Below are 55,309 nucleotides of genomic sequence, written 5' to 3'. Positions count from 1 at the left end.
CATCCAACGCCATTCATGGCCATATCAATGATTTTCTGGTGCGTACCGGGTTGAGAAGCGGTGTAAGTGAACTGCAGTTGCCATGTTTTACGGCAATGAGAGCAGAGATAGCGCTGATGTCCGGCAGTGCTTTTGCCGTTACGCACCACGCCTTCAGTAGTGGAGCAGGAAGGACATCTGATGGAAATGGAAGCCACGCAAGCACCTTAAAATCACCATCATACACTAAATCAGTAAGTTGGCAGCATTACCCACTAAAGCTTCCAGTGGTGTTCCGGTAATACGGCGTAATTGTTGAAATGTTAATTCATGAGCGCGCTCTGGATTGAGCTGAAAAAGTGCTTTACGAACGAAGGGATAGTACATGAACTCTCCTGGATTCCCGGTGTGCAAACCGGGGGCGTATTATGTGCGATCTTGCTACGAAAGGGAATTGACCTATGGCAAAAAAAGCGCAATCGTTTTCCTTCATATGGCCTACGTAGCGCTACACCATATGCATTTTCTGGTAAACCTACGCCAGAAAAAGTATTTCGCCTCCCCTTCTACCTCTGACACACTAGCGAAAATGTTATCAACTTTAGATTAATGTTTAGTTTTAGTTATAAGGAGAGGTTATGCGCGTCATTACTTTAGCAGGCAGCCCCCGCTTTCCTTCTCGCTCTAGCGCCCTGCTGGAGTACGCTCGCGAGAAGCTTTCAGCGGCGGATGTCGAAGTGTTTCACTGGCATCTACAAAACTTTGCCCCAGAGGATCTGTTTTACGCTCGCTTTGACAGCCCGGCGCTACAAACCTTAACCGAACAGCTAGCGCATGCCGACGGACTCATTATTGCGACTCCGGTCTATAAAGCCTCATTCGCCGGAGCGTTAAAAGCGCTGCTCGATCTACTGCCAGAACGTGCACTGGAAGGAAAAATCGTGCTACCGCTGGCGACCGGTGGAACAATCGCACATATGCTGGCGGTGGATTACGCCCTCAAACCGGTGCTGAACGCGCTGAAAGCACAAGAGATCCTGCAAGGTGTGTTTGCCGATGATAGTCAAGTTACCGACTATCAGCATAAACCGCAGTTTAGTCAGAATCTGCACAATCGCCTCGATAGCGCTCTGGAGACATTCTGGCAAGCCTTGCATCGCCGGGATATACAGGTTCCCAGGCTAGGTGCGGCGCGACAGGCCGAGCATGTTTGATAAAAAAAACGCCGCATGGAAAAACCAGCGGCGTTTTTTTATGCCCTTTGGCGCTAAGCCCAGCCCGGTAATACGGCTGCGAGATAACCCGGAGTCGGCATAAACACCTCGTCCGGGTAACACATGCGTTACGCTAACGCCTTCGCAATCTTCTCGTACAGATCGCCGGACAGATTTTCCAGCCCTTTCAGCAGTTCCAGCGCCGCACGCATCAGCGCCTGGCGTTTTGCATCGTAACGTTTGAGGCGGATCAGCGGCTCAATCAAGCGTGAAGCCACCTGCGGGTTACGGCTGTTCAGCTCGGTAAGCATCTCCACCAGGAACTGATAACCGCTGCCGTCTTCCGCATGGAACGCCGCCGGGTTGCTGCCAGCAAACGCACCAATTAACGAGCGGATACGGTTCGGGTTGTTCATGCTAAATGAACGGTGATTCAGCAGCTTACGTACCGTTTCCAGCACATCATCTGCCGGGCTAGTCGCCTGCAGAATCAGCCACTTATCCATCACCAGACCATCCTGATGCCACTTATCATCATACTCTTGCATCAACGCATCGCGGCATGGCAATTCTGCAGCCACGGCGGCTGACAGCGCCGCCAGCACGTCGGTCATGTTATCGGCATCGTGGTACTGCTGGCTAACCAGTTTATCTGCCAGCTGTGCATCGCCAAACGCCAGATAACGCAAGCAGGTATTACGTAATGAACGTTTACCAATATCTGCATGTTCGACGCGATAGCTGTCGAGTTTGTTGGCGTTATAGATAGCCAGGCATTCATCGGCCAATTCGGTTGCCAGCGTACGGGTTAGCGCCTCGCGTACCGCCGCAATGGCGATAGGATCGATAATCTCGAACAGCTCGGCAATTTCACTGGCTGATGGCAGGGTCAGAATTTCCGCAGCCAGCGCAGGATCGATCTTCTCATCCAGCAGAATCGCGCGGAATGCGTCAGCGACGTGAACCGGCAGCGACAACGGCTGGCCCTGCTGATGACGCGCTACGTTCAGCTTGATATAGGTAGCAAGCAGACTTTGCGCAGCGTCCCAACGGGAAAAATCGTTGCGCGCATGACGCATCAGGAACGTCAGTTGCTGATCGCTCCATTTATATTCCAGTTTCACCGGCGCGGAGAATTCACGCAGCAGTGACGGTACCGGCTGGAAGTAGACGTTATCAAAGACAAACGTCTGCTCGGCCTGGGTCACGTTCAGCACGTGGTGCACCGGATGACCGTCTTTTTGCAGCGGGATGACCTTGCCTTCGTTATCGTACAGTTCGATATCGAACGGAATATGCAGCGGGAATTTCTCCTCCTGCTCCGCCGTCGCCGGCGTGCGCTGGCGAATAGTCAGCGTGTACTGCTCGGTTTCCGGATTGTAGTCGTCGTGAACGCTGACAATCGGCGTACCGGCCTGGCTATACCAGCGGCGGAAATGAGAAAGGTCGACGTTCGACGCATCTTCCATCGCCTGCACGAAATCATCACAGGTCGCTGCACTACCATCGTGACGTTCGAAATAGAGCTGCATCCCTTTCTGGAAGTTCGTTTCGCCCAGCAGCGTGTGCAACATGCGAATGACTTCGGCCCCTTTTTCATACACCGTCAGGGTGTAGAAGTTATTCATTTCAATAACTTTATCAGGGCGGATTGGGTGCGCCATTGGGCTGGCGTCTTCGGCGAACTGCAGGCCGCGCATGGTACGCACGTTGCTGATACGATTGACGGCACGCGAGCCGAGGTCCGAGCTAAACTCTTGATCGCGGAATACCGTTAGTCCTTCTTTCAGGCTCAGCTGGAACCAGTCGCGGCAGGTCACGCGGTTGCCGGTCCAGTTGTGGAAGTATTCATGGCCAATCACGCGTTCGATATCGAGGTAATCTTTATCGGTCGCGGTATCAGTACGCGCCAGCACGTATTTGGAGTTAAAGACGTTCAGCCCTTTATTCTCCATCGCGCCCATATTAAAGAAGTCGACGGCAACAATCATATAGATGTCGAGATCGTATTCGAGCCCAAAGCGCTCTTCGTCCCACTTCATCGAGTTTTGCAGCGAGGTCATCGCCCACGGTGCGCGGTCAAGGTTGCCGCGATCCACAAACAGTTCCAGCGCAACGTCACGCCCGGAGCGAGTTTTGTAGGTATCGCGCAGCACATCGAAGTCACCGGCCACCAGCGCAAACAGGTAGCATGGTTTTGGGAATGGATCCTGCCACTGTACCCAGTGGCGGCCGTTTTCCAGCTCGCCTTCGGCAATACGGTTGCCGTTGGAAAGCAGGAAAGGATATTTGCTTTTATCGGCGGTGATTTTGGTGGTAAAGCGGGCCAGCACGTCAGGACGGTCAAGGTACCAGGTAATATGGCGGAACCCTTCCGCTTCACACTGGGTACACAGAGCTTCACCGGACTGATACAAACCTTCTAATGCGGTGTTTGCCGAAGGGCTAATTTCGTTGACGATCTTCAGCGTGAAACGTTCTGGCAGACCGGAGATAACCAGCTGGCTTTCTTCTTCTTTATAGTCGGTCCACGGCTCGCCGTTAACATGAACGGAGACCAGCGTTAAATCTTCACCATCCAGACGGAGCGGCACATCAGACGCTGCGTGGCGGGAAACCTGGCTTTCCGCTGTCACGACGGTTTTTGCGGCATCCAGGTCAAAGGCCAGGTCAATATCACTAATCAGGTAGTCCGGCGCACGGTAGTCGTGGCGGTACTTGGCTTGGGGCTGTTGTGTCATAAAAAACCTTTAGCATCTTATGTAAATGTCATCTCCAGTCTATTCCTGTTGTGTTAATCACGCTACGCAGAATCTTCATCTTTTCCAGTCAAATAGGGAAAAATGATACATTTACGCAACATGACGCACAAAACGCATAGGTGCCTGTTCGTGCCTTATGATGTGATCGGGGTTCAATAAATCGATAAACAAGGTATACTCCAGCGATTCTCCCCTGTTGTTTATTGTACTAAACGCTCCTGTGAGAGGATGCTACTGCGCACCATGACACAATTCGCTTCCCCTGTTCTGCACTCGCTGCTGGATACAGATGCCTACAAACTGCATATGCAGCAGGCCGTTTTCCACCACTACTATGATGTCAACGTAGCGGCTGAATTCCGCTGCCGTGGAGACGATCTTCTAGGCATTTATGCTGACGCAATTCGCGAACAAGTCGACGCCATGCGTTCTCTTACGCTGCAAGATGACGAGTATCACTGGCTGTCCGGACTTCCTTTCTTTAAACAAGATTACCTGAACTGGCTGCGCGATTTCCGCTACGACCCGCAGCAAGTCACCGTCACCAACGACAATGGCAAACTCAATATTCGTCTTGAGGGCCCATGGCGTGAAGTCATCATGTGGGAAGTCCCACTGCTGGCCGTCATTAGCGAACTGGTTCATCGCTACCGTACGCCAGAGAACGGCGTTCCGGAAGCACTGGCGATGCTGGAACGTAAGCTGGTCGACTTTAATCAGATGACCGCCGACATCGACATGTCCGCCTTTAAGCTGATGGATTTCGGTACCCGCCGCCGCTTCTCGCGCGATGTCCAGGAGGCAATTGTTGGTCGTTTGCAGCAGGAATCGTGGTTTACCGGTACCAGCAACTACGATTTGGCGCGCCGTCTGACGCTGACGCCGATGGGTACTCAGGCACATGAATGGTTCCAGGCGCATCAGCAAATTAGCCCGGATCTGGCCACCAGCCAGCGTGCGGCACTGGCGGCCTGGCTTACCGAATACCCGGATCAGCTCGGTATCGCTCTGACCGACTGCATTACCATGGATGCGTTCCTGCGCGATTTTGGCCCGGAATTCGCAACCCGTTATCAAGGTCTGCGACACGATTCGGGCGACCCGTTTGAATGGGGCGAGAAAGCCATTCGTCACTATCAGAAGCTGGGTATCGACCCACTCACGAAAGTGCTGGTGTTCTCCGATAACCTCGATCTGGCTAAAGCCGTCGAACTGTATCGCCATTTCTCGGCGCGCGTGAACCTGAGCTTCGGTATCGGCACCCGCCTGACCTGCGATATTCCGCAGGTCAAACCGCTGAATATCGTCATTAAGCTAGTAGAGTGCAACGGTAAACCGGTGGCAAAACTCTCCGACAGCCCGGGAAAAACTATCTGCCACGATAAAGCGTTTGTGCGCGCTTTACGCAAAGCCTTCTCTCTCCCGCAGGTCAAAAAGGCCAGTTAATCATCAAAGGGAGCCGCCAGGCTCCCTTCTTCTTTATTTATTTCTCAAAACACCCTCTCCCCATGCGAATTCTGCTTGTCTGATGGAAGATGACAGGTAACATAGATATCCCCCCGCAGTGATGGGGAAAACGATTTTTTTATTGGACTACGAATAGAGAGACTATTATGAGCGTTGTGCCTGTAGCCGACGTACTCCAGGGCCGCGTAGCCGTTGACAGCGAAGTCACCGTGCGCGGCTGGGTACGTACCCGCCGAGATTCAAAAGCTGGCTTTTCCTTCCTGGCCGTCTATGACGGTTCCTGCTTTGATCCTGTACAGGCCGTTATTAATAATTCTCTGCCCAATTACAATCAGGAAGTGCTGCGTCTGACCACCGGCTGCTCCGTTATTGTCACCGGTAAGATTGTCGCCTCTAAGGGCGAGGGTCAGAGTTTTGAAATTCAGGCCACCAGCGTCGAAGTCACCGGCTGGGTTGAAGATCCTGATACCTATCCAATGGCGGCAAAGCGCCACAGTATCGAGTATCTGCGTGAAGTCGCGCATATGCGTCCGCGTACCAACCTGATTGGTGCAGTCGCTCGCGTTCGTCATACGCTGGCGCAGGCTCTGCATCGTTTCTTCGATGAGCAAGGTTTCTTCTGGGTTTCGACTCCGCTGATTACCGCTTCCGATACCGAAGGCGCAGGCGAAATGTTCCGTGTCTCTACACTGGATATGGAAAACCTGCCGCGTAACGATCAGGGCAAAGTCGACTACGACAAAGATTTCTTTGGTAAAGAAGCGTTCCTGACCGTTTCTGGTCAGTTGAACGGCGAAACCTATGCCTGTGCGCTGTCAAAAATCTACACCTTCGGCCCGACCTTCCGCGCTGAAAACTCCAACACCAGCCGCCACCTGGCTGAGTTCTGGATGCTGGAGCCGGAAGTCGCGTTTGCCGATCTGGCAGACAACGCCGCACTGGCAGAAGCGATGCTGAAATATGTCTTCAAAGCGGTGCTTACCGAACGTGCAGACGATATGAAGTTCTTCGCCGAGCGCGTTGATAAAGACGCTATCGACCGTCTGGAACGCTTCGTTACCGCCGATTTCGCCCAGGTAGACTACACCGACGCGGTCACTATTCTGGAAAACTGCGGTAAGAAATTCGAGAACCCGGTTTACTGGGGCGTGGATCTCTCTTCCGAACATGAACGCTACCTGGCTGAAGAACACTTCAAAGCGCCGGTTGTGGTGAAAAACTATCCGAAAGAGATTAAAGCCTTCTATATGCGTCTTAACGACGACGGTAAAACCGTTGCCGCCATGGACGTTCTGGCACCGGGTATTGGTGAAATCATCGGTGGTTCTCAGCGTGAAGAGCGTCTGGACGTTCTGGACGCACGTATGGCTGAAATGGGTCTGAATAAAGAAGACTACTGGTGGTACCGCGATCTGCGTCGTTACGGCACCGTTCCACATTCCGGTTTTGGTCTGGGCTTCGAACGTCTGATTGCCTATGTCACCGGGGTACAGAACGTTCGTGACGTAATTGCGTTCCCAAGAACGCCGCGTAACGCGACCTTCTAATTTATCTCTGTCTGAAAGGCCAGCCATCGTGCTGGCCTTTTTTTAGCCATAAGCCGATCATGTAAAGAAATCTTTATTAAGTTTAACAAACTTAAACTTCAAGACCTCTCCCTTCTCTCTTTGTTACAGCCCATTTCTTGTCATTAATCCGTACAAAAAACAGCCTAAATATTATTGCACTTAAGATTTCACTAACGCCTTAGCATATTTTTTATCCAAAAACACAGCTATCTGGATGGCTAAAAATTGTCATAGGGAAATTATTACTCATCCGCTCTGTGCGATAAGAAAAAGCGTTATGCGAATAAAAGATAAGAAATTCATATTGATAGATAAGGGGCCGTTCATTTTTTCCGCGTACGTCTCAGAATTTTGAGTTAGTTCACAAAGTTCCTCAAAATTCATAAATTCTTACACATTATTTCTTTTGCTTACTCATTCTCGATGTTTGTAGCATTTTCAGGCTAGCGAAAGAGTGTTTTGAATGGAAAGATGCCTCTCAGACACATAAAGACACCAAACTCTCATCAATAGTTCCGTAAATTTTTATTGACGGAAGTAATTGTCGAAAGTCGAGAGTGTCTATAAAAAAAACCTAATGAGGGTAATAAATAATGATGAAGCGTAATATCCTGGCAGTGGTTATCCCTGCTCTGCTGGTAGCTGGCGCAGCGAATGCTGCAGAAATCTACAACAAAAATGCCAACAAACTGGACTTCTATGGTAAAGCAGTTGGTGAGCACATTTGGACTACCAACGGCGACACCAGCAACGAAGATACCACTTATGCGCGTATCGGCTTTAAAGGCGAAACCCAGATCAACGACCAGCTGGTAGGTTACGGTCAGTGGGAATACAACATGGACGCCTCCAACGCTGAAGGCTCCCAGGGTACCAAAACCCGTCTGGCATTCGCTGGTCTGAAATTTGGTGATGCCGGTTCTATCGACTACGGTCGTAACTACGGTGCCATCTACGACGTAGCAGCTTACACCGATATGCTGGTTGAATGGGGCGGCGATTCTTGGGCTGCTACCGACAACTTCATGAACGGTCGTTCTTCTGGTCTGCTGACCTACCGTAACAGCGATTTCTTCGGCCTGGTTGATGGTCTGAGCTTCGCGCTGCAGTATCAGGGTAAAAACGATCGTACCAACCCGATTGTTGCTACTTACAACTCTGATGGCACCGTTAAAAACGTAGGCTACGGCGGCAACGGCGCGAAAGCGAACGGCGACGGCTTCAGCACCTCCGCACAATATGATTTCGGTAACGGCATAGCGCTGGCGGCAGGTTATGAAGTTGCAGACCGTACCAATGCACAGGTTAACCCAGGCAGCACCGTCGACATTCGCGACAACAGCGTTCACACTTGGGCAAGCGCTGGCGGCAGCAAAGCTGAAGCATGGTCTACTGCAGCTAAATACGATGCTAACAACATCTATGCAGCAGTTATGTATGCTCAGACTCTGAACATGACTCGTGAAAATGACAACAACTTCGCGAACAAAACTCAGAACATCGAAGCTGTGGTTCAGTACCAGTTCGACTTCGGCCTGCGTCCGTCTATCGGCTACGTTCAGTCCAAAGGTAAAGACCTGATCGCTCGTGGCGACTTCAAAGGTGGCGACGCGGATCTGATGAAATACATCGAAGTCGGTACCTGGTACTACTTCAACAAGAACATGAACGTCTACGCGGCGTACAAGTTCAACCTGCTGAGCGACAACGCCTATACAGCTGAGTCCGGTCTGCTGACCGACGACCAGGCTGCAGTGGGTATCGTTTACCAGTTCTAATCAGCAGACCCTCGCTGCTATATGCCTAAAAAGCAGGACTTCGGTCCTGCTTTTTTACGTTCCTAAGATGAAGATCGTAACTTTTGAAAAGCATCGCGCTTTTTGTCGCTAACGGTTGGCATTTTGTAAATCTACCGTTAACCTGATAGCGGATTTCCCCCGAACTTATAAATGGAACCTCGTCATGTTTGAGAACATCACAGCCGCCCCTGCCGACCCGATTCTGGGCCTGGCCGATCTGTTTCGCGCCGACGAACGCCCGGGAAAAATCAATCTCGGGATTGGTGTTTATAAAGACGAAACCGGTAAGACGCCGGTTCTGACTAGCGTAAAGAAAGCAGAGCAGTATCTGCTGGAAAACGAAAACACCAAAAACTATCTCGGTATTGATGGTATTCCTGAATTCGGTCGTTGCACTCAGGAGCTGCTGTTTGGTAAAGGTAGCGCGATTGTCAGCGATAAACGTGCCCGCACTGCGCAGACTCCTGGTGGTACTGGCGCACTGCGCGTAGCGGCGGATTTCCTCGCGAAAAACACTGACGTGAAACGTATTTGGGTCAGCAACCCAAGCTGGCCGAACCACAAAAGCGTGTTTGGTGCCGCTGGTCTGGAAGTGCGTGAATATAACTACTACAGCGCTGAGAAACACGCGCTGGACTTCGACGCGCTGCTGGCCAGCCTGAACGATGCGCAGGCCGGCGACGTGGTGCTGTTCCACGGCTGCTGCCATAACCCAACCGGGATTGATCCTACGCTTGAGCAGTGGCAACAGCTGGCTGCACTGTCGATTGAAAAAGGTTGGTTGCCGCTGTTCGACTTCGCCTACCAGGGCTTTGCCCGCGGTCTGGAAGAAGACGCTGAAGGTCTGCGCGCGTTTGCTGCGCTGCACAAAGAACTGATTGTCGCGAGCTCCTACTCGAAAAACTTCGGTCTCTATAACGAACGCGTAGGTGCATGTACTCTGGTTACTGCCGATTCTGACACGGCCGACCGCGCGTTTAGCCAGATGAAAGCCGTCATCCGTGCCAACTATTCTAACCCACCGGCACACGGTGCATCCGTGGTGGCAACCATCCTCAGCAATGACGCTCTGCGCGCCATCTGGGAACAGGAGCTCACCGATATGCGCCAGCGTATTCAGCGCATGCGTCTGCTGTTTGTGAACACACTGCAAGAGAAAGGTGCAGGCCGCGACTTTAGCTTTATCACCAAACAGAACGGCATGTTCTCCTTTAGCGGCTTGACCAAAGAACAGGTTCTGCGTCTGCGTGAAGAGTTTGGGGTTTACGCTGTGGCATCCGGCCGAATTAACGTCGCCGGTATGACGCCAGACAATATGGCTCCGCTATGTGAAGCCATCGTCGCCGTCTTGTAATAATCACCCGGCTGGGTTTAACCTCGCTGGGGTTTATCGCAGTGACAAAAAAGGCCGCATTCGCGGCCTTTTTATTATTTTACCAGACGGGTAGTTCATCCTGCAGGAATGGGTTGTGCAAACGCTCGTGACCCAGCGTCGACATTGGCCCGTGCCCGGCAATAAACTTCACATCGTCGCCCAACGGCAGCAGCTTGCGCTTGATAGCATCAATCAACTGCGCGTGGTCGCCGCGTGGGAAATCACTGCGCCCTACACCACCTTTAAACAACACGTCGCCTGAGATAAGTAAACGCGCCGCGTCGTCGAAAAAGACCACGTGACCCGGCGTATGTCCAGGACAGTGCAGCACCTGTAGCTTAACGTTACCGACGCTCACCGTATCGCCCTCATTTAGCCAACGGTCAGGCGTCAAAGGCTGACAGTCCTCAAGGCCAAACATCCGGCTTTGCGCAGGCAGCCCCTGCAACCAGAACTCATCTTCTTTTTCCGGCCCAATCACCGGCACATCGTAATGCTGCGCCAGCTCCGCCGCCGCACCCACATGGTCAAGATGACCATGGGTCAGCAAAATTTGCTGCAACGTCACGCCAGCGTCTGCAACCTGTTGTTTAATCTTTTCAGCATCACCACCTGGATCGACCAGCGCCGCCAGTTTGGTTTGCTCACACCAGATCAACGAACAGTTTTGCGCGAATGCAGTGACCGGAATAATGCGATAATTCATGTTGCTCCTGTTTATACTCATCGCCGCTCAGCGTCTTCAATGACGCTAAACGGTCGGGCGTAGAGTTACCAGTTCCGTAACGGCCCGGTATCAATATGCACAAAGTTGCTACGTGGGTAATATCCTACACCACCTGCGCGCAGAGATAACGCTGCTTTGCGTACATTGCTTAATGAAATGCCTTCAATATGGAAATCCATTGCCTGCCCTTTTGTGTGGTAGCTATGTTTAGCTACTCCACGACTACGCGCTCGCAGTTCATCATTGGTATCAACAGAGCGATATCCAGAAATCAATTGCACGGGTTTATTGGTTCCTAATAATCCCTGAAGGCGATAGAGCTGATCGAACAATGAAGGATCCATACTCTTTATTTTATTCGCGCGATAGTCACGGAAAAAATGGTTAAGCTTTGCTAATTCATCCTGAATATAGCCTCGGCCGTCAAAAAACTCGGCTTTTATCAACTCACCTGTATGCAGGTTATTCAGCGTTAAAATACGCGGACGTGGGGTCGAGAGGGTAGCAAATGCAGGTGTGGGTAAGATGGCCGCTGCGCCCAGCGCAACACCACCTAACGCCAGCAGTTTGCGGCGATTAGCGTCAATTTTATCCATGATAATCAGGTCTACAGTCAGTAAGTGTGGTCGAAAAATATGCACTTCTGGCGCACGTTAAGCACCTTACCGGGCATCAAAGCCAGCGTCAAGGCGGCCTGCAGCGCAGATCAGCCAGCCCTTGACGTTCAGGGCTGACTTCTTTGCTTTTCATTCGACAACTACATTACCTGAACTACTTCATTTATCTGATCAATTGTTCCGCTTTTGGCAAAATCTGTGCACCGGATCGCGCGGTGATATCGTAATTGTAAATATCTGTTCGATATTGTGTCTGACCATCAGCCCCAACAAAGGCGGTCAAATAATAGAGATTAACCGGAATATTTTGCCGGATATTCACATAGCGGGTATTACCTTCCTTCAGCGCATCAGAAATTCGCGCGTCATTCCAGCCCGCATCCTGCAGCAACATATTCGCCAAATCGGAGGCTTTATTAACCCGGACACATCCGGAGCTTAATGCCCTCGCATCTTTCTGGAACAGGTTATGGTTCGGCGTATCATGCAGATAAATAGCGTCCGAACTTGGCATATTAAATTTATAACGCCCTAACGAGTTACGTTCCCCCGGTGCCTGCTGGAAGCGGAAGGGTAAATTCGATGCGGTGATGGTTGACCAGTCCACACGCCATGGATCGATAGTCTCTTTGCTATTCCAGCCACGCAGAACGGTGTAGTTGTGCCGCTCCAGATAGCCAGGATCATCGCGCAGCTTCGGTAGAATATCATTACGCGCCAGCGTCGGTGGTACATTCCACGGTGGATTCACCACCACGTTATTCAACGCACTGCTCATCATCGGCGTTTTACGATCCGGACGACCGACAATAACGCGCGAAGCCAACGCTTCACTTCCGTTCAAATAATACACTAACGAGTAGGCTGGAATATTCACCATAATACCGGTGGAAACTTTCCCCGGTAATAAACGCAGGCGCTGAATATTAAGTGCCAGTACCCCGGCTCGCTGGGCGGAAGAGATATTAAGCCAGTCACGCGTTGATGCGCCGATGACCCCATCTGCGCCTAAGCCCTGTGCCGCCTGGAAGCGTTTAACCGCGGCCACCAGCGTCTGATCGTAGCCCGCAGGGCCGCTCTTAGCGGTTTTTTTCGTCTTACCAATATTATCGCCAGGTAGCGCAATATCCGGCCCGGAATCCAGTACGCCGTTGCGCTGCAATATCTCGCGCAGCGCCGGAACGTCGCTACTCCACTGACCTGGGCGTAAAGAGACCGTAGAGGTCAATTTCGGCCATGGACGCGAGTCACCCGTCAGTGCCAACAGCGCCTGATGCATCACGCCATACTGTGGATGCTGTGGCGCCAGAGCGGCAATAAACTGCGGCAACGTACCGTTATCGAGGGCCAGCTGCCACTGATTGATAACCGACAGCGGCGGCGTCGCTAACGTGTAAGGCTTATCGCTATATAACCAGCGATTCCCCTGCACCGGAATACCGCTAATAAAATGGAGATAGCCCATCAGCGCGTCGGATAACACCACGTCACGAGTCATACCGCTGACGTTAGGATCGGTGAGCAGTTCTACCCAACGGGTAAACTGTGGCTGGAAACCGGCGATAGCCACTTCGGCTAACTGTTGTTGGAAGGCACGAACCGCATCACGGTTTTCCCACATCGGCTTCATTGCCCGAGCGGCATACAGCGTCACCAGTGGATTAAGATAGACGGGTTGGTATCCAGCCGGCAGAAGAGACAGGATTTCGGCACGACCCGCCGCCGCCGCCCCTGCGGCCAGAGGCTGACTTCCTGCCAGACTCGCCATCGCCGCCGATTGCGATTCCGGGTGCTGAAGCACTGCCGAAGGCTCTGCTGGCAGCGCGGTACTATCAGATGGAACCAGCTCGGGTTCATCCGCAAAAGCAGTAAACAGCGGAGCAAACGTCATTGTCAGACACAAAGTCACGGCAGACAATCGACGACCATTTTTTTTATTAAGCGACATCCCTTGCCCCCTGTTAAAGATACGAAGACCCATAAAGTGGGCTTACCTTCAGTATATAAAGACAAAAACATTTTTGCCCGGTGAAATGTAAAGAAGTCTAAAGATAATAACGCGATATCGCCGCTATGCGAAAAGCAAAAAGGGCGACATTTCTGTCGCCCTATATTCTGAATTCGGACACGATAGCGGCTGCCCCGCCCGCCAAGCCCATAGCAGGCCGGGTAAGGCCCGATAATTTTATCTAAATGACCTGACACACTGCGTGTTTATCAGGCCTTTCAGGTGCCGTGCTACGAAGCGTCCGCGGTGCCCGGCAGCGTTTCAGGAAGCTGGGCGGCAAAACCTCGCAGCCCAACCACGTGAACGTGCTCGTGGTTATTGACCACTTTACGCACCAGCTTATAGGTGGTCCCTTTCTCCGGACTGATGTTTTCCGGGGCCGCGATAATCAGCTGCATTTCCAGACGTTCACACAGCTCGAACAGCGTAGCAATGGAGCGGGCATCAAGACGAGCCGCTTCATCAAGGAACAGCAGACGGCATGGCGACAGATCTTTGCCGCGCAGACGACGCGCTTCATCTTCCCAGCTCTGAACAACCATCACCAGAATCGACATACCGGTACCGATAGCCTCACCGGTAGACAGCGCACCGGACTCTGCACGCAGCCAGCCGTCGGAGCCACGGTTAACCTCAACTTCCATTTCCAGATAGCTACGGTAGTCGAGCAGCTCTTCACCAATGGTCTGTGGCGTACGCTGGCCCATATCAATCTGCGGGTTAAGCCGCTGATAGAGCTTCGCCAGCGCTTCCGAGAAGGTCAGGCGGTTGCTGTTAAACAGATCCTGATGTTGTTCATGTTGCTCAGAAAGCACATCGAGCAGCATTGCGTGAGTTTCGCGCACGTTGACGTTCAGACGCACACTATTCACCTGGCCGAACGACACGTTCTGCAGCCCCTGGTTCAACTGGCGAATACGGTTTTGTTCGCGCTGAATAGTTTTGCGAATAATATTCGCTACGCTTCGGGAGCTAATCGCCAGCTTCTGTTCACGGTTAGTCAGCTCTTCGGTCAGACGGCTCAGTTCAATCTCCATCTGTTCAATGGCTTCAACTGGGTCATCGGTGCGGATAATATCCTGACGGATACGCTCGCGAAGGTGCTGATAGACGGCAACGAAGAACTGGATTTTACGCTCCGGACGCTTCGGATCTTCCGACATACGCAGCACATCGCGCAGGTGTTCGTTGTCCGCCACCGCCAGACGCAGCGCACCGAGCGCTTTATCCGACATTGAGCGCAGATCGTCGGCTGAGAGATAGGCCAGTTCGCGACGATGCAGACGACGTTCAACGTTGTTGTCTTTCACCAGGCGCATCACCGCACACCATCCGGCCTTCGCGCTCACTACCTGTTCACGCATTTCCAGATAATCGCGTTCCAGTTTGCGCAGCTTACGGGTCAGGTTATCCATCTCCGCTTCACAGAAGGTCAGCGCTTTTTCCAGCTGGTTGCGACGCGCACGGTTGTTGCTCAGCTGCGCATGCAGTTCGTCACGGCGCGTACGCGCACGTTCTTCCGCCCCGGCATCGGCGCGCACGCCTATATCCTTGAGTTCTTTATGCAGATCGTTGAGCAGCTCTTTCTTCGTGTCGTAGGAACTTTTCAGCGACGCCAACACCTGGCTGTACTGGCTCACCTGCGCAGCGTGGGTACGCATCGCCTCACGGGCGCGGCTACGTTCGGTTTCTGCCTGCGCCAGACGCTGACGCAGTTTTTCGTTCAGATCGCTATTGCCGGAAAGCATATCGGCCGAGTCGGAATAGCCAAAGTGGGCGCGACGCTGCACCACTTCCGTCAGCGCAAAGGCCTGCTGACGCGCTTCTCGCTGTACCTGCTGCGACCAGGCGTAATCTTCTTTTAACTGCTCAAATTGCTGCGGATCGCTTTGCAATACAGAAGCAATCGGCTCCAGCTTCGCCAGATGATTACCGTGCTGCTGGATAAAGCGCGCGGCTTCCTGAGCCTCATCCAGACGTTCCTGAATCTCATCGACGCGGTCGGCCAGCGTTTCATCGGCTAACAGGCTCAGACGCGGTAGCAAACGGTTCAGCAGAGCCACGCCCTCTTTCGCCTGTTCAAACTGCGCCTGTTGCTGTTGGTTATCGCTTTCGTGGCTGCTGAGCGCACGCTCAAGCTCGTTGCGACGGGTATTCAGTTTACGGATTTCGGCTTCTGGATCGTCGTCAAAGGCCACCGACAGATGGCTGCCGATGAAGCGGCTGAACGCCTGGTGCAGACGTTGGGTTTTCTGGACATCAAACGACAGCGTCGCGAAACGTTCGGACAGCACTTCACGCTCAGCGTGCAGGCTTTCAATGCGGTTTTCACGCGCGGCGCGACCAAACAGCGGCAGCGACGGGAAGCGAGAGTAACGCCACTGGCGGTCGGCAATTTTAACGACAACCGCTTTTTCCAGTTCATCGACGGCAAACACGCTGTCATCAAACGACTGCGGATCCCCTTCAATCAGATAGAGATCTTCCGGGCAATCTTCCAGGCCTTCCAGATACTCGGCGATCTGTGACAGATCCGGCACCACGATGGCGTGACGCGATGGGCCATACAGCGCGGAGAAGTACGGTGCATCTTCAAGGCTAACGTCGTCATAGATTTCCGACAGCAGCACGCCGCCAAAACGTTCCGCCAGCGCGTTGAGACGCGGGTCTTCCGAGCCACCAGGCTGACTTAAGCGTTCAATTTCATCATCGACCGCACGTTTACGCGTACCCACTTCGTCGCGTTCAACGATGGCTTCACGCTCACGCTCCAGCAGTTGCTGAACATATTCGGTGACGTCCTGGCTTGATTCAAATTGTTCGCCGCTTTGCTCGCACAGCTGATTCAGGCTATTTTGCGCCGCCAGCCATACCGGTGCACGATGCATCAGCGCGGAAATCCGCGATTGCAGCTGCTCCTGCTCCTGACGCAGCGTCATACGCTGTTCACGCGCATCGCTAACGCAGTCACTCAGGGCCGCAATACGCGCTTCCAGTTCATGATGCAGCGTTTCGAGTTCGTCGATATCGTACTGTTTGCCCTGGCGTTTACAGAAATCAGCCAGCAGACGTTCAGCATCCTGCTGTTCACGCAGACGCTGTTCCAGTTCGTTCAGACGGCTGCGCAGCGGCTGCGCCTGTTCTGCCAGATGACGCTGGTTGACGCCGTCGCGCAGTAATTCACGCGCGATTTCCCAGGCTTCATCACGCGCCAGCGGGCCGTTAATCGCCTCGACGATTTTAAACGCCTGCTCAAACTGGCTGTGCGCGGTCTGCGAAACGCTCATTTTCTGCTCTAAAGTCAGCAGTTTTTCGGTCGCTTCCTGTTCTTTCGCCTGGAACGTTTCCAGCCATTCATCCGCACTTTCCGGGGTTAAATCCGGCAGGTGGCACAGCTCTTTCGCCCGCTGCAACGCCTGTAGCGCCTGGGTGTACTGAATCGCACGCGTCTGCTGCACGTCCAGCGCCTGCTGGTAGTCCGCCAGTTGGCTTTTCAGTTCATCCACTTCCAGCTCGGCGGCTTCCGCACGGGCTTCGTTGTCTTCCTGCTGCTCGGTAGCTTCCGCCACCACTTCATTTTGTTCTTCCAGACGAATTTGTAGCTCGTCCAGATCCGCTTCATAGCGTTCAATTTTTTCCTGCTGACGCAGGGCGGTTTGCACCAGATTAAGGTGATCGCTGGCAGCCTGATGATCGGCTTCGAGATCCCCTTCCGCACCGTTGTGCTCCTGCAGCTCACGCGCCATATCCACGTGCTTGTACTGCTCCGCCGCGAGCTGTGAACGGGAGGTAAACAGTTCGCGACGATATTCTAGCGCTTTATCCAGATGCACCCGACGCTCGTTGGCATGGCGCATATAGTCGGCGGCAACGTAGTCGGTGGCTTCAGAAATAAGGTGTTTGAACAGGTCGCGATCGGACTGGGTCACGCGGATCGCCTCCAGCGTCATGCGGTTTTCACGCAGCGCCGCTTCCATATCCTGGAATGCTTTGCGCACGCCGCTGTTTTCCGGCAACAGATAGTCGCGCAGGGAGCGGGTAATAGCGCTGGAGATACCGCCGTACAGTGAGGCTTCAATCAGACGATAGAACTTGCTACGGTCAGATGCCGAACGCAAACGACGCGCCACGATGCCCAGATCGAACATCAGCGAGTGGTAGTCAGTAATCGAGTTGAACTGTTTGAACTGGACGCCTTCGATGGTATCGAGTTTGTCTTTGAGTTCCTGCAACGTCAGTACGCGCGCCTGGCGATCGTTTAACGTTTCGGTCAACAGTTGAGTCGGCTGGAAGGACGTCGGCAGACCCTGAATCGCGAATGGTTTGATATCCACTTTACGATCGCGACCGGCAACCTGTTGCAGACGCACGCCGACGACCACGCGCTGGTTACGTGAGTTCATCACGTCCAGCACTGAATAACAGACGCCAGCTTTCAGCTTACCGTGCAGACCTTTATCGCGTGAACCGCTGGTCGCCCCGGCTTCGGTGGTGTTACGGAAGTGCAGCAAGGTTAAGTCAGGGATCAGCGCCGTGACGAATGCCGCCATGGTGGTTGATTTACCCGCACCGTTGCCGCCGGACAGCGTTGTGACCAGTTCATCAAGGTCAAAAGTACGGGCAAAGAACCCGTTCCAGTTAATCAGCGTTAGCGAACGAAATTTACCGCGATCGATCATTACTCTTCCTCCCCGCTATCCTGCTGATTGTCGTCGTTCTCGTCATTGAGCTGCAGATGGTTTTCGATAGGCATCGCTTCACCATCGCGGATCATGCGCAGCTGCGCTTCACGCGCGTCGTCACCGGAGCGCACATCGGCGCCAAAGCGGAAGACGGATTCGGTGATACGGAACTTGCTGCTGTCATGACCCATAAACCACACCATTCCCAGACGGCGCAGGCGGTTGAGTGAAGAACGCACTTTCTCTTGCAGTTTCTGACGATCGAGGTCGGAACCGGTGGAGCGGTTGTTCACCAGCTTCAGCAGTTTGCTCTCTTCGGCCAGCGCCAGCAGTTCGTCATACAGCTCCTGCTGGGTGAAGATACCTTCGTTAGCCAGGCGCTCAGGGCTGAGATAGAGGTAGCAGAGGATCTTGCCGACCATCATATCCAGCTCGGAGAGTACCGAACGCGGAATCAGCGTGGTGGAACGCGGGCGCAGGTAGAAAAAACCTTCCGGCGCGCGAATCAGTTCCACGTTATAGCGGGCGTAAAATTCTTCCAGATACTCCTGGAAATCCATTAAAAATGCGTGATTGTCCAGTTCGTCAAGGCCAATATGACGACCGGCACGCAGCGCGCTGTCCAGCGCAGGAAAAAGAGGGTTGGCCAGAGCCTGTGCCAGTTTAACCGGCATCACTTGTTCAATATTTGTCGATGACATGCGCCTGTACCTTGGCTCCGTAATCATTAATCGACTGCCATTTTGCCGGCAGTCCGGTGAAATCTGCGTGTGCTATACCCAAACGTACCGCCTGGTCGACCACAATTCGCGCAACGTCAAAGTGACGCGCACGTGGGTACTGCACCAGGTACTCTTTGACCACCAGACCGAGATCCAGCGGCAGCTGTTTGGTTTTATAAATCGCCAGTTGCTGTTCAATCAGCGCGGCGAGCTGTTCGCGAATTTCGTTAAATTCTTCGTACTCTAAATCCGGCGGAAGTTCCCCGGTGACTTCTTCGTCACGCAGCGTCATCTCTTCATCACGCATATCCAGCAGGCGGTCGGCATTGGCATAGGTGAGCGCCCAAGGGGCATCGAAATAATTCTGCACCGACTGGCGTAGACGCTGGGCAAAGACGCGGTTTTTATCCATATCAATCGCGGTACGGATAAATTTATGCACGTGGCGGTCATAGCCAATCCACAGGTCAATTGCCTGCTGGCCCCAGCTCACAATGCGGTCGAGCTTGCTTTGCAGATCGAACACCAGCCGGTCAACAAACTGCAAATCGTTATGGCTGAGCGTGGCATCCTGAATACGCAGCAGGTTAGCCTGTAGCTTATCGCCTGCGGCGTCCAGCGTATCCTGAAGTTCTCGCAGGGTGCCGGAGGTTTCTGACAGCAGCAGTTCGCAACTGGAGATCGCCGCGCGCCAGTCTTTGTTCAGCAGTTGGGCGATATCATCTTTAACCGACTGCTGTTGCTCATCCATGATGCGCTGCGTCAGGTCGATACTGTCGAAGATTTCCGCCACCGAGTATTTGAGCGGCGCGTAAACGTTGCGGTGCCAGTGGAACTCATCGCCCCCTTCATCCGCGGAATCCGCCGCCCTTTTCAACTCACCGGCAACAATGGACAGCTGCATTGACAGGCGCAGCGTCGAAAATTCGCGTTGACGAATATAGTAGTCGGTAATGCCAATACCCAACGGCGTCAGACGATAGATGGCGTTTCCTTCCGTGATTTCGCTGGTAAAGCGGTTCAGCAGACGTTGGCGAACCAGGTCGTTAATCGCGTTGTTGGCGCGAGTGCCGATGGTTTCACTGGTTTGCTCAAACGCATCACTGACGTAACGAAACGCATCCACCAGCTCGCCTTCCGTCATTTCACCTTCCAGTCGTTCGCCGTTCAGCGTTGCAACGGCCAGCAGAAATGAGAGCCTATCGACGGGTAGCGAGATGGCAAAATCATTTTTCCTGGCCCAGGCAACCAGTTCGGGGACTGTCTGGGAAAATTCACTCATCGTTTATCCTTGTTTCTGTCTGCGGCTTCAGTGCGGTGACATGAATATAGCGCCCCAGGCTAATGTACGGTTCCTGACGGCAATAGCGCGTTTCAAGCTCGAGCAGAATATCAAAACAGTTCTTCTGCATCTGCTTATCGCGCAAATAGTCATGAAACACTCGCACGCCGGTTTTCCCGTTAATGTGCCAGCCAATCTCTTCCAGCCAGCTATAGACCTGCTGCGGATCGCGCGGATAATTCGGCGACAGCGTCCGCCTTTTCTTTTTCGGCATGCCGGCAACCACGTAATCGAAGTTGCCCACCACCATGTTATGCATCAACAGGCCGTTTGCATTGTAGAACATTAATGATAAAGCGCCGCCCGGACGGAGTACCGACCACAGCGTTTTTAACACGTCCTGCGGATCGGCCACCCACTCCAGTACAGCGTGAAACAATATCAGATCAACAGGGCTTTCCAAATGCTCGTCCACGTCCTGGGCCGCGCAATGTATGAAATGCATGTTGTCGCTCACACCTTTCTCGCAGGCGGCCTTTTGTGCACGGGCGATCATCTCTGCGGAAAGATCGCACAGCGTCACATGATGTCCGCGCTCCGCCATTTTGAGAGCCGTCTGGCCTTCACCGCCGCCAGCATCGAGAATGCGCAGCGGTTTCGTGCCCATCGTCGCCAGCAGTACGTCCAGATCCTGCCACAGAATAGCCTGACGCAACTTCCCTTTGGTGGTGCCATAGATATTGCGCGAAAACTTTTCCGCCATGTCATCAAAATTGCGATCCTGCACCGGGCATCCTTACTGACTTCGCCAGCCACAAAAGGTCTATTTTGTCACACCCACGGCGAGAATGAAGCTACCTGGTGTAATATCGCTGCATTCAGACGATCGGATGCTTAAAAAAGGTACTCTACAGAATGCTTTTTATGCTGAAAAAGTATATCGGCGGAATGATGCTGCCGCTGCCGCTGCTTCTTTTACTGGTGGGTTTAGGAATCGTCCTGGTTTGGTTCACTCGCTTTCAAAAACTAGGGAAAACCGCCATCACTGCGGGTTGGCTAGCGCTGTTGCTCTTGAGCCTGCAACCGGTTGCCGATGGGCTACTGAAACCGATTGAAGATAAATATCCCACCTGGCGCGGCGAAGAGCCGGCGCAGTACGTGGTGGTGTTAGGCGGCGGTTATACCTGGAATCCGGACTGGGCGCCGAGTTCAAATCTTATCAACAACAGTTTGCCGCGTCTGGCGGAAGGGATTCGCCTGTGGCAAGCCAATCCGGGCGCAAAAATGATCTTCACCGGCGCACGCGCTCTCACTAATCCTGTCAGCACGGCAGAAGCCGGCGCCCGCGTGGCAGAAAGTCTTGGCGTACCGCGCAGTGAGATCATCGTATTGGATAGTCCAAAAGATACGGAAGAAGAGGCCAGCGCCGTTAAAGCAGCCATCGGTGATGCGCCTTTCCTGCTGGTAACTTCTGCGTCCCATCTGCCTCGGGCGATGATTTTCTTCCAGCACGTTGGGCTGCACCCGCTTCCCGCTCCGGCTAACCAACTGGCCATTGTTTCACCGCTAAACCCGTGGGAGCGCATGATCCCTTCCCCGGTCTGGCTGATGCACAGCGACCGGGTCGGGTATGAGACGCTTGGCCGCCTCTGGCAATGGCTAAAAGGCGATTCAGGAGAGCCAGGGGATCAGTGATTTTGAAGCCAGATCGAAGTGAGTGCGGTTAAATTTACCGGTATTCACTAACTTCTCAACTTCATCCCACAGCAGGTAGAGCCAGCGCCGCCAGAGGAACGCTTCTGCGACCGGGGCGCGCTGGATATAATGCCACAGCAGTTGTTCCGCCTGCGGGCTCTCATGCAGGCGGAACAGCTCGTATTCTCTCGGTGCCCACAAAATCGGTCCCGGCCCTACCGCCGCCAGCAGTTGGTCACTACGAGCATCTTTCAACATGCTGCGTAGCGTTAAATGGCCGTGGATCAGTACGCAATTATCGCTGAAGCCCTCAAATAGCGCATCCAGACATTCGCGAGTGCGAAACAGCAGCCGTTTGTCCTGCATCGTCAGACCCGTGCTGTGATAAAGGCCGAGCGTGTCCCATAACACTTCAATCCGCTGGCGATACCATTGCGGCCAGTTATTTTCCTGAGTGCCATCAACAAAACCGACGCTGCCCGAACTGTCTATCCGGTGCCATGACAGCATCGCTTCAACGATTTGATCTTTCAGCGCATCCCAACGCTGCGGGCTGCGGGTCGGCGCTTCTACCGGGACACCGCGCAGGCGTTCCAGTAACAGGACGTCTGGGCCAGGATGTTCTTCATGCGTCATCACCCCGTACACCACCGGCATACGGACTGTGCCGCTGCGCGCCAGCATCGATATTTTCCACGCCAGCTGACGAGCCAGCCCCGGTGACGAAAAACTCCGCGCCAATAATGGCATCGGGTTTCCGTTCGCATCGTACAGCGACCACAGCGCGGTATCCGTCTGCTCGTTAATACACTCTACACGGCTGAGTGATTCCCCTAAAAGATGGCTGAGTTCTACGCGTAGCTGTTCCATGTCGGATTACCCCTATAAAAGCCATTGCTTTCATAATGAGCATATGAGATGTAAATTTCACCAGGCAAGATCAAAATTGCAACAGAAAATCAGGAAACGGTGGAGCAGGAAATGCCCCCTTATCGCAAGGGGGCGATAGGATTACTTCATTTCAGCGCGAACGCGAGCCAGATCTTCCGGCGTATCGACGCCCGTACCCGGGACTTCTTTGGCTACGGCAACGTGAATTTTTTCACCGTACCAGAGCACGCGCAGCTGTTCCAGCATCTCAATATGCTCAAGCGGGCTTGGTGCCCAGTTGACGTAGCGGCGGATAAACCCGGCGCGATAGCCGTAGATTCCGATGTGACGTAAGAATGTGTCACCGATCTGTTCGCGACTTTTCGCAAAACGGTCGCGATCCCATGGGATCGCCGCGCGAGAGAAATAGAGCGCGTAGCCGTCTTTGTCCATCACCACTTTCACCGCATTCGGATTAAAAACTTCTTCGGCATCGTGGATAGGCACCGCCAGCGTCGCCATGCCGGACTGACTGGCTGCCAGATTGTCTGCCACCTGGCGGATAATCACCGCCGGGATCATCGGTTCATCGCCCTGAACGTTAACAATGACGGTATCATCGCTGAAGCCGCACTTCTCAACCACTTCCGCCAGACGTTCAGTACCCGATTGGTGGTCGGCACGAGTCATGCAAACTTCACCACCGGCGGCTTCAACGGCCGCTGCCACTTCCGGGTGATCGGTTGCCACGATAATACGTTCGGCACCGGATTCGCGCGCGCGCTCCAGCACGTGCACAATCATCGGTTTGCCGTTGATATCCTGCAGCGGTTTACCCGGCAGGCGCGTAGAGGCAAAACGCGCGGGAATAATAACGACAAAACTCATGGTCTGTTCTCTTCTGCAGCAAGCGCGCGGGCTTCGGTTTCCAGCAATACGGGGATACCGTCACGCAGGGGAAACGCCAGATTATCAAGTTTGCAAATCAGTTCTTGCTTGTCCTGGCTGTAGTAAAGTTTACCGTTGCAAACCGGGCAGGCAATAATTTCAAGTAGACGGTGATCCATGGTTCCTCCTGATGGGCCGTATCGAAAATCAGTGCAGCATATCATAGAGCGCTAGCGGTCGGCGTCAATCTCCCATCCGCTGCGTTGTTCGCTAAAGAGTTTTTCCGCCACCGAGCCCAATTTGACGCGCGTGGCTCCCTGCCAGCAGGCAAAGTCATCGATCGCCTGTTTCAGCCCACGTTCAAGATGCTGGCTTATTCGTACGCCTTCTTGCAGATACAGCGCGAAAATTTCCAGTACGCCATCACTACGGTGCATTTTGCTGTCCATCCGGCCAACGATTTCTCCCCGATGCAGCAGCGGCAGCACGAAATAGCCATACTGCCGCTTAGGTGCAGGCGTATAGCATTCGAGGCGGTAGCTGAAATCAAACAGCTGTTCCGCCCGTTTACGATCCCAGACAACCGGATCGAATGGCGACAATACCGCGCTATGAGTGGCATTCAGTTTGCCCTCAGCCGCCCGCTCAAGTTCCGCAAGCAAGCTGTTGTGGACCCACATTTCACCTAGCGCGTCGACATTGACGGCCACCACCCGCTGCTCAGCCTGCCACTGCGCCATGAGCGCGGTGAGATCGGGTTTACGCAGGCGATAGTAATCTGCCAGCCATTGAGGGCGAAAAATACCCAGGCTACGGGCGCTATTCTCCAGCATTACCGCTTCGGCCTCGGGCTGTGCCAGCGCGTCCGTTGCGTCATCCCAGTGAGGCATGGCGCGCTCGGTGAGATCGTAGACGCGCTGAAAGTTACGCCTCTCAACCACCATTACTTCCCCGGCAGTAAATAGCCCTTCAAGATGGCGCTTATGCGGCTTCCATTCCCACCACCCGCTTTCACCTTTACGCGGATGGGAGAAATCGGCAGAGCGCACCGGGCCGTTATCGGCAATATGCGATTTAAGCGCGGCAATCTCCTGCGCGTGTTCATCCATCCAGCTCTGATGGTACTTCCAGCCCATTTTATGCGGCGCCAGCATTCGATGGCGCACCAGAGGGAAATCGCTACGCGGCAGGAAACAGGCTTCATGCGCCCAGTACTCCATCAGATCGCCCCGGGCAAGCGCCTCATCCAGCCACGCCGCTGAATATGCACCCAGGCGGCTAAATAACACCAGATAAGGGCTGCGAGCTACTACGTTAATAGTATCAATCTGCAGCAGAGACATTTGTTGGATGGTACGAAGAATATCTGCCGCTTTCGGCTGACGACGAGGACGAGTGAGAAGTCCCTGTGCCGCAAGGTGAAGATGGCGCGCGGCACGGAGGGTAAGATGCTGTTCGGCCATACCGGTTCCCCCGGATATCGCCGACGCCGTTTAGCGTCGTGCGAGGGTAATCAAGTCCTGTAGCAGCGTCTGCGCGCGATCGCCCGAAAGAACAGCGTCGACCGGCAGATACCACCAGTTTTCCTGCGCAAAGCGGCGGCATTTTACCGCATCTTTTTCAGTCATAATAAGCTGTTGTCCCGGTTCAACCAGTGCCTGGACATCGGCTTCGGTGAGCGCCTTGTGGTCTGCCAATGCGACGGTGCGCACCGGTTGCAGACCGCACTCATTTAAGGTCGCGAAAAAACGCGGCGGATGGCCGATACCGGCCATTGCCACCACGTTTTGCAGGTCGGAAACCTGCCGTCTTTCGTGGGTTAACAAATTAACCGCTTCGCCGGGACGCAGCGTCATCGGGATTTCCCCGGACTGCGCTTCCCCGCCGTTCACAATTCGCGCATCGACAGAGCTTAAGCGTGAGGCACGTTCACGCATCGGCCCCGCAGGCAACCACCAACCGTTGCCAAAGCGCCGCACACCATCGATAACGACAATTTCTTTATCCCGCGCCAGACGATAGTGCTGTAGCCCATCATCCGTCACGATAAGCTGCAAATCATGGGCTGCCAACAGCGACTTTACCGCATCAACTCGTACCGGAGAAACCGCCACCGGAGCGCCGGTACGCTGAAAAATAAGCACCGGCTCATCACCAGCTTGCGCGGTAGTGGAGTTCGCATCGAGCAGCAACGGATAGCTTTCCGCCTTACCACCATAGCCGCGAGACACCACGCCAACGCGGACCCCCTGTCGCTGCAACTGCTCCACCAGCCAGATAACGACCGGGGTTTTGCCGTTACCACCAGCAGTCAGATTCCCCACGACCACAACCGGGCAAGGCGCGCGCCATGCTTTTTTCAGTCCAAGCTGATAGCACAGGCGGATGATGCCGCTCACCAGGCCATACAGCCAGGAAAGCGGCAACAGCAGACGCCAAAGCGGCGATTCGCCCGACCAGATTCTGGCTATCATTCGCCAAACTGCATTTTGTGCAGCTGTGCATAAACGCCGCGCTGCTCCAGCAGATCGTTGTGGCTGCCGCGCTCGACGATCTGACCATCTTCGACAACGATGATTTCATCAGCCTGTTCGATGGTGGAAAGTCGGTGAGCAATCACCAGCGAGGTGCGGTTTTTCTGCAGTTCATCGAGCGCCGACTGAATCGCACGTTCGGATTCGGTATCCAGCGCAGAGGTGGCTTCGTCAAGGATCAGGATAGGGCTGTTACGCAACAGCGCACGCGCAATGGCAATACGCTGACGTTGACCACCGGAAAGCAGTACGCCGTTCTCACCGATAACCGTGTCGAGGCCATCATCCATTTTGTTGATAAAGTCCATCGCATAGGCCATACGCGCCGCATCTTCAATCTGTTCGCGGCTGAACTCTTCCGTACGCGCATAGGCGATGTTGTTGGCGACCGTATCGTTAAACAGATGCACGTTTTGTGATACTAGCGCGACCTGATTACGCAGCGCAGAGAGCTTGTATTCGCGTAGATCGTGCCCATCGAGCAGGATTTCACCTTCATCGATATCATAAAAACGGGTCAGCAAGCTGGCGATAGTGGATTTACCTGAGCCTGAACGTCCAACCAGAGCGACCGTTTTTCCGGCAGGGATCGACAGATTGATATGACGCAGTGCCGGAGTCTCACGGCCTGGGTAGGTGAAAGTGACATCACGGAACTCAATTGTTCCCTTCGCACGTTCAACTTCCAGCTTACCCTCGTCTTTTTCCTGTTCGCTATCGAGAATAGCAAACAGCGTCTGACAGGCCGCCATCCCACGCTGGAACTGCGCATTCACGTTGGTTAACGATTTAAGTGGACGCATCAGGGCAATCATGGAGGAGAAGACCACGGTAATAGTACCTGCAGTCAGCGTTTCCATGACGCTTGGGAAGCTTGCGGCATACAGGACGAAAGCCAGCGCCAGGGAGGCAATCAGCTGAATGATCGGGTCAGAAATCGATGACGCAGAGACCAGTTTCATCCCTTGCAAACGCATTCTATTGCTGACCTTATCAAAGCGATTAGACTCTACGCCTTGCCCACCGAACATCAGCACTTCTTTATGCCCTTTCAGCATCTGCTCAGCGCTAGTGGTCACCTGCCCCATGGTGTTTTGCATATTCTTACTGATGCTACGAAAACGTTTGGAGACCACGCGAATCGCAATCGACACGATAGGTGCCAATACGATCAGGATTACCGACAGCTGCCAGCTGTAGTAAAACATCATGATAAACAGACCGATAATCGACGCACCTTCACGCACGACGGTAATCAGCGCGCTTGAGGAGGAGGAAGCAACCTGTTCGGAGTCATAGGTAATACGCGACAACAGCGTCCCGGTGGACTGCTTATCGAAGAATGAAACCGGCATGCCCATCATATGACTGAACAGCCGACGGCGCATGGTCATCACCACTTTGCCAGAAACCCAGGAAATACAATAACTGGAGACATAGCTAGTGATACCACGCAGGATCATCAAGCCAATAACGACCAGCGGCATCCACAGCAGCACTGAGCGATCTGTTTTACCAAAACCATCATCCAGTAATGGTTTAAGAAGCGATAACATGAAGGTATCGCTGGCCGCGTTAAGGACTAACGCAACGGCCGCCACGATCAACCCTGCTTTAAATGGCGCGATGGTCGGCCAGAGTCGGCGGAAGGTCTGCCACGTGGAGAGATCTTTGTCGTTCTGCATTCAAAAAACCAGCTTATGTTGAAATAGCCGCATATTCTACCCGTTATCGCGAGTCTCGCCAAACCACTGATGATACCAACGTGGTAAAAGTTGATCTCGTAAGCCTTCAATCTTCCAGCCGTTAGCGCTGAAGGTGACGGTTATCTGCCCCTGATGAGGAGTATCAAACCACGCGTACTGATGTTGGAGATAGCGTGCTTTTACCTTTGAGGAAGGCAGTCGCCACGCGTTATAGCGGGATGCGGAAGCCAGTGCAGCCAAACCGCTCACCCGCTGGATCAATGCCATACCTGACGATGTCGAACTGCCGTGATGTGGAACCTGAATAATTGTAGACGCAAATGACTGCCAGAAACGGCTAATCATGGCCATTTCTGCCGGTATTTCAATGTCTCCGGTCAGCAGAATACTATTTCTTCCATCGTTGACCCTCACCACGCATGACGCATTGTTTCCTTTTTGCTCTTTGCCCGGTAGCGGCCAAAGGGCACGAAAGGTCAGCCCTTGCCATTGCCAGGACTCACCGCGCATACAGGATTGGTGCCCTTCCCAACCGAGCGGGCTTCTAATCCATGCCTGCGGCCAGGCCTGCTGTACCGAGCGAAGACCACCCCGATGATCCAGATGATCGTGGCTCAGGATAATCCCTTGTAGCGTTAGTCCGTGCCAACGCAGCCAGGGAATGATCAACTGTTCGCCGCTGTCCCCATCAGGCCACGCCAGCCCGGTATCGTAAAGCAGCGCTTTATCCCCCTTCGCAATAACCAGCGCCAGTCCCTGCCCCACATCCAGCATGGTGACCTGCCAACGATCCTGAGGCGTTTTTCGCCACAGCGGAAAAGAGAGCAGCATAGCTAAAGACAGCCATAGCGCCGGAAAACGCCACCATCCATGCAGACGCCAAAGTATCAGCACCAGCCAGGGCAGTAACGATACCCCAAACCATGCAGCGCCAATATTCAGCCATCCGGCGGGGAGCAGGCGTAAGTAGCCAAACACCAGCGCCATTACGTGGTCGGCACCGCTCCAGACCACCATCTCAACCACGGCAGGAGCCCATAGATGCAGAAACATCGCCAAGAGTATTAATGGCACGGCAATGAAAGTGACTACCGGTACCGCCACCGCGTTTGCCAGTAGCGAGGTTATACTCACACCGTGAAATAGCATTATCTGTAGCGGCGTCAACAACAGTAACAGCCCCAGCTGCAGATGGATGAGGCTCGCCAGCGGTCGGAGAAAACGGGGAAAAATTACAGCGGGCAATGGCAGCCATTGATACCAAAAAATCAGCACACCAACCGCATACGCCGACAGCCACAGGCTGTCAGAGAGCACTGCCAATGGATCAATAAATACGATTGCAGCCAGACAGCAAAGCCACACTTCCCATCCCGTCCACTGGCGCCCCCTCAGGCGTAATGCATACCAGATAGCCGCTGCCACTACAGTACGTAGCGCTGGCGGCTGCATCCCCGTCAGCATGGCATAGGCAAGCCCAGTCAAAAGCGCGGCGATTAATGGCAATCGCCAGTTGATAAGCCAGCCGGGTAGGAAAAATTGAATGCTTCGAATAAGCAGCCAGCCCAGCGAAGCGCCAAGCGCAATATGCAAACCCGAGATAGCCATCAGATGCGAGGTACCGGTTTGTTGCATCAAGGTTTTAATCTCTGGTGCGACCGAAAGGCGCTCTCCCATCCCCAGTGCCAGCATCACATCACGCCAGGGATAGTCGGCAAGGGTTGTTTGTAAGGAGGTCAGAAAACGAGCGCGGAGGCTACAATCGGTATCCAGTGGTTGGGCATCAATAATGCGCCCGGTCAGCGGACGATTTTGTGAGAGCGCATAGCGCTGGGAGTCAAATCCACCATCATTGAGCTGTCCGTGGACGGCCCGCATACTGACCGTCATGCGCCAACGCTGTCCGACACAGGGCGGCTGAGGTAAATAGCTGCCGTACAGAACCATCCCGATTCGCGGAAATGCGAGTTTCCCCTCCAGGTGCGTTATTTCGCCCTGGTGGGTGGTTTGCCCATCTGTTTGCGTCAGTACCATTTCAATGTGCCGATTTTTCCCAGGCAGATTTTCAGCAGGCAGCACCACCTGCCATGCCGCAAACACACCCCAACAAAACAGCAGCCCGGTTAGACACACCGCGCGCCCTGCTCGCCCGCAGAAAGTCAGGGCTAACAGCCCAGGCAGGGAAAATTTTATCGCCCCCACCGGAGGGAGTTCCGGCAGTATGAGCAGCGGAAGGATCCCTAGCAGTGTGCAGCAGGCCAATTGTGGCAAACGCATTAACACCTCCTTGTTACCGGAAGTGTCGCGCCGGGTAGAACATTTGTCGTCGGGGGAAAATCAGGTTTTCGCGGATGATTCCAGAGAAACATTCAGGGTTGGTAAGCGTTACGAACAATATGCGAGGTAGATTCCAGAAATGCAGGGGCTGATGGGTCTGGTGAATTCGAAATAGCAGAAACGAAAAAAGCACCCGTAGGTGCTTTTCTCTCAATCAAGTTCATCGCACACAGGCGATCTGAACTCAATCGTAAATATTGGCGCGATCGCGCAGTTCTTTACCCGGCTTGAAGTGCGGCACGTATTTGCCTTCCAGTTCCACTTTATCGCCAGTTTTCGGGTTACGCCCGGTGCGTGGTGCTCTGTAGTGCAGAGAGAAGCTGCCGAAACCGCGGATTTCAATGCGCTCACCCTCAGCAAGAGTTGAGGCCATATGCTCCAGCATCTCTTTCACCGCATCTTCCACTGCTTTAGCAGGGATATGGGATTGCTGGCTGGCAAGTCTTTCAATCAATTCTGACTTGGTCATGATTCCTCCGGTTTCCTTTAAAGGAAAATTAGCTAACAGCTTATTAAACAAGGGCGGCCGTAGCCGCCCTTTGTGCTAGATTACAGGCCGAAACCTGCAATCTGTCAAGTAAACTCATCACAATTCAGGTTGTTAAACCCGAATCGGCAAGATTACTCGCCTTTAGCTGCTTTGAATGCTTCAGCCATAGCGTTGGAGAAGTTGCCGTCTTCCTGTTTGTTGTTAACAGTAGCGATTGCATCTTTCTCATCAGCTTCGTCTTTAGCACGAACAGACAGGCTAATTGCGCGGTTTTTACGATCAACGCCGGTGAATTTAGCTTCAACGTCATCGCCAACGCTCAGAACCAGAGTTGCATCTTCAACGCGGTCACGGGATGCTTCAGAAGCACGCAGGTAACCTTCAACGCCGTCGGCCAGTTCTACGGTTGCGCCTTTAGCGTCAACTGCAGTTACTTTACCGTTAACGATAGCGCCTTTCTTGTTCAGAGCAACCCAGTTGTTGAACGGATCTTCTGCGAGCTGTTTAACGCCCAGGGAGATACGTTCACGCTCTGCGTCAACCTGCAGAACAACTGCTGCGATTTCGTCGCCTTTTTTGTATTCACGAACTGCTTCTTCGCCTGTAGCGTTCCAGGAGATGTCAGACAGGTGAACCAGGCCGTCGATGCCGCCGTCCAGGCCGATGAAGATACCGAAGTCAGTGATAGACTTGATTTTACCTTCAACGCGGTCGCCCTTGTTGTGGGTTTCTGCGAACTGCTGCCATGGGTTGTTTTTGCACTGCTTCAGACCCAGGGAGATACGACGACGTTCTTCGTCGATATCCAGAACCATAACTTCCACTACATCACCAACGTTAACAACTTTGGATGGGTGGATGTTTTTGTTGGTCCAATCCATTTCGGATACGTGAACCAGGCCTTCAACGCCTTCTTCGATTTCAACGAAGCAGCCGTAGTCGGTCAGGTTGGTCACGCGGCCAGTCAGTTTGGTACCTTCTGGATAACGCTTAGCGATAGCTACCCATGGATCTTCGCCCAGCTGTTTCAGGCCCAGAGATACACGAGTACGCTCGCGGTCGAACTTCAGCACTTTAACAGTGATTTCGTCGCCAACGTTTACGATTTCGCTTGGATGCTTAACGCGTTTCCATGCCATATCAGTGATGTGCAGCAGGCCGTCAACGCCGCCCAGATCAACGAATGCACCGTAGTCAGTGAGGTTCTTAACGATACCTTTAACTTCCATGCCTTCCTGCAGGTTTTCCAGCAGCTGATCGCGCTCTGCGCTGTTTTCGGATTCGATCACGGCACGACGAGAAACAACAACGTTGTTACGTTTCTGGTCCAGCTTGATTACTTTGAATTCAAGCTCTTTGCCTTCCAGGTGCAGCGTATCGCGCACTGGACGAACGTCTACCAGGGAACCTGGCAGGAACGCACGAATACCGTTCAGCTCAACAGTGAAGCCACCTTTAACTTTGCCGTTGATAACACCAACAACAGTTTCAGCGTCTTCGTATGCTTTTTCCAGCGTGATCCAAGCTTCGTGACGCTTAGCTTTTTCACGGGACAGCAGGGTTTCGCCGAAGCCGTCTTCTACTGCGTCCAGCGCAACGTCAACTTCGTCACCGACCTGGATTTCCAGCTCGCCGGCTGCGTTTTTGAACTGCTCTGCAGGGATTGCAGATTCAGATTTCAGGCCCGCATCAACCAGAACGATGTCTTTGTCGATAGCAACAACAACACCACGAACGATGGAACCCGGACGGGTTTCGATTGTTTTTAAAGATTCTTCAAATAGTTGAGCAAAAGATTCAGTCATGTTTAATCTTCGAAGTTAGATTTAACGTCCACCTGACACCTTGTCGGATGGGGTTGTTTCACATACCCGCTGTCAATCCATTGCAACGGGGGTACTACAAATTCTGTCGCGTTTTACGCGAGTGCCAGTTTCTGGCGCGCATAGTCTAACGCTTTTTCAATTACTTGCTCAATGCTTAAGGTGGTGGAATCCAACACTAAAGCATCGGCGGCAGGAACCAGTGGCGCAACAGCACGATTACGATCGCGGTCGTCACGTTCCTTTATCTCTGCCAAAAGGCGCTCAAAGTTAACACTAAAGCCCTTTTCCTGCAACTGTAGCATGCGGCGGTTAGCACGTTCTTCCGATGAAGCATCAAGGAAGATTTTTACCGGAGCATCAGGGAAGACCACTGTACCCATATCGCGACCATCGGCAATCAGGCCCGGTTCGTCGCGGAATCCACGCTGGCGGCGCAGCAGCGCTTCGCGAACGCGGGGGAATGCGGCAACCTGCGAAGCCGCGTTGGCAACTTCCTGGGTGCGGATTTCACCGCTGACGTCTTCACCCTCAAGGATAACTTCCAGCTTCCCGTCGGTCGAAACAAAGCGAACGTCCAGGTGAACTGCCAGTGGAACCAGCGCATCTTCCGACGTCACGTCGACATGATGATGCAACGCAGCTAAAGCCAGCACGCGATAAATCGCGCCTGAGTCCAGTAAGTGCCATTGCAATGCTTCTGCCATGGCTTTGCACAGAGTGCCTTTACCCGCGCCACTTGGGCCATCAATGGTAATTACCGGGGCAATTGCCGTCATCTCTATCTCCTTAATAAAAGGCATATTCAACGTAAACGCCGCGCATTATACGCATCTCTGCGCTCGACGGTTACTTTTGTCTGCGAATTCCAGAATTAGCCCCAGGAAGTACAAGAGAATAGATAAGTATAGTGGGCTGGCAAGATGCCAGCCCGGAAAGTGCGTTTTTTTACGGGTAGAGCAACGATCAAGCCAGGGTACTAATGCGCGCCAACTGTTCGAAATAGTCCGGGAAGGTTTTCGCCGTACATTTCGGGTCGAGAATAGTCACGGGCGTGTCGGACAGCGCCACCAGTGAGAAACACATCGCCATACGGTGATCGTTATAGGTGCCGATTTCAGCAAAATTCAGCGACGCTGGTGGTGTAACGCGAATGTAGTCTTCGCCCTCTTCTACCTCAGCACCCACTTTGCGCAGTTCAGTCGCCATGGCAAACAGACGGTCAGTTTCTTTAACGCGCCAGTTGTAGATATTGCGCAGCGTGGTGGTGCCTTTAGCAAACAGTGCCGCAGTGGCAATGGTCATGGCCGCATCAGGGATATGGTTCATGTCCATGTCGATAGCGTTGAGCTCGCCGTGAGTACAGGCAATAAAATCATCGCCCCAGGTCACGGTAGCACCCATTTTTTCCAGCACATCGGCAAAACGGATATCGCCCTGAACGCTGTGACGACCAATACCGGTCACTTTCACGGTGCCGCCTTTAATCGCGCCAGCAGCAAGGAAATAGGAGGCAGAAGACGCATCCCCTTCCACCAGGTATTGACCTGGAGAGACATACTGTTGGTTACCACGCACAATAAAGCGCTGGTAGTTCTGGTTATCCACTTCCACACCGAAGGTTTTCATCAGGTGCAGAGTGATATCGATATAGGGTTTAGATACCAGATCGCCTTTAATGCTTATCGTGGTGTCCTGTGGAGCCAGCGGCGCGGTCATCAACAGCGCGGTGAGGAATTGGCTGGATACGCTGCCGTCAACCTCAACGTTACCTCCGGTGAAACCACCTTTCAGGCGCAGCGGCGGGTAGTTTTCCTGCTCCAGATAGTCAATCTGGGCCCCGCCCTGACGCAGCGCATCAACCAGATGACCAATTGGGCGCTCTTTCATACGCGGCTCGCCGGTCAGTACGATGTTATTCGTGCCCAAACATAAAGCGGCGGCCAGCGGACGCATCGCCGTACCCGCATTGCCGAGGAACAGCTCCAGCTCGTTTGAGGACTGCAGCATGCCCGCATTGCCGGTCACTTCACAGCGGGTGCGGTCAGCAGACAGGGTATAGTGAATTCCCAGAGCCTTAAGCGCGTTCAGCATATGGCGAACATCATCACTGTCCAGCAGATTGGTCAGCACGGTCGTGCCATGCGCCAATGCCGCCAGCAGCAGTGCGCGGTTCGACACGCTTTTAGAACCGGGCAGATTAATGGTGCCGTCGACACGCGCAATAGGTTGTAACGTCAGGGATTCCATGAAACTCAACTCTCTAAAACAGAAGTAAAAACCCCACGGCGTAACCGTGGGGATGAATAGATAAAACCAGATTAACCGTGACGGCGTTCGAAGTCTTGCATGAAGTTCGTCAGCGCCTGTACGCCTGCCAGCGGCATCGCGTTATAGATAGAAGCACGCATTCCGCCTACCACGCGGTGGCCTTTCAGCGAATGCAGACCGGCCGCAAATGACTCTTCGAGGAACAGTTTATCCAGCGCGCTATCGGCCAGCTGGAATGGAACGTTCATGCGGGAGCGGTTAGCGTTGGCTACATCGTTGCGGTAGAAATCGCTGCCATCAATGGTGCTATACAGAAGATCGGCCTTCTGCTGATTGATACGATCCATTGCCTCGACGCCGCCCTGCTCTTTGAGCCATTTGAACACCAGCCCTGAAAGATACCAGGCAAAGGTCGGCGGCGTGTTGAACATGGAATCGTTGTCATTAAGCACGGTGTAGTCGAGGATTGATGGGCAGGCAACGTGGGCTTTACCCAGCAGGTCTTCACGTACAATCACCAGCGTTAAACCGGCAGGGCCGATATTTTTCTGCGCGCCAGCGTAGATAACGCCGTAGCGGCTCACGTCAATCGAGCGAGACAGGATAGTGGAGGAGAAATCGGCGGCAACAACCACGTCTTTGCCAAAGTCCGGCGTCTCTTCAATGGCGATACCATCGATAGTTTCATTTGGACAGAAGTGCAGATAGGCCGCGTTATCGCTGAGCTGCCAGTCACGCATCGGTTTCACCGCGCGCTTGCCGTCTACGGTGACTTTCGCATCGATAACGTTCGGGGTGCAGTATTTTTTTGCTTCTTTGACCGCGCTGGCAGCCCAATAGCCGGCATCAACGTAGTCTGCGGTAGTTTTATCACCCAGGATATTCAGCGGAACGCCAGCAAACTGACCGCGGCCGCCGCCATGGCAGAACAATACTTTGTAGTTGGAAGGGATATTAAGCAGGTCGCGGAAATCTTTTTCTGCTTCCTCTGCCACCTGGATAAACTCTTTACCACGGTGGCTGACTTCCATTACCGACGTACCTAACCCGTTCCAGTCGCAAAGTTCTTGCTGCGCCAGTTTAAGAACATCTGCCGGTAACATCGCCGGACCTGAACTGAAATTAAAAACCTGAGCCATTTTCCCTCACCACGCTAAAAGCCATAAGTAATAACTGTGGATATCGGTTTTATCATTCAGTGACACGCGCCGCAATGTCTAAAACTTTCCACCGGCGAATTGTGGCCCTTGTCACACAAAACATTCTGCCGCTCGATTGCGTCAAAACCGACAAAATGGCTGTCAGGCGACGCGTTTCGCCCGGCTAACCTTCGTCCATACCGGATTCGCACAGCGAGGACATAGTTGACGGCAACCCACCTTGAGGCTGGCGACATGACTACATCTCGCACAAGCGAATTCCCCCGACTCTGGCATCACCTTGAACCGCGGCGCAAAGCTCTCCGGCAAAATACACATCCCCGGTTTGACGTCATCATCGCGGTAATAAAACACGCTGATCTGCCCGTTGGTCTCCATGATAGCCAGCCGCACCTGTCCCAGCTGTTCGACGCTGTTCAGACGCAGCTCCATCAGAAACTCCAGCTCGGTCATATTCGCTTTACGGACGTTTTCCCACGCGAGCTGCCCCTCTTCCACAACGACAATGGCCTTACCTTCGAGCAAGTCCTCAAGCTTTTCACTTTTCGACATCAGCCACATAACCAGACGATAAAGCAATGCGAGTGAGACGAAGACCACCAAAACCGGCACCAGAGGCACATCATCATAAAAAGCGACGTCACCCGCAGCCGATCCTAACGTCAGAATTATCAGTACTTCAAAAAGTGACATCTGCCGGACGCCACGCCGTCCGGTAATTTTGAGAAATATAAAGACCAGTAAAAAGGTAAAGAGGGTTCTTAACGCCACTTCGCCTAAAAATTCGGGCGGGAATTTGTCAAACGCCATCCGTTGAAGATCAAACGCTTTCATCTTTTCTATGCCTTAACAATAGGTTATTGCCTATAAGCATAGTCCTACCTTTTATTTTCGCCGGAGATAGCACCTGTCACGCAAAACCCGTATCATTGCGCGCTTTCCGTACGACAAAAGAGATTGCTATGACGCAGACCTATATTCCCGGCAAAGATGCCGCGCTGGAAGATTCCATCGCTCGCTTCCAGCAAAAGCTGCTCGACCTGGGTTTTGATATCGAAGAAGCCTCCTGGTTGAACCCTGTTCCTAACGTCTGGTCGGTGCATATTCGTGATAAGGCATGCTCTTTATGCTTTACCAACGGCAAAGGCGCCACCAAAAAAGCAGCGCTGGCGTCAGCGCTGGGTGAGTACTTTGAACGTCTCTCCACCAACTATTTCTTTGCCGACTTCTGGCTGGGCGAAGAGATCGCCAACGGCCCGTTCGTGCACTATCCGAACGAAAAATGGTTCCCGCTGACCGAAAATGACGACGTGCCGGAAGGCCTGCTCGATGCACGCCTGCGCGCATTCTACGATCCAGACGATCAGCTGACCGCCAGCATGCTGGTCGATCTGCAGTCCGGGAACGACGATCGCGGCGTGTGCGGTCTGCCATTCACTCGTCAGTCAGACGGTGAAACCATTTATATCCCAATGAACATCGTCGCCAACCTGTACGTTTCTAACGGCATGTCTGCGGGCAACACCCGTAACGAAGCTCGCGTTCAGGGGCTGTCGGAAGTGTTCGAGCGTTACGTCAAAAACCGCATCATTGCCGAGAGCATCAGCCTGCCGGAAATTCCATCCGAAGTGCTGGCTCGTTATCCTGGCGTCGTTGAGTCCATCGCTAAACTGGAAGCGGAAGGTTTCCCAATCTTTGCATACGATGGTTCACTGGGCGGTAAATACCCGGTTATTTGCGTTGTACTGTTCAACCCAGCGAACGGTACCTGCTTCGCTTCTTTCGGCGCGCACCCGGACTTCGGCGTTGCGCTGGAGCGTACCGTTACCGAACTGCTTCAGGGCCGTGGTCTGAAAGATCTCGACGTGTTCACCCCGCCAACCTTCGATGATGAAGAAGTGGCCGAACATACCAACCTGGAAACCCACTTCATTGATTCCAGCGGTTCTATCTCCTGGGATCTGTTCAAGCAGGATGCCGACTATCCGTTCGCCGACTGGAGCTTCTCCGGTACCACCGAAGAAGAGTTCGCAACGCTGATGGCTATCTTCAACGAAGAAGATAAAGAAGTGTATATCGCCGACTATGAGCACCTGAGCGTCTACGCCTGCCGCATCATCGTACCGGGTATGTCTGATATCTATCCGGCAGAAGATCTGTGGCTGGCCAATAACAATATGGGTAGCCACCTGCGCGAAACCATTCTATCCCTGCCGGGCAGCGAGTGGGAAAAAGAAGAGTACCTGAACCTGATCGAGCAGATCGATGACGAAGGGCTGGATGACTTCACTCGCGTGCGCGAGCTGCTGGGCCTGGCGACGGGTTCAGATAACGGCTGGTACACCCTGCGTGTTGGTGAACTGAAAGCGATGCTCGCACTGGCGGGTGGCGATCTGGAACAAGCGCTGATCTGGACCGAATGGACGATGGAGTTCAACGCTTCGGTCTTTAGCGCAGAGCGTGCAAATTACTACCGTTGCCTGCAGACGCTGCTGCTGCTGTCTCAGGAAGAAGAACGCGAACCGTTGCAATACCTCAACGCATTCGTGCGTATGTACGGCGCAGACGCTGTAGAAGCAGCCAGCGCCGCGCTCAGCGGCGAAGAGGCGTTCTATGGCCTGCAGCCGGTCGACGGTTCGTTAAAAACCTTCCCGGCGCATCAGTCACTGCTACAGGCTTACGAAAAACTGCAGCGTGCGAAAGCCGCGTTCTGGGCGAAGTAACACGATCCCGCAGAAAAAGTAGGTTTAACATACACTCTACGTTATATTACGGGGCCACTTGTTGGCCCCTTTTTTTATTTCCGCGCTTCGCCCCAGCAGAGTGTGAAAATAAAGTTAAAGATAAGTAAACTCAATTATTAGTAGCTTACTTTTATTGTTAATTTACTTGATCATTACTCCATTTTAATTAACTAGCAAAATGAAGGGTAAAGAAAAAATTCAACTGAATTTGTAAATCTTAAAATTTATTTTTATAATTAAATTCAATAATTTACCCTGCTTTCGTTGAAAAACCATCCAACTTGCAGGCCTATAAGCCAGGCGAGATATGATCTATATCAAATTCTCATCTATAATGCTTTGTTAGTATCTCGTCGCCGATTAAATAAAAAGAGAGAGTTAGTGTGAAAGCTGACAACCCTTTTGATCTACTTCTCCCTGCTGCAATGGCCAAAGTTGCCGAAGAAGCAGGTGTCTATAAAGCAACCAAGCATCCGCTGAAAACCTTTTATCTGGCGATTACTGCGGGCGTTTTCATCTCGATTGCTTTTGTATTTTATATTACAGCAACCACGGGTACAGCTGGCATGCCGTTCGGCATTGCGAAACTGATTGGTGGTATCTGCTTCTCACTAGGCCTCATTCTTTGCGTTATTTGTGGCGCCGACCTCTTCACGTCGACCGTGCTTATCGTGGTAGCGAAAGCCAGCGGCCGAATCACCTGGGGTCAACTGGCAAAAAACTGGCTCAATGTCTATGTTGGTAACCTGGTGGGTTGCCTGCTCTTCGTACTGCTCATGTGGCTGTCCGGTGAATATATGACAGCCAATGGCGGCTGGGGACTAAACGTCCTGCAAACCGCTGACCACAAACTGCATCACACATTTATCGAAGCCGTTGCTCTCGGCATCCTGGCGAACCTGATGGTCTGCCTGGCAGTCTGGATGAGCTACTCTGGTCGCAGCCTAATGGATAAAGCCATGATTATGGTCTTACCGGTTGCCATGTTCGTTGCCAGCGGTTTTGAGCACAGTATCGCAAACATGTTTATGATCCCTATGGGTATCGTAATACGCGATTTTGCTAGCCCGGAATTCTGGACCGCTGTCGGTTCATCTCCGGAAAATTTCTCTCACCTGACCGTGATGCATTTCATCACCGATAACCTGATTCCTGTCACTATTGGGAACATTATCGGCGGCGGTTTGCTGGTTGGGTTGACATACTGGGTCATTTATCTGCGTGGCGGTGACCGTCATTAATTGATGGTTGCTCCAGGCAGTAAATAAAAAGTCCACTTAAGAAGGTAGGTGTTACATGTCCGAACTTAATGAAAAGTTAGCCACAGCCTGGGAAGGTTTTACCAAAGGTGACTGGCAGAATGAAGTAAACTTACGTGACTTCATCCAGAAAAACTACACTCCGTATGAGGGTGACGAGTCCTTCCTGGCTGGCGCAACTGACGCGACCACCAAGCTGTGGGACAACGTTATGGAAGGCGTTAAACTGGAAAACCGCACTCACGCGCCAGTTGACTTTGACACCTCCGTTGCATCTACCATCACTTCCCACGACGCTGGCTACATCAACAAAGCGCTGGAAAAAATCGTTGGTCTGCAAACTGAAGCTCCACTGAAACGTGCGATTATCCCGTTCGGTGGTATCAAAATGGTTGAAGGTTCCTGCAAAGCGTACAATCGCGAACTGGACCCGATGCTGAAAAAAATCTTCACCGAATACCGCAAAACCCATAACCAGGGCGTATTCGATGTTTACACCAAAGACATTCTGAACTGCCGTAAATCTGGCGTTCTGACTGGTCTGCCAGATGCGTACGGCCGTGGTCGTATCATCGGTGACTACCGTCGCATCGCGGTGTACGGTATCGACTTCCTGATGAAAGACAAATACGCACAGTTCCTGTCCCTGCAGTCTGACATGGAAAACGGCGTAAACCTGGAAGCGACTATCCGTCTGCGTGAAGAAATCTCTGAACAGCACCGTGCGCTGGGTCAGATCAAAGAGATGGCAGCTAAATACGGCTACGACATCTCTGGTCCGGCTACCAATGCTCAGGAAGCTATCCAGTGGACTTACTTCGGCTACCTGGCCGCGGTTAAATCTCAGAACGGCGCTGCAATGTCCTTCGGTCGTACTTCCAGCTTCCTGGATATCTACATCGAACGTGACCTGAAAGCAGGCAAAATCACTGAACAAGACGCTCAGGAAATGATTGACCACCTGGTCATGAAACTGCGTATGGTTCGCTTCCTGCGTACCCCTGAGTATGATGAACTGTTCTCCGGTGACCCAATTTGGGCAACTGAATCTATCGCAGGTATGGGCGTTGATGGCCGTACTCTGGTTACCAAAAACAGCTTCCGCTTCCTGAACACCCTGTACACCATGGGTCCTTCTCCAGAGCCGAACATCACCGTTCTGTGGTCTGAGAAACTGCCACTGGCGTTCAAAAAATATGCCGCTAAAGTGTCCATCGATACCTCTTCTCTGCAGTATGAGAACGATGATCTGATGCGTCCTGACTTTAACAACGATGACTACGCTATCGCTTGCTGCGTAAGCCCAATGATCGTTGGTAAACAAATGCAGTTCTTCGGTGCTCGTGCAAACCTGGCGAAAACCATGCTGTACGCAATCAACGGCGGCGTTGATGAAAAACTGAAAATCCAGGTTGGTCCTAAATCTGAACCAATCAAAGGCGACGTTCTGAACTATGACGAAGTGATGGATCGCATGGATCACTTCATGGATTGGCTGGCTAAACAGTACGTCACCGCGCTGAACGTTATCCACTACATGCACGACAAGTACAGCTACGAAGCCTCTCTGATGGCGCTGCACGACCGTGACGTTATCCGCACCATGGCGTGTGGTATTGCTGGTCTGTCCGTTGCTGCTGACTCCCTGTCTGCAATCAAATATGCGAAAGTTAAACCAATTCGTGACGAAGATGGTCTGGCTATCGACTTCGCAATCGAAGGCGAATACCCGCAGTTTGGTAACAACGATTCTCGCGTAGATGACATGGCTGTTGACCTGGTAGAACGTTTCATGAAGAAAATTCAGAAACTGACTACTTACCGTAACGCTATCCCGACTCAGTCTGTTCTGACCATCACCTCTAACGTGGTTTATGGTAAGAAAACCGGTAACACCCCAGACGGTCGTCGTGCTGGCGCGCCATTCGGCCCAGGTGCTAACCCAATGCACGGTCGTGACCAGAAAGGTGCTGTTGCCTCTCTGACTTCCGTTGCAAAACTGCCGTTTGCTTACGCTAAAGATGGTATCTCTTACACCTTCTCTATCGTTCCTAACGCACTGGGTAAAGACGACGACGTTCGTAAAACTAACCTGGCAGGCCTGATGGATGGTTACTTCCACCACGAAGCGTCTATCGAAGGCGGTCAGCACCTGAACGTTAACGTTATGAACCGCGAAATGCTGCTCGACGCGATGGAAAATCCTGAGAAATATCCTCAGCTGACCATCCGCGTATCTGGCTACGCAGTACGTTTTAACTCCCTGACTAAAGAACAGCAGCAGGACGTTATCACCCGTACCTTCACTCAATCTATCTAATAGATTTGACTGAAATCGCGATTAAAAACGCGTAACATAAAGGCTCCACTTCGGTGGGGCCTTTCTTATAACCTACTCACGCTGAGTGGATTTTGCCTGCTGACTTCTATACTTGAGGTTAATACGCAAAATAAACTCGACGCGGCTTTATAACCGTGCTCGCAAACCTGGCTGTAAAGCTGGGAAGAACTGGAGATAACACCGCAATGTCTGTAATTGGTCGTATTCACTCCTTTGAGTCCTGTGGCACCGTCGATGGCCCAGGCATCCGTTTTATTACCTTCTTCCAGGGCTGCCTGATGCGCTGCCTTTACTGCCACAACCGCGATACGTGGGATACCCATGGTGGTAAAGAGATAACCGTTGAAGAGCTGATGAAAGAGGTGGTGACCTATCGCCACTTTATGAACGCATCCGGCGGCGGCGTAACTGCATCCGGCGGCGAAGCGATTCTTCAGGCCGAGTTCGTCCGCGATTGGTTCCGTGCCTGCCATAAAGAAGGGATCCATACCTGTCTCGACACCAACGGTTTCGTTCGTCGTTACGATCCGGTGATCGATGAACTGCTGGAAGTCACCGACCTGGTGATGCTCGATCTCAAACAGATGAATGATGATATTCACCAGAATCTGGTCGGCGTATCCAACCATCGTACGCTGGAGTTTGCCCAGTATCTGTCGAAGAAAGACGTGAAAGTGTGGATCCGCTACGTTGTAGTGCCAGGCTGGTCAGACGATGATGACTCCGCGCACCGCCTGGGTGAATTTACCCGCGATATGGGTAACGTCGAAAAAATCGAACTGCTGCCATACCATGAGTTGGGCAAACACAAGTGGGTAGCGATGGGCGAAGAGTACAAACTCGACGGCGTTCACCCACCGAAGAAAGAAACCATGGAACGCGTGAAAGGCATTCTTGAGCAGTATGGTCATAAAGTGATGTACTAAGCACCGGCCTCACTCCGGTAAGGCGACCACGCTTGCTTAATAACCCGGCATCACGCCGGGTTATCTGTTTTTAACGCTTACGCGCCAACATCGGGAAGATTAGACCCAAACCTATCAGCACAAACGGCATCGCGATGTTCAGCGATAGCTGGAAGATCCACTCAGGCGTAAAGGCCGTCATTTTCGGGAAAATCCCGGTGACGCAGGCAAAAGCGGTGAACAAGAAGCACCACACGCCAACGGTCATTGCCAGAGTCCGGTTGCGAATAAAGACATACTCAGAGCGGTATTTCTGCCCAAGGCGAATCACCGCGATAAAGGCCACGAATACCCACAGATAGCGCAGCGGCATCACCACTGAGTTGAGGTTCAGCAGCCACTTGTACAGGTTATTCATATCGCCAATACCTAATGTTGGCAGCATAATCAGCAACGCTACCAGCACCAGCGTCAGCAAATAGCCATTAACTGGCGTACCCGAGGCGTTGGTCCGACAGAGCTTTTCGGGGATATAGCGACTATCGGCATCGCTCAGCAGTACCTTCAACGGCGCGTCGATAGAGAACACCAGCGCCGCAATCTGCCCCAGAGTATTAGCAATGGCGTAGATAACCATCAGCGTATTGCCCATGCTGTAATACTCACCCAGCTTCTGGAATGCGTAATACTGGCCGTTAGCCATCAGATCGTCAGGAATGTTGTTGGAATCAAACATCATCCCCATCGCCAGCGACCCCAGAATGGCACACACCGCCACCATCACCGCCAGGAAGATCATCCCACGCGGAAACTCTTTCCCGGGATTACGGGTGTTATTAACGTAAGGGGAGATTTTTTCCGCACCGCCCACGGCAAACACCAGCATCGAAATCGTGGTGATGTAGGTGAAATCGATGTGGGGAATAAAAGTGCGCCAGGTGATATTGGTGGTCGCGATTTTGACCTCGGTAATAGCAGGTGCCGTCACCGCCATAACGACGTACAGCAGCGACATCACGAACATGGCAATCCCGGCAATGGAGCCAACCAGTTTCAGCGACTTCATGCCTCGGGATGCCACCCACATAAAGAAGATAAACAGCGCTAACGTAAAGCCCTGCAATGCCACAACGCCGTATTCGGTGATCAGTGAGCCGTTACCCTTCAATGCCCAGCCCAGCGCAATCAGAATTGCCTGTGGCTTCTGCGCCAGATACGGAATATGTACCACCCAGTAGGTCCAGGCCGCCAGATAAGCCAACCCCGGCCCCATGGTATTTTTAATCCATGTACTCACCCCCCCTTTGCCATCCTTGAAGGTCGACCCAAGCTGGCCGACGATCAGCGCATACGGCGTAAAGTAGAGCGCAAAGATAAAAAGCCATGAGAAGACAACCACCAACCCCTGGTTAGCGTAGTTGTTGACGACGTTACCAAAACCCCAAACCGTAATGAACGACATCAGCGCGATGTTGTACCACCGCAACTGCTTTTCTTGACCGCTTGCCATAAATCCCGTTCCTTGAATGTTATTCTTTGCGAATGCATTTTTTAGCCGGATGATTATGCGAGCGTGATGGGAAAAAGGATAACGTCGTGGTACAAAACTCCAACATCACGCACATTTAATAGGGTTATTGCGGATAAGTTCAGAAGGATATAGGTTCGCCAAGGCCTGCGTATGATTACGCACAGCGTGAGTCTGGTATCGTGGTGATAAGAGAAAGGCGCGTTATCAGGCTGACAACGCGCCTATTGAATCAGGCGTGGGCCACAGGAGTAGGATGATGCCCGGCTTTGCGCAGCAGCATCATCAGGTAGACAAACGATACGCCGGCGATCATGATAAACAGCAGGTTATCCGAGTAGTTTTGCATCAACATAGCGGTAAACGTTGGGCCAATCAGGCTACCGATGGTGTAGCTCAGCAGCAATGCCTGGTTCATGGCAACCAGTTGATGGTGCTCCACTTTTTCACAGGCCCAGGCCATCGCCACCGGATAGAGCGTGAAGCCCGCGGCACCAAGAATAAACAGAGCTGGGGCCATCATCGCCTGATTCAGCATGGCTATACAGCCAAGGATCACCACAAATACCTGCACACGCAGCACCAGCAGGCGACCATAACGGTCCGCCAGACGGCCAATCGGCCACTGCCCCAGAATACCTGCGCTAACCATCACCGCCATCCAGAAACCAATCCCCGAATCACTCACTCCACGATGATTCAGATACAACGGCATCAGGCCGTACAATGAACCCAACACGATACCGGAAATGATGCAGCCATTAACGCCCAAACGCGCCTGGCGCAGCTTGAACATTGGCCAGACACGCGTGCTGCCATCCTGCGGCTCGCTGTGCTGATTCAGGATACGGGTAAACAGCAGCGGCAGAATACCGGACAAAATGACCCCGGTCATCAGCGGCAGAATAGTCGCAATATCGGTCGGCAGTTTGCTGACAATAAGCTGGCCCAGCACGGTACCGATATAATACATCATCATATAAGCCGCCAGCAGGCGACCACGGTTGCGCGAGGTGCCACTGCACATCAGCGCGCTCTCCACTACGACCCAGATCATGGCGCAGCCCACGCCGGCAATAAAGCGCCAGAACATCCAGCTCCAGAAGCCCAACATAAAGCCCAGCCCAACACAACCAGCAGCAAAGATAAGCGAAGCAATGTAATAGCTGAAGTTAAACCCGAGACGCTTAATCAGACGCCCGGTGAGCATGGTACCGACCAGGTTACCGGTAAAATAGGACGATCCGACCATCCCCACCTGCCAGGTAGGCAGATTTTCATGGGCAAGCCAAAGCGGGACGAGCGTGTTTAATACCGCGATCGCCAGCGTCAATAAAAGTAAGCCACAGAGCAATAGCAGCACTGGGCGAGTATAGGTGGACATGGGCTACAAACCGTAAGGATAGACAGATTTCGAGCGCATCATGCCACCGCCAAAAACATTGTCAATCCACCTGTTTTCCAGCGGTCCATGCTTTCTGACGCAACGATTGATGTTTCTTATTCAGCGCGACGGTATAAATAAGCCGAATGAATATATTAAATTGTTTTTATTAGAAAATAGGGAAAATACTCAAGCAGAGTTCAGTTGAAAAAATTCATGAACAAAAAGTGCCAGGGCAAGAGCGCCCGGGCAGCTTAATTTGCTTAGCTGGCAATCGCCATTCCAACGGTCATATGCAGGCCGTAGAACACCCCTCGACCAATTAGCTCTCCAACCAGCACCAGCACAAAGGCCAGGCTGAGCAGCGGTACCGCCGGTTGATAGCCTTTCAGCTGTGGGGCCACCCAGCACACCAGCGCCAGCGCAATTGCGGCAATCCGCCATGCCATCAGCGAGCCGTAGTCCAGCACCAGCGCCGAAGCCTGCTGGATAGAACTGTGGATCGAGGCCAGCTCAACGCCCTGCATCAGCGACGCCACCACGCTCACCGCCAGCGCCGCCAGACTGATAACCGGCAGCAGACGCAGCGCCCAGCCCTGCACTCCCGCCCAGCGCAGCAGCAGATAACCCAGCAGCGGGCCACCGATAAACAGCGTCAGGAAGAAGCTCAGCGGCGTCCAGATGCGGTACCAGGTTGGCACGGTATCGATGGTGTTATACACACGGACCATCATCCACACGAACACCACCCCCAGCACCATCGTCACCACCAGCCATACGCTACGCAGCGCGCACGACAGCTTGTTAGTGACGGCCAGTAGCCAGCCAATGCCGCCTATGGCAAAGAAGATTGCGCCGCTGGCGATTTCGTTACTCAACGACGAAGCACCGATACGGTTAAGCGAGTTGAAGGCGCGCATCGGCGAACCGAGGTGCAGCGTCGAGGCGATAAAGCCAATACCCATCAACACCCACAGCGCGAACATACTCAGCACCACGCGCTGCTGTTGCTCACGCGGCAGTTGCCCCTTCATCAGCGCCAGCGCCAGTACGATAAAACCACCGGCCACGCACTGCCCAAAGACCGTGAAGATCATCAGCGGCCATTCATGCCATCCACTTCCCATCTCACACCTCCTTCGGGTTGGCCAGATAGCCGGTTGTGTCGCCGCACGGACGTGCGTTGGCGTTAGGTTTAATCACGATACTTGGCTTGGTGAAGTGCGCGGACGGCAGCGGGGCCACCGCGGCCAGCTGGCCGTGTTTCTGACGCAGCTCGTCAATCGGGCCAAAGTCCAGCGCGCGCAGCGGGCAGGATTCGACGCAGATCGGTTTCTTGCCGTCGGCTACACGCTCGTGGCAACCGTCGCATTTGGTCATGTGACCTTTGGCGGCGTTGTATTGCGGTGCGCCGTACGGGCAGGCCATATGGCAGTAGCGACAGCCAATGCAGACATCTTCGTCCACCACCACGAAGCCGTCTTCGCGTTTGTGCATTGCGCCGCTCGGGCAGACCTTAGTACAAGCCGGATCTTCGCAGTGGTTGCAGGCAATAGACAGGTAGTAGGCAAAGACGTTCTGGTTCCAGACGCCGTTGTCCTCCTGCCAGTCGCCGCCCGCGTATTCGTAGATGCGGCGGAAGCTGACGTCCGGAGTTAAGTTCTTGTAATCTTTACAGGCCAGTTCACAGGTTTTACAACCGGTGCAGCGGGCGGAGTCAATAAAAAAGCCATATTGGGTGGTCATCGATTATTCCTTACGCCTTCTCAACCTGAACGAGGTTGGTATGAGATGGGTTGCCTTTCGCCAGTGGCGATGGCCGTGATGAGGTCAGAATATTGATGGAACCACCATGGTCGACTCGATCGCCGAACATATCGGCCTGTAGCCAGGCTCCCTGCCCCATGGCAGTCACCCCAGGCATAATCCTTGGCGTCACTTTGGCCTGAATAAACAATTGGCCGCGGTCATTAAATACTTTGACCCTGTCACCATTGGCTATTCCACGCGACTTAGCATCAATCGGGTTAATCCACACTTCCTGCTGGCAGGCCTGCTGCAATACATCAATATTGCCATAGCTGGAGTGGGTTCTTGCCTTATAATGGAAGCCGGTTAATTGCAGCGGGTAATGCTGGCGCTGCGGATCGTCCCAGCCTTCAACTTCTGCGGCATAAACCGGTAGCGGATCGATAATATCCCCGGCAGGTAATTCCCAGGTCGATGCAATTTCAGCCAAACGCTGGGAATAGATTTCAATTTTTCCCGATGGGGTTTTGAGTGGATTCGCCTGCGGGTCTTCGCGGAAAGAACGATAGGCAACGTAATGCTCTTCCGGGCATTTGCGTTTATAAATCCCGGTTTCTTTCATCTCTTCATAGGAAGGCATATCCGGATTACGCTCACGGGTTTTTTCGAACAGATATTTAATCCATTCATGCTGTGTGCGCCCTTCGGTAAACGTATTCCAGACATCATCACCCAGACGTTTCGCTATTTCGCTAAGCATCCAGTAAATAGGTTTGCGTTCAAATTTCGCGCTGGTGGCAGGCTGTCCTAAAATGACGTAGCCCATATTGCCCGCTGACTCATGCGAGATCAGGTCTTCCTGTTCAGTTGGCATAAGATCGGGTAACAGAATGTCATAATATTTAGCTGACGCCGTAATGAAGTGATCCATCCCGACAATCATTTCACACTTACTGTCGTCTTGTAATATGTCGTGGGTTCTGGCGATATGGCTATTCTGATTGATCAGAGTATTACTGGCGTAGCACCACATGAATTTAATGGGTACATCAAGTTTATCCTTACCTCTGACGCCATCGCGGGTCGCCGTCATTTCAGCCCCGCGCTCAATGGCCTCAGTCCAGGTGAACACGGATATCTGTGTTTTTACCGGGTTTTCCAGCATTGAGAACCACTCAACGCCCAGGTCAAACGTTCCTTCGCGAGCGCCAGAGTTACCACCATTAATCCCGACGTTACCGGTCAGAATGGACAACATGGCAATGGCGCGAGATGCCTGTTCACCGTTAGCGTGGCGCTGTGGCCCCCACCCCTGGCAAATATAGGCCGGTTTAGCCGAGCCAATTTCACGCGCCAACTGAATGATTTTATCCTGCGGGATACCGGTAATGCGTGAAGCCCATTCAGGAGTTTTCGCGATCCCATCTGGACCGTTTCCCTGGATATAGGCTTTATAATGGGCATTCGGCAGCGCGCCTTCCGGCAGCGTCTTCTCGTCGTAACCGACGCAGTATTTATCAAGGAAGGGTTGATCAACCAGATTTTCAGCAATGAGCACCCAAGCAATCCCAGCCGCCAGCGCGCCATCGGTACCGGGACGAATAGGTAGCCATCCATCTTCTCGCCCTGCGCCAGTATCGGTATAGCGCGGGTCAATCATGATCATTCGCGCATTTGAACGCTCACGCGCCTGCTCAACATAATAAGTGACGCCGCCGCCGCTCATTCGCGTTTCAGCCGGGTTATTACCGAACATTACTACTAATTTGGTATTGGCAATATCATCCGGGCTATTGCCGTCATTACCACCGTATAAATAACTCATCGCGGCGCTAATTTGCGCGGTGCTGTAGCTACCGTAACGGCTTAAATATCCACCGCAGGAGTTCATTAATCGATACGGCACGTTTGAGTTTGTAATGTTGCCGCCATCAACCCCGGTGCCGTATAAAACGTGCACCGCTTCATTACCATAATCTTTGAGGGTCTTTTTCAAGCTATTGGCGATGGTATCAAGTGCTTCATCCCAACTGATTCTTTCAAACTTGCCTTCACCACGTTTACCTACCCGTTTCATCGGATATTTAATACGGTCCGGGTGATTCATACGCCGACGAATAGAGCGGCCACGCAGACAGGCTCTGACCTGGTGCTGACCATAAATATCTTCACCGGTGGTATCGGATTCAACCCAGTACACTTCATCGTCTTTCACATGTAGTCGCAGCAAGCAGCGGCTGCCACAGTTAACGGTACAGGAACTCCATACCGCTTTTTCTTCTAATTTTGCGGCCTTTTCACTGGCAGCATAAACCTTACGACTAAAAGGTAATGAGAAACCACCGGCCGCAGCAATCAGCCCCGTAGCAGCCCCCGCCTGAATAACTTTTCTTCGACTTACCGGTGTTTTTATAAGTTTATCAATTTGCTCATTTGACATTTTTCCACCCCATACATCCTTGCTTTAAATACAAAAAAGCCGGAAATTATTCCGGCTTTTAAATTTAACTGGCCACTGCCATTCCAACGGTCATATGCAGGCCGTAGAACACCCCCCGGCCAATTAGCTCCCCGACCAGCACCAGCACGAAGGCCAGGCTGAGCAGCGGTACCGCCGGTTGATAGCCTTTCAGCTGTGGGGCCACCCAGCACACCAGCGCCAGTGCAATAGCGGCAATCCGCCATGCCATCAGCGAACCGTAGTCCGGCACCAGCGACGAAGCCTGCTGGATAGAACTGTGGATCGAGGCCAGCTCAACGCCCTGCATCAGCGACACCACCACGCTCACCGCCAGCGCCGCCAGACTGATAACCGGCAGCAGACGCAGCGCCCAGCCCTGAACACCCGCCCAGCGCAGCAGCAGATAACCCAGCAGCGGACCACCGATAAACAGCGTCAGGAAGAAGCTCAGCGGCGTCCAGATGCGGTACCAGGTTGGCACGGTATCGATGGTGTTATACACACGGACCATCATCCACACGAACACCACCCCCAGCACCATCGTCACCACCAGCCATACGCTGCGCAGCGCGCACGACAGCTTGTTAGTGACGGCCAGTAGCCAGCCAATGCCGCCTACCGCAAAGAAGATTGCGCCGCTGGCGATTTCGTTACTCAGCGACGAAGCGCCGATACGGTTAAGCGAGTTGAAGGCGCGCATCGGCGAACCGAGATGCAGCGTCGAGGCGATAAAACCGATGCCCATCAGCACCCACAGCGCAAACATACTCAGCACCACGCGCTGCTGTTGCTCACGCGGCAGTTGCCCCTTCATCAGCGCCAGTGCCAGAACGATAAAACCGCCGGCCACGCACTGCCCAAAGACCGTGAAGATCATCAGCGGCCATTCATGCCATCCACTTCCCATCTCACACCTCCTTCGGGTTGGCCAGATAGCCGGTTGTGTCACCGCACGGACGTGCGTTGGCGTTAGGTTTAATCACGATACTCGGTTTGGTGAAGTGCGCAGACGGCAACGGGGCCACCGCGGCCAGCTGACCGTGTTTCTGACGCAGCTCTTCAATCGGGCCAAAGTCCAGCGCGCGCAGCGGGCAGGATTCGACACAGATCGGTTTCTTGCCGTCGGCTACGCGCTCGTGGCAGCCGTCGCATTTGGTCATGTGACCTTTGGCGGCGTTGTATTGCGGTGCGCCGTACGGGCAGGCCATATGGCAGTAGCGACAGCCAATGCAGACATCTTCGTCCACCACCACGAAGCCATCTTCGCGTTTGTGCATCGCCCCGCTCGGGCACACTTTGGTACAGGCCGGGTCTTCGCAGTGGTTGCAGGCAATCGACAGGTAGTAGGCAAAGACGTTCTGGTTCCAGACGCCGTTGTCCTCCTGCCAGTCACCGCCCGCGTATTCGTAGATACGACGGAAGCTGACGTCCGGAGTTAAGTTCTTGTAATCTTTACAGGCCAGTTCACAGGTTTTACAACCGGTGCAGCGGGCGGAGTCAATAAAAAAGCCATATTGGGTGGTCATCGGTTACTCCTTACACCTTCTCAACCTGGACGAGATTCGTGTGCGATGGGTTGCCCTTCGCCAGCGGCGATGGGCGCTGGGTAGTCAGCACGTTGATAGAGCCAGCCTGATCGATACGTCCCGCATCCGGGTTGTACCAGGCGCCCTCGCCCAACGCGACGATGCCCGGCATCATGCGCGGTGTAACCTTGGCTTCAATATGAACTTCGCCTCGGTCGTTGAAGATACGAATACGATCGCCATTAGCAATTCCACGTTTCTTCGCGTCCAGCGGGTTGATCCACATCTCCTGACGACAGGCCGCCTGCAGAACGTCGACGTTGCCGTAGGTTGAGTGAACACGGGACTTGTAGTGGAAACCGGTCAGCTGCAGCGGGTATTTCCCGGCCAGCGGATCGTTGTAGTTTTCAAAGCCTGGGGCGTAGATCGGTAACGGATCGATAACATCATCTTCCGCCAGTTCCCAGGTTGCGGCGATTTTTGCCAGCTCCTGCGAGTAAATCTCGATTTTACCCGACGGCGTGGTCAGCGGATTTGCCTGCGGATCTTCACGGAATGCCTTGTAGGCCACATGATGCCCTTCCGGGTCACGCTGCTTGAAGATACCTTGCTTGCGGAAGGTATCGAAATCCGGCAGATCCGGTACGGCCTGACGAGAGATCTCATACAGGTGGCGCATCCAGCCTTCCTGGGTACGCCCTTCGGTGAACTTCTGCTCCACGCCCATGCGCTTCGCCAGCTCAGTGGTCATGTCATAAATCGTTTTGCATTCAAAGCGTGGTTTGATGACCTGATCGGTAAAGATGACGTAGGACATGTTGCCGCAGGAAGCATCCAGCGCGAAGTCCATCTGCTCGGACGCGGTACAGTCCGGCAGCAGAATATCGGCATATTTCGCCGAGGACGTCATGTGGCAGTCAATCACCACAATCATTTCGCACTTCTTATCATCCTGAAGGATTTCGTGAGTGCGGTTTATTTCAGAGTGCTGGTTAATCAGACAGTTACCGGCATAGTTCCAGATCATTTTGATCGGCACATCCAGTTTATCTTTCCCACGCACACCGTCACGCAGCGCGGTCATTTCCGGGCCACGAACAATTGCATCAGTCCACATAAACATGGAAATGCTGGTCTCGATTGGGTTTTCCAGCGTCGGCATACGCTCGAACGGTACCTCATAGGAACCTTCGCGTGCGCCGCTGTTGCCACCGTGGATCCCCACGTTGCCGGTCAGAATCGACAGCATCGAGATAGCACGGGTGGCAATCTCACCGTTGGCGTGGCGCTGTGGACCCCAGCCCTGAGAGATATAGGCCGGTTTGGCACTGCCAATTTCGCGGGCCAGCTTAACAATACGATCAACCGGAATACCGGTGATAGTGGACGCCCACTCCGGCGTTTTCGCCGTAGCATCGCTGCCCTGGCCCAGAATATAAGCTTTGTAGTGACCGTTAGCCGGTGCGCCTTTCGGTAGCGTTTTCTCATCGTAACCGACGCAGTATTTATCGAGGAACGGCTGATCGACCATGTTTTCAGTGATCATCACCCACGCCAGCGCAGAAACCAGCGCGGCATCGGTGCCCGGACGAATTGGGATCCACTCATCTTCACGGCCGGCACCGGTATCGGTGTAGCGTGGATCGACGATTATCATGCGCGCATTGGATTTTTGTCGCGCCTGTTCCAGATAGTAAGTTACCCCGCCGCCGCTCATGCGAGTTTCGCCAGGGTTGTTACCAAACAGGACGACCAGCTTGCTGTTTTCAATATCAGACGGGCTGTTACCATCAGCCCAGCCACCATAGGTGTAGTTCAGGCCAGCAGCAATCTGCGCAGAGGAGTAGTCGCCATAATGGTTTAGATAACCACCGCAGCAATTCATTAAGCGGGCAATCAGCGTACTTCCCGGCGGCCAAGAGCGCGTCATGGTACCGCCTAGCGTACCGGTACCGTAGTTGAGATAAATTGACTCGTTACCGTAATCTTTGATTAGTCGCTTCATATTGTCGGTAATCAGGTCAAAGGCTTCATCCCAGCTAATGCGCTCGAATTTGCCTTCCCCACGTTTACCCACACGCTTCATAGGATACTTCAGACGATCCGGATTGTAGACGCGGCGGCGCATTGAGCGGCCACGCAGACAGGCACGAACCTGATGGAGCCCCTCGTAGTCATCATCACCGGTATTATCGGTCTCAACGTATTTAATCTCGCCGTCGACAACATGCATACGCAGCGGGCAGCGGCTGCCGCAGTTTACCGTACAGGCACTCCAGGTTATGTGTTCCGCAGCTGTCGCTGGGGCGATAGCATCCGCGGCGCAGACGATACGGCTGAAGGGAAGCGTCAGCGCGCTGCTGGCCATCGCCAGGCCGCCTATCGCCGTAGTTTTCATCAAACCACGACGGCTGACCTCGGCTGCCAGTAAAGCATCGGGGGTTTCAGTTTTCATGGATACTCACTTCGTTGCTGACATTGAAATTTTCAATCGCTATATAGTTATTTATATAACGAAATACTATTATTGTAGTTTTATATGCTGGTAGTACTTAGAAGGGAGTATTAAACGTTCTGCCAGGAGAGGTATTGTTCGGTATCAATGTCAGACATAAAAAAAGCGCCTTGCGGCGCTTTTTTCAACATGGTGAGGATTAACCAATAAATTCCAGACCATTCATGTAAGGACGCAGTACCGCAGGAACTTCAATGCGGCCATCTGCCTGCTGGTAGTTTTCCAGCACGGCAACCAGAGTACGCCCTACTGCCAGGCCAGACCCGTTGAGAGTGTGAACCAGCCGTGTTTTCTTATCAGACTTGCTGCGGCAGCGAGCCTGCATGCGGCGCGCCTGGAAATCCCAGACGTTGGAGCATGAGGAGATCTCGCGGTAGGTATTCTGCGCCGGAACCCAGACTTCGAGGTCATAGGTTTTGCATGCGCTGAAGCCCATATCGCCGGTGCAAAGAATGATTTTACGGTACGGCAGACCCAGTAACTGCAGCACTTTTTCCGCATGACCGGTCATCTCTTCGAGCGCCGCCATGGAGTCTTCCGGACGAACGATCTGCACCATTTCAACTTTGTCGAACTGGTGCATACGGATCAGACCACGCGTATCACGACCATAGGAACCCGCTTCAGAGCGGAAACACGGTGTGTGCGCGGTCATTTTGATCGGCAGATCGTCTTCGTCGATGATTTCATCGCGAACCAGGTTAGTCAGCGGCACTTCAGCCGTCGGGATCAGCGCATAGTTGCTGCTGTCTGACTCTTCTTCCAGCGGACGGGTATGGAACAGGTCGCCAGCGAACTTCGGCAATTGACCCGTACCGTACAGCGTGTCGTGGTTAACCAGGTAAGGCACATAGTTTTCGCTATAGCCATGCTGCTCGGTGTGCAGATCCAGCATGAACTGCGCCAGCGCGCGGTGCATAC

General features: G+C 53.1%; 41 protein-coding genes and 1 pseudogene (1 of these 42 cut by a window edge). 10 read left to right on the top strand and 32 right to left on the bottom strand.

Translation table 11 applies throughout. The annotated features are described in order from the left end of the window. Both ABOC97_RS05505 and ABOC97_RS05500 read right to left on the bottom strand, forming a co-directional pair. The coding region (locus ABOC97_RS05505) for an IS1 family transposase (RefSeq protein WP_137464314.1) at window positions 1–197 on the bottom strand (197 nt) is incomplete at its 3' end. 55 nt (window positions 198–252) lie between these two features. Continuing rightward, window positions 253–366: pseudogene (locus ABOC97_RS05500) on the bottom strand (quinone-dependent dihydroorotate dehydrogenase); the annotation flags it as partial. A gap of 251 nt (window positions 367–617) precedes the next feature. Here ABOC97_RS05500 and ssuE point away from each other — a divergent pair. Next, window positions 618–1,193: an NADPH-dependent FMN reductase gene (gene ssuE / locus ABOC97_RS05495; RefSeq protein ID WP_234501820.1), complete on the top strand. Its 576-nt coding sequence runs from the start codon at window positions 618–620 to the stop codon at window positions 1,191–1,193. A gap of 128 nt (window positions 1,194–1,321) precedes the next feature. On the opposite strand, the gene pepN is transcribed toward ssuE, so the two are convergent. Beyond that, window positions 1,322–3,934 (bottom strand): aminopeptidase N, encoded by a 2,613-nt coding sequence (pepN, locus tag ABOC97_RS05490; protein WP_349594927.1) that lies wholly within the window; start codon window positions 3,932–3,934, stop codon window positions 1,322–1,324. A 264-nt stretch (window positions 3,935–4,198) separates the two neighbouring features. On the opposite strand from pepN, the gene pncB reads away from it, so the two are divergent. From pncB to ABOC97_RS05470, 4 genes are all read left to right on the top strand, one after another. After that, complete coding sequence (pncB, locus tag ABOC97_RS05485) at window positions 4,199–5,401, top strand: nicotinate phosphoribosyltransferase (protein ID WP_349594925.1); 1,203 nt, start codon at window positions 4,199–4,201, stop codon at window positions 5,399–5,401. A gap of 167 nt (window positions 5,402–5,568) precedes the next feature. Next, window positions 5,569–6,969, top strand: a complete 1,401-nt coding sequence (gene asnS / locus ABOC97_RS05480; RefSeq protein ID WP_234501823.1) for an asparagine--tRNA ligase — start codon at window positions 5,569–5,571, stop codon at window positions 6,967–6,969. A gap of 614 nt (window positions 6,970–7,583) precedes the next feature. Further along, window positions 7,584–8,768, top strand: coding sequence for a porin (locus ABOC97_RS05475; protein WP_349594922.1), 1,185 nt, complete (start codon window positions 7,584–7,586; stop codon window positions 8,766–8,768). Between the two features lie 184 nt (window positions 8,769–8,952). Beyond that, on the top strand, window positions 8,953–10,143 hold the full coding sequence (locus ABOC97_RS05470) for an amino acid aminotransferase (protein ID WP_234501824.1): 1,191 nt from the start codon (window positions 8,953–8,955) through the stop codon (window positions 10,141–10,143). 79 nt (window positions 10,144–10,222) lie between these two features. Here ABOC97_RS05470 and ABOC97_RS05465 read toward each other — a convergent pair whose 3' ends face one another. The 7 genes from ABOC97_RS05465 to cmoM all read right to left on the bottom strand — a co-directional run bounded on the left by ABOC97_RS05465 (window position 10,223) and on the right by cmoM (window position 20,989). Continuing rightward, window positions 10,223–10,870 (bottom strand): MBL fold metallo-hydrolase, encoded by a 648-nt coding sequence (locus ABOC97_RS05465; protein ID WP_349594918.1) that lies wholly within the window; start codon window positions 10,868–10,870, stop codon window positions 10,223–10,225. 65 nt (window positions 10,871–10,935) lie between these two features. Then, the gene (locus tag ABOC97_RS05460) at window positions 10,936–11,487 is read right to left on the bottom strand and encodes a YcbK family protein (protein ID WP_234501826.1); all 552 of its coding nucleotides are present in this window, start codon (window positions 11,485–11,487) and stop codon (window positions 10,936–10,938) included. A gap of 184 nt (window positions 11,488–11,671) precedes the next feature. Next, window positions 11,672–13,456 (bottom strand): L,D-transpeptidase, encoded by a 1,785-nt coding sequence (gene ldtD / locus ABOC97_RS05455; RefSeq protein ID WP_349594915.1) that lies wholly within the window; start codon window positions 13,454–13,456, stop codon window positions 11,672–11,674. Between the two features lie 290 nt (window positions 13,457–13,746). Continuing rightward, complete coding sequence (gene mukB / locus ABOC97_RS05450) at window positions 13,747–18,195, bottom strand: chromosome partition protein MukB (RefSeq protein WP_349594913.1); 4,449 nt, start codon at window positions 18,193–18,195, stop codon at window positions 13,747–13,749. Next, the gene (gene mukE, locus ABOC97_RS05445; protein WP_234501829.1) at window positions 18,195–18,899 is read right to left on the bottom strand and encodes a chromosome partition protein MukE; all 705 of its coding nucleotides are present in this window, start codon (window positions 18,897–18,899) and stop codon (window positions 18,195–18,197) included. The genes mukB and mukE overlap by 1 nt, the downstream gene beginning before the upstream one ends. After that, window positions 18,880–20,202, bottom strand: a complete 1,323-nt coding sequence (gene mukF / locus ABOC97_RS05440) for a chromosome partition protein MukF (protein WP_234501830.1) — start codon at window positions 20,200–20,202, stop codon at window positions 18,880–18,882. The genes mukE and mukF overlap by 20 nt, the downstream gene beginning before the upstream one ends. After that, entirely contained in the window at window positions 20,195–20,989 is a 795-nt protein-coding gene (gene cmoM / locus ABOC97_RS05435; RefSeq protein ID WP_234501831.1) for a tRNA uridine 5-oxyacetic acid(34) methyltransferase CmoM, read from the bottom strand. Before cmoM ends, mukF begins: the two co-directional genes overlap by 8 nt. 128 nt (window positions 20,990–21,117) lie before the next feature. Between cmoM and elyC the strand changes: the two genes are divergently transcribed. Further along, a complete protein-coding gene (gene elyC / locus ABOC97_RS05430) occupies window positions 21,118–21,897 on the top strand; it encodes an envelope biogenesis factor ElyC (protein WP_349594908.1) in 780 nt (259 codons plus the stop codon). Here the strand turns inward: elyC and ABOC97_RS05425 are convergent. The 13 genes from ABOC97_RS05425 to ABOC97_RS05365 form a co-directional block, all read right to left on the bottom strand. Further along, the gene (locus ABOC97_RS05425) at window positions 21,874–22,767 is read right to left on the bottom strand and encodes a YcbJ family phosphotransferase (RefSeq protein ID WP_349594905.1); all 894 of its coding nucleotides are present in this window, start codon (window positions 22,765–22,767) and stop codon (window positions 21,874–21,876) included. The genes elyC and ABOC97_RS05425 overlap by 24 nt on opposite strands. Before the next feature lie 141 nt (window positions 22,768–22,908). Further along, the gene (gene kdsB, locus ABOC97_RS05420) at window positions 22,909–23,655 is read right to left on the bottom strand and encodes a 3-deoxy-manno-octulosonate cytidylyltransferase (RefSeq protein ID WP_349594902.1); all 747 of its coding nucleotides are present in this window, start codon (window positions 23,653–23,655) and stop codon (window positions 22,909–22,911) included. After that, window positions 23,652–23,834 (bottom strand): protein YcaR, encoded by a 183-nt coding sequence (ycaR, locus tag ABOC97_RS05415; protein ID WP_234501835.1) that lies wholly within the window; start codon window positions 23,832–23,834, stop codon window positions 23,652–23,654. The genes kdsB and ycaR overlap by 4 nt, the downstream gene beginning before the upstream one ends. 51 nt (window positions 23,835–23,885) lie before the next feature. Next, complete coding sequence (locus tag ABOC97_RS05410; RefSeq protein WP_349594899.1) at window positions 23,886–25,118, bottom strand: winged helix-turn-helix domain-containing protein; 1,233 nt, start codon at window positions 25,116–25,118, stop codon at window positions 23,886–23,888. Window positions 25,119–25,148: 30 nt separating this feature from the next. Next, the gene (gene lpxK, locus ABOC97_RS05405; RefSeq protein WP_349594896.1) at window positions 25,149–26,129 is read right to left on the bottom strand and encodes a tetraacyldisaccharide 4'-kinase; all 981 of its coding nucleotides are present in this window, start codon (window positions 26,127–26,129) and stop codon (window positions 25,149–25,151) included. Beyond that, the gene (gene msbA / locus ABOC97_RS05400; protein ID WP_349594893.1) at window positions 26,126–27,874 is read right to left on the bottom strand and encodes a lipid A ABC transporter ATP-binding protein/permease MsbA; all 1,749 of its coding nucleotides are present in this window, start codon (window positions 27,872–27,874) and stop codon (window positions 26,126–26,128) included. The genes lpxK and msbA overlap by 4 nt, the downstream gene beginning before the upstream one ends. Before the next feature lie 36 nt (window positions 27,875–27,910). Next, window positions 27,911–30,172 (bottom strand): ComEC family protein, encoded by a 2,262-nt coding sequence (locus ABOC97_RS05395; RefSeq protein WP_349594890.1) that lies wholly within the window; start codon window positions 30,170–30,172, stop codon window positions 27,911–27,913. 244 nt (window positions 30,173–30,416) lie between these two features. Further along, window positions 30,417–30,701 carry an integration host factor subunit beta gene (gene ihfB, locus ABOC97_RS05390; RefSeq protein WP_052284034.1) on the bottom strand — a complete coding sequence of 95 codons (285 nt, stop codon included), beginning with the start codon at window positions 30,699–30,701 and terminating at the stop codon, window positions 30,417–30,419. Between the two features lie 152 nt (window positions 30,702–30,853). Next, window positions 30,854–32,527, bottom strand: coding sequence for a 30S ribosomal protein S1 (rpsA, locus tag ABOC97_RS05385; protein ID WP_061283710.1), 1,674 nt, complete (start codon window positions 32,525–32,527; stop codon window positions 30,854–30,856). Between the two features lie 113 nt (window positions 32,528–32,640). Continuing rightward, entirely contained in the window at window positions 32,641–33,324 is a 684-nt protein-coding gene (cmk, locus tag ABOC97_RS05380; protein WP_234501840.1) for a (d)CMP kinase, read from the bottom strand. A 187-nt stretch (window positions 33,325–33,511) separates the two neighbouring features. Beyond that, window positions 33,512–34,795 (bottom strand): 3-phosphoshikimate 1-carboxyvinyltransferase, encoded by a 1,284-nt coding sequence (gene aroA, locus ABOC97_RS05375; protein ID WP_234501841.1) that lies wholly within the window; start codon window positions 34,793–34,795, stop codon window positions 33,512–33,514. A gap of 71 nt (window positions 34,796–34,866) precedes the next feature. Then, a complete protein-coding gene (serC, locus tag ABOC97_RS05370; protein WP_234501842.1) occupies window positions 34,867–35,955 on the bottom strand; it encodes a 3-phosphoserine/phosphohydroxythreonine transaminase in 1,089 nt (362 codons plus the stop codon). Between the two features lie 162 nt (window positions 35,956–36,117). After that, window positions 36,118–36,810, bottom strand: coding sequence for a DUF421 domain-containing protein (locus ABOC97_RS05365; protein WP_349594885.1), 693 nt, complete (start codon window positions 36,808–36,810; stop codon window positions 36,118–36,120). Window positions 36,811–36,938: 128 nt separating this feature from the next. Here ABOC97_RS05365 and ycaO point away from each other — a divergent pair, with 128 nt between their 5' ends. The 4 genes from ycaO to pflA all read left to right on the top strand — a co-directional run bounded on the left by ycaO (window position 36,939) and on the right by pflA (window position 43,246). Beyond that, entirely contained in the window at window positions 36,939–38,699 is a 1,761-nt protein-coding gene (gene ycaO, locus ABOC97_RS05360) for a 30S ribosomal protein S12 methylthiotransferase accessory factor YcaO (RefSeq protein WP_349594883.1), read from the top strand. A 404-nt stretch (window positions 38,700–39,103) separates the two neighbouring features. Beyond that, window positions 39,104–39,961, top strand: coding sequence for a formate transporter FocA (gene focA / locus ABOC97_RS05355; protein WP_052284027.1), 858 nt, complete (start codon window positions 39,104–39,106; stop codon window positions 39,959–39,961). A 55-nt stretch (window positions 39,962–40,016) separates the two neighbouring features. Next, on the top strand, window positions 40,017–42,299 hold the full coding sequence (pflB, locus tag ABOC97_RS05350) for a formate C-acetyltransferase (RefSeq protein WP_349594880.1): 2,283 nt from the start codon (window positions 40,017–40,019) through the stop codon (window positions 42,297–42,299). Between the two features lie 206 nt (window positions 42,300–42,505). Further along, on the top strand, window positions 42,506–43,246 hold the full coding sequence (gene pflA / locus ABOC97_RS05345) for a pyruvate formate lyase 1-activating protein (protein ID WP_061283698.1): 741 nt from the start codon (window positions 42,506–42,508) through the stop codon (window positions 43,244–43,246). Window positions 43,247–43,316: 70 nt separating this feature from the next. On the opposite strand, the gene ABOC97_RS05340 is transcribed toward pflA, so the two are convergent. The 9 genes from ABOC97_RS05340 to serS all read right to left on the bottom strand — a co-directional run. Beyond that, window positions 43,317–44,735 (bottom strand): APC family permease, encoded by a 1,419-nt coding sequence (locus ABOC97_RS05340; RefSeq protein WP_234501846.1) that lies wholly within the window; start codon window positions 44,733–44,735, stop codon window positions 43,317–43,319. 250 nt (window positions 44,736–44,985) lie between these two features. Continuing rightward, on the bottom strand, window positions 44,986–46,137 hold the full coding sequence (locus ABOC97_RS05335) for an MFS transporter (RefSeq protein ID WP_349594876.1): 1,152 nt from the start codon (window positions 46,135–46,137) through the stop codon (window positions 44,986–44,988). Window positions 46,138–46,400: 263 nt separating this feature from the next. After that, window positions 46,401–47,264: a dimethyl sulfoxide reductase anchor subunit family protein gene (locus ABOC97_RS05330; protein WP_349594873.1), complete on the bottom strand. Its 864-nt coding sequence runs from the start codon at window positions 47,262–47,264 to the stop codon at window positions 46,401–46,403. Window position 47,265: 1 nt separating this feature from the next. Then, the gene (locus tag ABOC97_RS05325; RefSeq protein ID WP_281548826.1) at window positions 47,266–47,883 is read right to left on the bottom strand and encodes a DMSO/selenate family reductase complex B subunit; all 618 of its coding nucleotides are present in this window, start codon (window positions 47,881–47,883) and stop codon (window positions 47,266–47,268) included. Window positions 47,884–47,893: 10 nt separating this feature from the next. Next, on the bottom strand, window positions 47,894–50,299 hold the full coding sequence (ynfF, locus tag ABOC97_RS05320; protein WP_349594960.1) for a selenate/tellurate reductase subunit YnfF: 2,406 nt from the start codon (window positions 50,297–50,299) through the stop codon (window positions 47,894–47,896). 91 nt (window positions 50,300–50,390) lie between these two features. Beyond that, window positions 50,391–51,254 carry a dimethyl sulfoxide reductase anchor subunit family protein gene (locus ABOC97_RS05315; protein ID WP_349594870.1) on the bottom strand — a complete coding sequence of 288 codons (864 nt, stop codon included), beginning with the start codon at window positions 51,252–51,254 and terminating at the stop codon, window positions 50,391–50,393. 1 nt (window position 51,255) lies between these two features. Then, window positions 51,256–51,873, bottom strand: a complete 618-nt coding sequence (locus ABOC97_RS05310) for a DMSO/selenate family reductase complex B subunit (RefSeq protein ID WP_052284021.1) — start codon at window positions 51,871–51,873, stop codon at window positions 51,256–51,258. 10 nt (window positions 51,874–51,883) lie between these two features. Continuing rightward, window positions 51,884–54,328, bottom strand: coding sequence for a dimethylsulfoxide reductase subunit A (gene dmsA, locus ABOC97_RS05305; protein ID WP_349594865.1), 2,445 nt, complete (start codon window positions 54,326–54,328; stop codon window positions 51,884–51,886). Window positions 54,329–54,527: 199 nt separating this feature from the next. Continuing rightward, on the bottom strand, window positions 54,528–55,309 hold the 3' portion of the coding sequence (gene serS, locus ABOC97_RS05300) for a serine--tRNA ligase (protein WP_349594862.1). Its footprint extends 511 nt past the window's final position; the window shows 782 of its 1,293 coding nt (coding positions 512–1,293); the start codon falls outside the window, past its right edge; its stop codon occupies window positions 54,528–54,530.

Origin of the sequence: Kluyvera huaxiensis, from assembly GCF_040149365.1 — a bacterium.
Classification (GTDB): Bacteria; Pseudomonadota; Gammaproteobacteria; order Enterobacterales; family Enterobacteriaceae; genus Kluyvera; species Kluyvera intermedia_A.
This window is presented reverse-complemented; position numbering and strand designations above follow the sequence as displayed.

Coding starts and splice junctions, on each gene's coding strand:
- ssuE (WP_234501820.1), top strand. CDS start 618: ATGCGCGTCATTACTTTAGCAGGCAGCCCCCGCTTTCCTTCTCGCTCT.
- pepN (WP_349594927.1), bottom strand. CDS start 3,934: ATGACACAACAGCCCCAAGCCAAGTACCGCCACGACTACCGTGCGCCG.
- pncB (WP_349594925.1), top strand. CDS start 4,199: ATGACACAATTCGCTTCCCCTGTTCTGCACTCGCTGCTGGATACAGAT.
- asnS (WP_234501823.1), top strand. CDS start 5,569: ATGAGCGTTGTGCCTGTAGCCGACGTACTCCAGGGCCGCGTAGCCGTT.
- ABOC97_RS05475 (WP_349594922.1), top strand. CDS start 7,584: ATGATGAAGCGTAATATCCTGGCAGTGGTTATCCCTGCTCTGCTGGTA.
- ABOC97_RS05470 (WP_234501824.1), top strand. CDS start 8,953: ATGTTTGAGAACATCACAGCCGCCCCTGCCGACCCGATTCTGGGCCTG.
- ABOC97_RS05465 (WP_349594918.1), bottom strand. CDS start 10,870: ATGAATTATCGCATTATTCCGGTCACTGCATTCGCGCAAAACTGTTCG.
- ABOC97_RS05460 (WP_234501826.1), bottom strand. CDS start 11,487: ATGGATAAAATTGACGCTAATCGCCGCAAACTGCTGGCGTTAGGTGGT.
- ldtD (WP_349594915.1), bottom strand. CDS start 13,456: ATGTCGCTTAATAAAAAAAATGGTCGTCGATTGTCTGCCGTGACTTTG.
- mukB (WP_349594913.1), bottom strand. CDS start 18,195: ATGATCGATCGCGGTAAATTTCGTTCGCTAACGCTGATTAACTGGAAC.
- mukE (WP_234501829.1), bottom strand. CDS start 18,899: ATGTCATCGACAAATATTGAACAAGTGATGCCGGTTAAACTGGCACAG.
- mukF (WP_234501830.1), bottom strand. CDS start 20,202: ATGAGTGAATTTTCCCAGACAGTCCCCGAACTGGTTGCCTGGGCCAGG.
- elyC (WP_349594908.1), top strand. CDS start 21,118: ATGCTTTTTATGCTGAAAAAGTATATCGGCGGAATGATGCTGCCGCTG.
- ABOC97_RS05425 (WP_349594905.1), bottom strand. CDS start 22,767: ATGGAACAGCTACGCGTAGAACTCAGCCATCTTTTAGGGGAATCACTC.
- kdsB (WP_349594902.1), bottom strand. CDS start 23,655: ATGAGTTTTGTCGTTATTATTCCCGCGCGTTTTGCCTCTACGCGCCTG.
- ycaR (WP_234501835.1), bottom strand. CDS start 23,834: ATGGATCACCGTCTACTTGAAATTATTGCCTGCCCGGTTTGCAACGGT.
- ABOC97_RS05410 (WP_349594899.1), bottom strand. CDS start 25,118: ATGGCCGAACAGCATCTTACCCTCCGTGCCGCGCGCCATCTTCACCTT.
- lpxK (WP_349594896.1), bottom strand. CDS start 26,129: ATGATAGCCAGAATCTGGTCGGGCGAATCGCCGCTTTGGCGTCTGCTG.
- msbA (WP_349594893.1), bottom strand. CDS start 27,874: ATGCAGAACGACAAAGATCTCTCCACGTGGCAGACCTTCCGCCGACTC.
- ABOC97_RS05395 (WP_349594890.1), bottom strand. CDS start 30,172: ATGCGTTTGCCACAATTGGCCTGCTGCACACTGCTAGGGATCCTTCCG.
- ihfB (WP_052284034.1), bottom strand. CDS start 30,701: ATGACCAAGTCAGAATTGATTGAAAGACTTGCCAGCCAGCAATCCCAT.
- rpsA (WP_061283710.1), bottom strand. CDS start 32,527: ATGACTGAATCTTTTGCTCAACTATTTGAAGAATCTTTAAAAACAATC.
- cmk (WP_234501840.1), bottom strand. CDS start 33,324: ATGACGGCAATTGCCCCGGTAATTACCATTGATGGCCCAAGTGGCGCG.
- aroA (WP_234501841.1), bottom strand. CDS start 34,795: ATGGAATCCCTGACGTTACAACCTATTGCGCGTGTCGACGGCACCATT.
- serC (WP_234501842.1), bottom strand. CDS start 35,955: ATGGCTCAGGTTTTTAATTTCAGTTCAGGTCCGGCGATGTTACCGGCA.
- ABOC97_RS05365 (WP_349594885.1), bottom strand. CDS start 36,810: ATGAAAGCGTTTGATCTTCAACGGATGGCGTTTGACAAATTCCCGCCC.
- ycaO (WP_349594883.1), top strand. CDS start 36,939: ATGACGCAGACCTATATTCCCGGCAAAGATGCCGCGCTGGAAGATTCC.
- pflB (WP_349594880.1), top strand. CDS start 40,017: ATGTCCGAACTTAATGAAAAGTTAGCCACAGCCTGGGAAGGTTTTACC.
- pflA (WP_061283698.1), top strand. CDS start 42,506: ATGTCTGTAATTGGTCGTATTCACTCCTTTGAGTCCTGTGGCACCGTC.
- ABOC97_RS05340 (WP_234501846.1), bottom strand. CDS start 44,735: ATGGCAAGCGGTCAAGAAAAGCAGTTGCGGTGGTACAACATCGCGCTG.
- ABOC97_RS05335 (WP_349594876.1), bottom strand. CDS start 46,137: ATGTCCACCTATACTCGCCCAGTGCTGCTATTGCTCTGTGGCTTACTT.
- ABOC97_RS05330 (WP_349594873.1), bottom strand. CDS start 47,264: ATGGGAAGTGGATGGCATGAATGGCCGCTGATGATCTTCACGGTCTTT.
- ABOC97_RS05325 (WP_281548826.1), bottom strand. CDS start 47,883: ATGACCACCCAATATGGCTTTTTTATTGACTCCGCCCGCTGCACCGGT.
- ABOC97_RS05315 (WP_349594870.1), bottom strand. CDS start 51,254: ATGGGAAGTGGATGGCATGAATGGCCGCTGATGATCTTCACGGTCTTT.
- ABOC97_RS05310 (WP_052284021.1), bottom strand. CDS start 51,873: ATGACCACCCAATATGGCTTTTTTATTGACTCCGCCCGCTGCACCGGT.
- dmsA (WP_349594865.1), bottom strand. CDS start 54,328: ATGAAAACTGAAACCCCCGATGCTTTACTGGCAGCCGAGGTCAGCCGT.